Origin of the sequence: Paraburkholderia sediminicola (genome assembly GCF_046026855.1) — a bacterium.
In the GTDB taxonomy this organism is placed as follows: Bacteria; Pseudomonadota; Gammaproteobacteria; order Burkholderiales; family Burkholderiaceae; genus Paraburkholderia; species Paraburkholderia sediminicola_A.
Genome location: NZ_JAQQET010000003.1, coordinates 1 through 57,499, shown reverse-complemented (window position 1 = coordinate 57,499; position 57,499 = coordinate 1). Strand labels below are relative to the sequence as shown.

Sequence of the window (57,499 nt, the reverse complement as noted above, 5' to 3'; positions counted from 1 at the left end):
GTCGCCGATGCACCGGAAATGCTCGGCCAGGCGCCGGCGATGCAGGACATGTTTCGCGCGATCGGCCGGCTGTCTCATTCGGCGGCCACCGTGCTCATTACCGGCGAATCAGGCACCGGTAAGGAACTCGTCGCGCGTGCATTGCACCGACATAGCCCACGCGCGAACGGTCCCTTCATCGCGCTGAACACGGCGGCGATTCCGAAGGATCTGTTGGAATCCGAACTGTTCGGCCACGAGCGCGGTGCGTTCACCGGTGCGCAGGCCATGCGTCAGGGGCGCTTCGAGCAAGCGGAAAACGGCACGCTGTTTCTCGATGAAATCGGCGATATGCCGTTCGATTTGCAGACACGCCTGTTGCGTGTGCTGTCAGACGGGCAGTTCTATCGCGTCGGTGGGCACAATCCGTTGCGCGCCAATGTGCGCGTGATCGCGGCGACGCACCAGAACCTCGAATCGCGCGTGCGTCAGGGCCTGTTCCGCGAGGACTTGTATCACCGGCTCAATGTGATCCGTTTGCGCTTGCCGGCGTTGCGCGAGCGCAGTGAAGACATTCCGTTGCTCACCCGCCATTTCCTGCAAAAAAGTGCGCGCGATCTGGGCGTGGAGCCGAAGCGCGTGTCCGAAGAGGCGCTCGCTTATCTGGCATCGCTGCCGTTTCCCGGCAATGTGCGTCAACTGGAAAATCTCGCCAACTGGCTGACGGTGATGGCGCCGGCGCAGACCATCGAGATCAAGGATTTGCCGCCTGACCTCGGTCCCACGCAAGCGGGCCTGACTGATCTCTCCGGTGGTGTTGGCGGGATGATCGGCACGGGTGAGGCAGCCCTCGCGGGTGGCGCGCCGATCAACGGTATTGGCGCGGCTACGCATCCGGCTACCGCCGCCGGTATGCCGGCCGCGACTACCGTAAACGCCTGGGAAGGCGGCTTGCGCACCGAAGTCGCGCGGATGTTGCGTGAGAATGCGGCCGACGTCATGGACGAACTCGCACGCCGTTTCGAAGCGGCGGTGATTCGCGAGGCGCTGGATTTCACGCGTGGGCGTAAGGTGGAAGCAGCGGAGCGGCTCGGCATCGGTCGTAATACGATTACGCGCAAGATTCAGGAGCTCAATCTCGAGCCCTGAAGTGTGTTGTCAGCCGGGGTAGCTTGCCAGCCGCCCCGGCAGTTGTCGCTTAGGCCGCTCGTTCGGCCATCTCATGGATAAGTTCCTAAGCCGCCTCTCCAGCGATCTCTTCAGCTGTTCCGGCGCGTGGCATCAAAGGCCTTCGGGCTCACGCAAGGCATAATCAACGCTGTTTTCATTCGACAGCTGACGATGCCCGCTTCTCCCGCTACTTTCTCCTGGCCGCTTTCCCCCGATACCTTTCTGTCGCTCGAGGCACTCGACGACCCTGACGCGCTCGCGTGGGTCGAAGCGCAGAACGACCGCACGCGCGCGGCTTGGTGCCGCAGCGCGGAATTTGAGTCGCTCAAACAGCGGCTTACCGACGCTTATCTGCCGCGTGAGCGTCCGGTTATTCCCGATCGCTGGAAGGACTGGGCCTACGATTTGTGGCAGGACGAACGCAATCCCAAAGGCATCTGGCGGCGTACGACGTGGGCAGCCTGGCGCAGTGGCGCGCCGGTCTGGCAGAACCTGCTCGATTTCGACGCGCTCGGTGCAGCCGAAGGCACGCCATGGGTCTGCGCCGAACTCGACATTCTTTATCCGGACGGCGATCGCGCATTGATCACGCTGTCGCCGGGTGGCTCGGATGCGCTCGTGGTGCGCGAGTTCGACATCGACGCGCAATGTTTTGTCGACGACGGTTTCGTGATCGCGAAGGCCGGCAAGCACACGGCTTCGTGGATCGATCGGGATACGCTCTATGTCGGCTGGGACAACGGGCGCAAGACGTTGACGCGCTCCGGCTATCCGCGCGAAGTGCGGCGCTGGACGCGGGGCAGTGCGCTGGCCGACGCGCCGGTGGTCTTCAAGGGGGCATTCGGCGACATCGGCGTGGAGGCACACTACGATCCGATCGAGCAGCGGCATGCCGTGGTGAGCAGTGTCGATTTCTTCGATTCGCAGACGTACTACCTCGATAGCGCCGATGGCACTGCAGATGGTGCTGGTGCGGCCAATCGTGCTGATATTGTCAATGCCTGGAAGCAATACGACGTGCCTTCGCACGTCGCGGTCGGCGGCTGGCAGGGTTGGCTGCTGCTCGAGCCGCGCCTCGATTGGGACTGCAATGGTGTGCGCTATCCGGGCGGTTCGTTGCTGGCGATCCGCGAAGCGGCATTCTTGCACGGCGAGCGTGACGTGGTGCCGCTTTTCACGCCGACATCGCAAACCTCCGTCTGCGAGTGGGCGCACACGCGCAATTACCTGATCGTGTCGTACCTGGAAGATGTGCAGAGCAGGACCGCGCTGTGGATCCCGTCGCAAGCGGCCGATCAAACCTGGCACTGGCATCGACGCCTCTTTCCATCGCATGACGACGTGCAGGCTGACGTCTCACCGGTCGAGCCGACGCTGAACGACGAAGTATTCGTCGATACCGACGATTATCTGCAGCCGCCTGCGTACTGGCTCACCGATCTTGCCCGGGACGACCTGACCGACTGGGAGTTGCTGGACCGCTGGCCGACTCAGTTCGATGCGACGCCGTTCGCCGTGACGCGTGGGCACGCGGTGTCCGCGGACGGCACGCGAGTGCCGTATACCGTGATCGGACCGCGAGTTGCACAGCACACCGGGCAAGGGCAGACGGCGCAGCCTGTGCAGCAGACGCGCGAGCAAACGCATGGACAAACACACGAGCAGACACACGAGCAAGCACGCCCATGCCTGCTCAACGGTTACGGTGGCTTCGCGATTCCGTTGCTGCCGGGTTATCTGACCGGGCAGGGCATCGGCTGGCTGGAGCGGGGCGGCGTGTATGCGGTGGCGCATATTCGCGGTGGCGGCGAGTTCGGCACAGCGTGGCATACGGCGGCGCAGGGCGAGCATCGACAGCGCTCGTTCGACGATTTCATCGCGGTGGCCGAGGCGCTCATCAGCACGGGCGTGACCAGCGCGGCGCAACTCGGCATTCAGGGCGGCAGCAATGGCGGCCTGCTGGTCGCGGCGTGCATGGTGCAGCGGCCCGAGTTGTTCGGCGCTGTGGTGTGCGAGGTGCCGTTGCTCGACATGAGCCGCTATCACCTGCTGCACGCGGGCGCGTCATGGATCGATGAATACGGCGATCCGGACGAACCCGACGAAGCGCGCGTGCTGGCCGCTTACTCGCCTTATCACCGCGTGAGCGCGGACGTGGCGTATCCGCCCGTACTGTTCACCACGTCGACGGCCGACGACCGCGTGCATCCCGGACACGCGCGCAAGATGGCGGCGCGCATGCAGGCGCTGGGCGCGGAAAGGGTCTGGTATCGCGAGAACACGGAAGGGGGTCACGGCGGCTCCGATGAACTGGAGCAGGCCGAGCATGACGCGATGGTGTTCGAATTTCTGTGGCGCTGTTTGAACGGGGCGGCGTAGGCCTTTTGAAACAGGCGGACTGTCGTCCAGCGTGAGGCCTCGCTTGCGGCGCGTTCAGTCGATCTGTGCGACGACCGGTGCATGGTCAGACGGCTGCTCCAACTTGCGCGGCACTTTGTCCACATCGCAGGACGAGCACGCTTCAGCAAGCTCTTTCGACAGCAGAATATGGTCGATGCGCAGCCCCGCATTGCGGCGGAACGCCATCATCCGGTAGTCCCACCACGAGTAGATCTTCTCCGGTTGCTCAAACTTGCGAAACGCATCGACAAGACCGAGTTCAATCAGTCGCACGAATTCGGTACGCTCTTCGGGCGACACAAGATTCTGGCCTTCCCATGCTTTCGGATCGTGTACGTCGCGATCTTCCGGCGCGATGTTGTAGTCGCCGAGCAGCGCGAGTTTCGGATACAGCACCATTTCGCTCGCGATCCAGTCGTGCAGTGCGGCGAGCCAGCGCAGCTTGTAGGCGAATTTGTCGGTGCCCGGCGCCTGGCCGTTCGGGAAGTACGCGGAGATGATGCGCACGCCTTCGACGGTCGCGGCGATCACCCGTTGCTGCGGGTCTTCGAAGCCGGGGATATTGCGCACGATAGTGCTTTCGTCGACGTTCAGGCCTTCGCGCACCAGGATGCCGACGCCGTTATAGGTCTTCTGGCCCGCGAACCAGCTCCTGTAGCCTTTTTCTTCGAGTTCGGCGCGGGGGAACTTGTCGTCGGTCAGCTTCAGTTCCTGCAGGCACAGCACATCCGTATGGCTCGTTTCGAGCCAATCGATGACATGCTGCAAGCGAACTTTGAGGGAGTTAACGTTCCAGGTGGCGATTTTCATGAAGTTCTCACATTCTTGCTGAGCAAGGCTTGGTGGGGCGCTGACCCCGCGTCTTTGCTTTATCTACCCGTCTGGCGACCCAAAATCGGATTGTCAGGATCGGGTTAATTCCGATAGTCCCGCATCTTATCGCGCGAGACGGGCGACGGTGAAAATTGCCTCGGCGGCCGTGAAAAATAAAAGCCCGATCCCTTCATGCCGCAGCGTATAGTGGGATCACATTTACACGCATCAAGGATGCACCATGGCCCAACTTTATCCAGCCCTTTATAAGGACTTCGAAGTGCATCCGCTGGTGTTTTCGCGGGAGTTCGACAAGTTCGACGGTCACAAGCGTCATGCCGAAGGGTACGACGTTGCGGTACGCGTCTGCCGGCCGGGTGCGATCGGCGGCTCGAAGGCAAGCCGCGTATTTCGTCTCGTGCTGCCGGCCACGTTCTCCGATTTCGGCGTCGCGAAACGAAGCGCGAGCCAGTACGGCGCGGACATCATCGACGGCAAAGTAGAAGGCGCTACGGTCGAAGATCTTTGAGTTGCACGCTCACATGCTGCATGAGCGTGGACACGCGCGGCGCGCCTCGTTTGAAACTATTTCATCCGATTGTTTGACGTCTTGCTGACAGCCCGCTATAATCTTTTTCTCTGACGCGGGGTGGAGCAGTCTGGCAGCTCGTCGGGCTCATAACCCGAAGGTCGTAGGTTCAAATCCTACCCCCGCAACCAAGTATTGTTGAAAGCCCGCTAGCGCAAGCTACGCGGGCTTTTTAACTTTCCGCGTCTCCTCAAGCGCGCCTCATACATGCATGACGCGCTTGCATTCAGTCCGACTCGATCGCCCATTCCACTGCCGCTTGCGCATGCAATGCAGTCGTGTCGAACACGGGTAACGCCGAATCCTCCGGCTTGATCAGCAAGGTGATTTCCGTGCAGCCGAGAATCACTGCCTGCGCACCACGGGCAGCGAGCCCTTCGATCACACGTTGATACACCGCACGCGAGGCGTCATTCACTTTGCCGTGGCACAGCTCGTCGTAGATGATGCGGTGCACATCCGCGCGTTCGGCTTCGTCGGGAATCAGTGTCTCGAGGGCGTAGCGCTCGCGTAAGCGTCCCGTGTAGAACGTCTGCTCCATCGTATAGCGTGTACCCAGCAAGCCCACCCGTTCGATTCCCGCGGCGTGCAGCGCGTTGCCGGTCGGATCGGCGATGTGCAGGAAGGGCACGTCGATCGCCTGTTCAATCGATTCATAGACGCGGTGCATCGTGTTGGTCGCCAGTATCACCAGGTCGGCGCCGCCGCGTTCGAGTTGGCGTGCGGCATCGGCCAGCTGTTTGCCGAGCGCGGTCCAGTCGCCGGCGCGCTGGTTGGCCTCGATCGGCGCGAAGTCGACCGTCAGCATCAGGCTGCGCGCATTGTGATGGCCGCCCAGACGCGCCTTGGCGTGCCGGTTCAGGAGCTTGTAGTACTCCGTGGACGACTCCCAGCTCATCCCGCCGATCACGCCGATGGTTTTCATGGTCTTGCTCCGTTGGTGGATGAGGCAGGCACCCGTTGTGCGCCGAAGGAGGATGCCAACGTCAGTGCGGAACGCCCAGGCGTCGAACATGTGGAAGGTCGAGTATAGGCGCGCGCCGTTGCCCGCAGCCGGTACGGATTCCCCTCTGCCCACCGGTACGGCATCCTGTTAAAACGCGGCACGCACTTTCTGACGCCGATAGAATCATCATCATTCAAAGAGCGGTCAACAGGAGCGAACCATGGATCTGATCATCCGCCACGCGATGCTGCCGCCGAGCGCCGCGCCGCAGCAAAAGCAGCCGGTCGACATCGGCATCGAAGCGGGGCGCATCGTCGCCGTCGAACCGAATCTGGCCGCGAGCGCGCGCGAAGAAATCGACGCCGCCGGTTCGCTCGTCACGCCGCCATTCGTCGATCCGCATTTCCACATGGACGCGACGCTATCGTATGGTCTGCCGCGCGTGAACGCGTCGGGCACCTTGCTGGAAGGCATCGCGCTGTGGGGCGAACTGAAGCCGGACCTCACGCAGGAAGCCCTGGTCGAGCGTGCGTTGCATTACTGCGACTGGGCTGTCGCGCGCGGACTGCTGGCGATTCGCAGCCACGTGGATGTGTGCGATCCGCGCTTGCTCGCGGTCGAGGCGCTGGTCGAAGTGAAGCGCCGCGTCGCACCGTATCTCGACCTGCAACTGGTTGCGTTTCCGCAGGACGGCGTTTTGCGCAGCGCAGGCGCATTCGAGAATCTCAAGCGTGCGATTGCGATGGGCGTCGACGTGGTCGGCGGGATTCCGCATTTCGAGCGCACGATGGCCGATGGCGCGCTGTCCGTGCGCATGTTGTGCGAGTTCGCGGCGGAGCAGGGCTTGCGCGTCGATATGCATTGCGACGAATCGGACGATCCGATGTCGCGCCATATCGAAACGCTCGCTGCCGAAACGCACCGGCTGGGCTTGCATGGGCGCGTCACCGGTTCGCATCTCACCTCGATGCATTCGATGGACAACTACTACGTCAGCAAGCTCTTGCCGCTGATGCGCGAGTCGGGTGTCGCCGCGATCGCCAATCCGCTGATCAACATCACGCTGCAAGGCCGCAGCGACACGTATCCGAAACGGCGTGGCATGACGCGCGTGCCGGAGATGATGGCCGCGGGCATCAATGTCGCGTTCGGCCACGACTGTGTGATGGACCCGTGGTACAGCCTTGGCTCGGGCGACATGCTCGAAGTCGCGCACATGGGTTTGCATGTTGCGCAGATGACGGGCGTCGACGGTATGCATGCCTGTTTCGACGCGGTCACGGTGAACGCCGCGCGTATTCTCGGTCTGGAGGGCTATGGCATCGCGCCGGGAAGCGCCGCCAACCTCGTGCTGCTCGACGCGCGCGATCCGGTCGAGGCAATTCGCTTGCGCGCCGCACGGCTCGCGGTGGTCAGTCGCGGCAAGGTGGTGAGCCGCGCGCCTGCTGCGCGTGCGGCGTTGTCGCTGGAGGGGCGTCCTGCGCAGGTGGATTTCAAACTGCATCGCGGTTAGCCGGCGCGCGCAGCGTACTGACGCGTAAATGGAAAAAACCGGTGCTTGCTCACGCAAGTCACCGGTTTTTTATCGACGCTGGCGTGACCTGCAACGCCAACTGATGCTTCAACGCAAGATCAATGCGCGGCGGCAGGCGTCATGCCATTGTGGCGCAGCAGCGCATCGATATTCGGCTCGCGGCCGCGGAATGCCTTGAACGATTCCATCGCGGGACGGCTGCCGCCCACTTCCAGAATCTCCTTGCGATAACGCATGCCGGTCGCCTGATCGAGCACGCTGCCGCTCGCGGCTTGTGCAGCTTCTTCGAACGCGGCATACGCATCGGCGGACAGCACTTCAGCCCACTTGTAGCTGTAGTAACCTGCCGCATAACCGCCCGCGAAAATATGGCTGAACGTATTCGGCCAACGCGAGAACGAAGCTTGCGGAATCACATGGAAGCGCTCGTTGATCTCGCTCGCGAGTTCGGTCGCGTTCTTTGTGCCGGACGCATCGAAATCGGTGTGCAGTTGCATGTCGAACATCGAGAAGACGATCTGGCGCAACGTGCCGAGACCGCTCTGGAAATTCTTCGCGGCGAGCATCTTGTCGAACAGATCACGCGGCAATGGCCTGGCGGTGTCGACGTGCGAGGTCATGTCGCTCAACACGTCCCACTCCCAGCAGAAGTTCTCCATGAATTGCGACGGCAATTCAACCGCGTCCCACTCGACACCGTTGATGCCCGACACGCCCAGTTCGTCGACACGCGTCAGCATGTGATGCAGCCCGTGACCGAACTCGTGGAATAGCGTGATCACTTCATCATGCGTGAAGCAGGCGGGTTTGCCACCCACCGGCGCCGAGAAGTTGCAGGTCAGATACGCGACCGGCGTTTGCACACTGCCGTGCGTATGTTTGTGACGGCCGCGCGCATCGTCCATCCAGGCGCCGCCGCGTTTGCCTTCGCGTGCATACAGGTCGAGATAGAACTGGGCGACGAGGCCGCCGTCCTGATTCTCGACGCGGAAAAAGCGCACGTCCGGATGCCACACGGCCGCTTCATCGCGACGGATGCGCACGCCGAACAGCGTTTCGGTGACCTTGAAGAGCCCCTTGAACACGACGTCTTCCGGGAAGTACTGTTTGACTTCGTTCTCGGAGAACGAATAGCGGTTCTGGCGCAAACGTTCAGCGGCAAACGTCATGTCCCATGGCTGCAGGTCGGTCATGCCGAGTTCGTTCGCGGCAAATTCGCGCAGCTCCTTCCAGTCCTGTTCGGCGTGCGGACGCGCGCGCGTGGCGAGGTCTTCGAGGAAGCTCATCACTTGTGCCGGCGACTCGGCCATCTTCGGTGCGAGCGAGACTTCGGCGAAGTTGTTGTAGCCGAGCATGTGCGCTTCTTCCGCGCGCAGCTTCAACTGATCGGCGAGCACCTGAGTGTTGTCCCACTCGGGCTTGCCGCCGCCGTATTGCGGCCCGAGTTCGGAGGCGCGCGTTACATACGCGCGGTACATCGTTTCGCGCATCGCGCGATTTTCCGAGTACTGCATCACCGGGAAATACGAGGGAAAGTGCAGCGTGAACTTGTAGCCGGTCTTGCCTTCGCGTTCGGCCGCTTCCTTCGCGGCTTCGATCACGTCCTCAGGCAGGCCGGCCAGTTGTGCTTCATCGCCGGCCTCGACAACATACGCATACGCGTTCGTCGCATCGAGCACGTGATCCGAAAACGCTTTGGACAATCCCGCCTGGCGTTCCTGCAATTCGGCGAAATGGGGTTTCTGGTCTTCCGGCAATTCCGCGCCTGACAGTCGGAAATCGCGCAGCGCATTGCCGAGAATCTTCTTGCGCTCGCCGGTCAGCGACGAAAAATCGCTGCTGGCGTGAAGCGTCTTGTACTTCTCATAGAGCGCGAGATTCTGGCCGACGCTCGACCAGAATTCGGTGACGCGCGGTAGATTCTCGCCATACACGGCGCGCAGTTCCGGCGTATCCGCCACGGCGTTCAGATGGCCCACCACGCTCCAGGCGCGCGACAGCGGTTCGGTGGCGCGCTCGACCGGCTCGACCACGTCGGACCACGAAGCGGGCGTAATGGGTTGGGCGGCGCGCTTGGCGGCGGCGGCGGCATCGGCGAGCAGGACATCGAGGGCGGGGGTGACGTGTTCGGGGCGGATCTCGCCAAAGCGCGGCAGGTCGGAGAAATCGAGGAGCGGATTGTCTTGATTCGAGGGGGTAGTGGACATAAGGCTTCCTGTCTGACGCGGGTGAACGGGTAATCGGTGCATCGACGGGCGCGCGCGATGGCGCCCCGATAACACTCCATATGGACATTATTGGGGCAGGGCGCGCCGATTCCAATCCGTCGGCAGACAAATTATCAGATGTCGCGCGCCTGTGCGCGCAGAGCGCATGGCGTACGCGGTTCGGGCGGCGGGAATGCGCCACCATGCCGCGCCCGCCATGCCGCTGCGCTCTGTGCGAAAGCGAACGGTTCGAATTGTTGCCATGCCGCATTCTGACGTGTCGCTACCGGTCAGCGACGCTTTCTGTAAGAGGTATCGATGAACCCGCTTTCGCACGCTTTATCGCGCAAGGGCAACAATTTCGACCTCGTGCGGCTCTTGGCCGCCGTTGCCGTGGTGTATGGCCATTCGTATCTGCTGCAAGCACCCGACGGCGCGACGGATTGGGTCCAGAACGCGCTTGGCTTCGACGGTTTCGGCGCGCTTGGCGTCTACGCGTTTTTTTTGCTGAGCGGCATGCTGGTGACCGCCAGTTTCGACCGGCAACGTTCGGTGCCGCGTTTTGCCGCGTTGCGCATCGCGCGCCTGTGGCCGGCGGTGGCTGGGGGCTCGCTGGTGACCGTGTTCATCCTCGGGCCGCTGTTCACGACACTGCCGCTGCGCGACTATTTCGCCTCTGGCATGACGTGGGGCAACCTCGACAACTTCTCCACCATCGTACTGAAAATCGGCTGGGCGCTGCCTGGCGTATTCGAGCACAACCGCTTTCCGGTCGACGTCTGCGCGCCGCTGTGGACGCTGCCGCTCGAAGTGCGCTGCTATCTGATCGTGATGGTGACCGGCATGCTGGGGCTGTTGTCCAGCGCGCGCGGCATCGTGCTGGCGGTGGCGCTCGGATGCGCCGCGTTCGTTCTGCGCGTGCATCTGCCGCATCTGCAAATCGGGCTGCGCGACTTCAGCGAAACGCCTGGCGGCTATTCGTTCTGGCCGGAGCCGTTTTTCATGCTAGGGATGCTGCTGTACGGCTGGCGCGAACGGATCGACATCAACGGTCTGACGGCTCTCGCGCTGGCGATGGTGTTTCTGGTGTTCCGCGACACGGCCGGTGCTCAACCGCTGTTCTATCTGGCTTTTGCATACGGCGTGCTGTGGATGGGTTCAACGCCGCTTTTGCGGCGCTTCGTGCCGCGCCACGATTACTCGTATGGGATTTATCTGTACGGTTTCATGGTGCAGCAATGCGTCGCGAATATCGCGCCGCAGTTGAGCCATGTGACGGCGGTGCTGATCGCCGCGCCGTTCATCCTGCTATGCGCGGCGCTGTCGTGGCACTTCGTGGAGCGACCGGTGCTGAAATGGTGCCGCGGGCGCCTTGCGCGTCGACAGACGCCGCATGGCGCGGGCATCGCGGCAGGGGATCAGGCCGCACGTTGAGGGCGGGATTCGCCGTCAACGTGGAGCGACCGGAGTCGGCTCTTTACGCGAGCCGCCGTTGCGGATTTATGCCTGTGCCGCCGCTTCGCGCTCGGCTGCTTCGATCGTGTTGACGAGCAGCATCGTGATGGTCATGGGGCCGACGCCGCCCGGCACCGGCGTGATATAGCCCGCCACTTCCTTGACGCCCGCGAAATCGACATCGCCGCACAGTTTGCCGGCTTCGTCGCGATTCATGCCGACGTCGATCACGGCAGCGCCCGGCTTCACCATGTCCACCGTGAGAATGTTGCGCAGGCCGGTGGCGGCGACCACCACGTCGGCGTTACGCGTATGAGCGGCCAGATCGCGCGTCTTGCTATGGCAGATCGTGACGGTTGCGCCGGCTTCGAGCAGCAGCAGCGCCATCGGCTTGCCCACGATGTTCGAGCGGCCGATCACCACGGCATTCGCGCCTTGCAGCGGAATCTCGTAGGCCGCCAGCATCTTCATCACGCCGTATGGCGTGCACGGACGGAACAGCGGCCGGCCGGTCATCAGCGCACCGGCATTGGCAACGTGAAAGCCGTCGACGTCCTTTTCCGGCGCGATGGCCTCGATCACCTTGTGGCTGTCGATATGCGGCGGCAGCGGCAGTTGCACCAGAATGCCGTGGATGCGCGGATCGCGGTTCAGTTCGTCGATGCGAGCCAGCAGTTCGGCTTCCGGCAGATCGGCCGGATAGCGATCGAACGACGAACCGAGGCCGTTGTCATTGCACGCTTTGACCTTATTGCGCACATAGACTTCGCTGGCCGGATTGTCGCCGACCAGCACCACGGCGAGGCCCGGCTGATGTCCACGGGCGGTGAGGGCGGCGGCGCGCGTGGCGACGTCGGCGCGCAGGGTCTTGGAAAGGGCTAGGCCGTCGATCAGTTTGGCAGTCATGGTCGGTCGAGATGGGCAGTTTGGAAAGCGGAGCAGGGCGCAGGCGCGCATATATGGCATGTGCGGCACGTGCGATGGCGCTTTTCACCGAAAACGGGTCGGCACATGAAAAGCGCGCGGAGCGAATCAGGGATAAGCGGCGCTGCAAAGTCCGACATTATACCGGCCCGGCATGACGCACCACGTACGGATTCCAGGCGCGTGGGAGCGTTGCGGATTCGCGATGCCTTCGGGGGCGGATCCGCGCTCGCGGCGGCTGCCTGGTGTGGTCGGCAGGCGTGCGTGTCGCGCGGACGTCGCCATGAATACCGGTGTTGGACACCGGCACAGATCTAAAAACAGATCGGCCGCGGGCGGCTTGTGCGCCGCCGCGGCCGTCGAGCGACTCCCGCCGCTTTACTGTTGCACCGGCTGCCAGCTATCGTCCGGGTCGAACGACTTAATGGCCGCCGCGGCGCGCGCGCTCTGCGGCCCGAGGTTCTTCTGATAGACCTGACCATCCTGATTGACGATAAAGCTCATCACGCCGGTCTTGCCGTATTCGGCCGGCGAGGCGATCAGACCGAACCCTTTGGTCATCTCGCCGTTCTCCACGTAGTTCTGTGCGCCACCCTTTGCGTGCGAACCCTGCGCCGTCAGGATCCGGTAGTGATAGCCGTGGTAAGCCTCTTTCGGCAGCGTGCCGTTGGGCATGGTGGCGGCGAGCGGTCCGAGCGGGCTTTCCGTTTCGCCGGGCGCCGTTGTCCAATACAGCCCGTCATGCTGGCCCTGCGTACTGACGAAGCGCTGTGCGTAGTGCTGGGTCAGGTTGTGATAGTCGTTTTGCGCGTCGAGATAGGCGAGCGAGGTCAGGATCGCTGCGTGTTCGTTGCGGCCGATGCGACGTGTCAGCATCTCGTCCTGCGCGGCGGGTGGATCGAAGCGCCAGCCATGCGCGGCCTGCGCGAGCGGGATCGGCAAGGTCCAGCCACTGTCGCCGACCGCCAGATGCGCGGTTGCGCGGCCCTTGCTCTTCACAGGGTCTTCGACGATCTGATGTCCTTTCGACCATGCGCCGAGGAACTGGTAGATGTCGTCTTCGCCGATTCCTTCGGAAGGAATGAAGCGATGAAAATCGTTGCCGAGCACGTGCTTGAGCGCATTTTCGTCGTTGCGGGCCAACGCGTCGACGAACGCACTGGCGGCGTCGTCGGCACTCGGATAGACCGCCTGCGCGTGTGCGGCGGTCGTGCCGAGCAGCAGTACCGGCGCCACCAGCAGGGTACCCGTCGTGCCAAGGGCGAGGGCGAATGTCAGTGCGCGGACGCGTAAGGCGCCCCGTGGAAATAAGCGAATCATCAGAGACTCCTCTTGATCGTTCAACGGTTGCGGCCGAGGTGGCGCTCACCACCGCCGCCACCGCCCAGTCGGCCGCCACCACCGCCGCGCTGGATGCCGCCGCCGTTTGCACCGAGACCGCCGCCCGTGCGTTGCTGGCCGCCACCGTTGGCGCCGAAGCCACCGCTGCCGGAACGGTTCGCGGCTGCGTTGCGGCTCGCCTCGCCACGCTGCGTGTCCTGCCGCGCGCTGTTGCCGTCGCCGGCGCCGCGCAACGCGTTATCGCGATTGGCGTTCTGCGCGCGGTTTTGCAGATCGGTGTTCGCGGTGCCGCCCTGGTGAATCCCCTGCACGCGCTGGCTCGCGTTGCCACTCAGATTCTGGCCGGTACGATTCTGCAAGGTCTGCTGCGCCTGGGCGCGGGCGGCGTCGTCACGGCCGCGGTAGGCATCGCGTTGCGCACCGCCGAGGTTGTTGTTGACGTTGCGGTTGAGATTCGCATTGTTGACGTTGCGATTAACGTTGGTGTTGCGGTTCCAGTTCGTCGTGCTGCTGTTCACGTTGAGCCGGTTGTTCACATTGATGTTGTTGTACCGGTTCACGTTGATGTTGACGTCGTGCGTGTTCCAGTTGAAGCCGCCCCACAGCGAATTGGCAACGGCGACGCCGGCGCCGAACGCAAGGCCTGCAGCCAAACCGGACGCGATTGCATAACCGGGCGGCGGCGGGACATACACGGGCGGGTAGGCGGGATAGGGCCATGTGCCGTAGACGACAGTCGGGTTGTACGTCGGCACGTACACCACTTGCGGATTGGCCGGCACGATCTGAATCGTGCTTTGCTCGACCACGACTTTCTGTTGTGAGCTCGTCTTCAGATTGCCTGCCGCTTGCGCCTGTTTGCGCAAGCGCTGCACGGAGTCCATCACGTCGTTCGACTGACCGAGAAAGGCGGTGCCGAGTTGCGAGACCCAGTCGGGTTTCGACGCCATCGTCGCGAGGACCTGCGGGAAGGCAACCAGCGATTGCACGCTGGGATCCCACGGTTCGGATGCGACTGCCTTCACGGCGTCGTCGCCTTGCAGCTTCGAGTTCGCTTTCGACCATGCGGCTGCAGCCTGCACGTCTTGAGGGAAAGTGGCGGCCATCAGCACCTGCGCGAGCAGGGCATCGGGATAGAGCGCGATGGGTGCAGTCAGCGAATCGAGTTGCTGGGTCGACATCTTCGCGGCACTTTGCGCATAGACCGCGCCTGGCATGGTCAGACCGGCGAAGAGTGGCGCGCCCGCAAGTGCGGCGCAAACAAGCAACACACGCGAACGGTGTGTTCCGGATCGTTTCACGATGAAATCCTCCCGGTTGCGTTAGACGCGCGAAGTCAATGCGCAGCGCATGCTGCGTTGCTTCGGCGCAAAGGAATGGAGAAGGAAGCGAGTAAAGGCCGGCTCAGTTTTGCTTGAGCCGTTCGATAGAACAGATCCCTCAGCAATGCGGTTGAACCACGGTAACTGCTTTGCATCGCCTTGCGACGCACACACGACAACGGCAGCACACCTGTCATGCGTTTCATCGGGCATCAACGGTTCCTGTTGAGGAGTTCTGTGTAAATTAAGGGGCGCAGCGAAGCTTGTCAATCTTGCCGGAGGAAAGAAATTATTGCCGCGCGACGTAAGCGCATGCTGAGTAATGCGTAATGATTAACGGATGCGAACGTGGATGCGGATGCGGGCGTGTTGAGCCATGCCGCCCGTCGTTGTTGCGAAGCGGGGGAAAAGAGGAGAAGTAGATGAGGCAGGCCGGACTGTTCGACAGCCCGGCCGTTGACACCGCACACAGTCACGACCCCGGCCTGTGCCGCGGTCGCTATGTTTATCGGTTTATTGCGCCGGTTGCGGCTTGTTCGACAACGCGAGGCGCAGCAGATCGGCGACCGTGTTGACGTTGAGCTTTTCCATGATGTTCGCGCGGTGCGCTTCAACCGTCTTGATGCTGATGCCGAGGTCGTCGGCGATCTGCTTGTTCAGGCGGCCGGCAATAATGCGCTCAAGCACCTGATGCTCACGCGCGGTCAGCTTGCCCAGGCGCTCCGCAGCGGCGCGCTGTTGCTGCACGCTGGTGCTTTCGCTGCGCGCCTTGTCGAGCATGCGCTCGACAAGCTTGCGCAGTTCGGCTTCGTCGAATGGTTTTTCGATGAAGTCCATGGCGCCTTTTTTCATCGTCGACACGGCCATCGGCACATCGCCGTGACCCGTCACGAAGATGATCGGCAGCGAGGCGTTGTCGGCGATCAGGCGTTCCTGCAACTCGAGCCCGCTCATTCCGGACATCCGCACATCGAGAATCAGACAAGCAATCTGGCCCGGATGCGTATGCGGCTGCCATGCGTCGATGAACTGCTCGGCGCTGGAGAAGCATTGCACGCGGTAGCCGTTCGCCTCCAGCAGCCAGCGCAGCGAATCTCGTACGGCCTCATCGTCGTCGACGACAAAGACAGTTTCCTGTGTGGTGACTGGGCTGTTCATAGCTCTCCCGTAACGGTTTGTGGTGTCGGCGCCTCTGACCCGCCGTTGCTCGGGCCGTCGGGCTCTCCAATAGGCAGACTGCAATGGAACGTGGCGCCTGTGATGTGGCCGTCAGATTCGACGTTGTTGACCACCCACAGACGGCCGCGGTGCGATTCGATAATCGAACGGCAAATGTTCAGCCCCATGCCCATACCATCGGACTTGGTGCTGTAAAACGGTTCGAACAGCCGCTCGGCTGTCGCTTCGTCGACGCCCGGTCCCTGGTCGACAACACTGATGCAGACAAACCCGCCTTCCAGCCGGACGACCACGCGAATCACGGGGTCGACGGCATTCGGGCGCGCATCGTGCATCGCTTCGGCACCGTTCTTCAGCAGGTTCACCAGCACCTGCTCGATCAGCACCGGGTCGACATAGATCACCGGCAGGCGCGAGCGCAGATCGGTCACGATGCGAATCTTGCGCTTGCGCGCTTCGAGTTCGGCGAGACCCACGGCGTCGGCCACGATATCGGCCACGCGCGTGGCCTGGCGTTTCGGCTCGCTGCGTTTCACGAATTCGCGAATGCGCTTGATGATCATGCCGGCTCGTACCGCCTGTTGGGCGGTTTTCTCGAGCACGGGCAGAAGATTGTCAGGCGTCGTCCGACCGGATTTAACCAGTGCTACGGTTCCTGAGCAATAGTTATTGATCGCGGCGAGCGGCTGGTTCAGTTCGTGCGCGAGGGATGAGGCCATTTCGCCCATCGTCATCAGGCGGCTGGTGAACTGCAGTTTCTCGTCCTGTTGGCGCGAAAGTTCCTGAGCCTGCTTGCGGGTGGTGATGTCGGTCGCGATCTGCATCTGCGCGAGATGGCCGTCCACCCACTGAATGTACTGGCGGCGCACTTCGAACCATTTCTGGATGCTCTGGACGTAGATTTCCTGCGCATCGGCTGTGCTTTCGGTCAAGGCGGCGGCGGGCAGGCCCGCGTAGGTATCCACCATATCGATCGAATCGGACGACGCCTGTGCGCTATCGAACCCGCCGCCTGCCAATTCCAGATGACCGTCCGGGCGAATGCCGAAGAGGTGACGGTAGTAGCGGTTGGCGAACAGCAGTTCGGCTTCGTCGGCGGCCAGCACGGAGACAGCGGCGTCCAGACTTTCGAGCACAGTCGTGAAGCGCTCGTGTGCAGCGGCGAGTTCTTCGCGCGCGCGTTTCGGTTCGGTGATGTCGGTCATCGACGACATCCAGCCGGTCTGGCGCCCCGAGCTGTCGATCAGCGGCGACACATAGAGACGCGCGTGGAACAGCGAACCGTCCTTGCGGCGCACCCGCAATTCGAAGCCGGAAGAGGGCGCCTTGCCGCGCAGCGTCATATCGAGCTGGCGTTGCATCTCTGGGTAAGCGTCGCGTGGCCAGTAGGCGAACGGCGCGTTCTTGCCGACCAGATCGCTTTCGTCCCAGCCGGTCATGCGGCAAAACGCCGGATTGACGTGAGTGATGCGGCCGTGCATGTCAAGCACGCGCATGCCGATCAGCACCGAGTTTTCCATTGCGCGCCGGAAGAACGCTTCGGCGTAAAGCGCCTGTTGCGCTTCGAAGCGTTGCCGCGTGTGTTTCCACAAGCTCCACAGACTCCACAACACGAAGCACGACAGGCCGGCCACCAGCCAGACCAGTGTGTTGTTGGTGAAGTTGGTCATCTGCGGGAACGCGTAGACGCGTACCGAGACGCCCTGGCCTGGCGGGTCGAGCGGCAGATCGTAGAACATGTCGCGCGGCAGGCGCGGGCGGGTCGACGTGGTGGTCAACTCGCGATTGTTCACGTCGATGATCGAGATTTTGTATTTGGCCGACAATTCGGGCGGAATGTCGTGCTTCAGTATCCCTTCTACCGAGAACACGGCGGCAATCGTGCCGAGGAAGTCGCGGTCGCGATAGACCGGCGTTTGCAACGTAATGTAGCCGTTGCCGACGTCGTCGTAGATCAGTGGCGAGTACACCTGGCGGCGCGTATTGCGCGCCTCGTTGAACGCGGCTTTGACGGCATCGTCCATCTGGGCGTCGTTTGGCTTGGCAAGGCGCTGGCCGAACACGGGCAAGGCGGTATTGGGCCAGCGCGGCTGCTGCTGGCTCGTGTACCAGTTCATATAGAGGATCTCGGGATGCCCCTGCATGATGTCCGTGGTGGACACCTGGAATGAATGCGGATCGGCGTGGCCGGCGACGAGATCGCGGGCGAGGGCCTGAATCTGTTCCTGCGCGCCGGTCATGGACAGGCGGATCTGCTGCTGCGCCCACGCGACATTACGGTAGAGCGTGTCTTCCTGCTGCTGCTGTTCGCGCCGGTTCAGACTCCACAAAATCAGGCTCATGACGACCAGGAAAACCAGGATCGACAACAGCGGCGTAAGCAAATAGGAGTTCGACCACCACGGTCCGTGGTGCCAGCGGGAGGACGGCGTCGAATCCGCCGGCGAACCGGCGGTGCGCGCCGAGCGAGCGAAAAGCCGTTCGGTCAACATGCGTGGCATTGTAGCGCAGCGAGTCACTAGCAAATGGCGCAAAAAAGCACTGAAAGTGCCGTTAATCGGCGCAAACTAGCCGACGTATCCGTCGATCGACAGTCAAATCAGGTTGCGCCGCAGCAATTTTCCGCATTATGGGAATCAATCTCGTAATTCGAAAATTTTGTTGCGCGGACGTCGGGACCCCTTTTACAATCGGCCGAAGCTGCCGCGGCCGTGCTTCGTCCGCGTCGTCTGTTCAAAAGAGCGTTCCTCTATATCCAGGAGACGAGCATGTCCGCTGTACCCGACGAAGTCATGAAATATGTCGCCGCCGAGAAAGACGACGATCCCCAGGAAACCGGCGAATGGCTGGAAGCGCTGGATGGCGTGATTTCTGCTGTGGGCCCCGATCGCGCCCACTATCTGATCGAGAAACAGATCGAATTCGCCCGTGTACACGGCGAACATCTGCCGTTCTCCGCTAACACCCCGTACATCAACACGATTCCCGTGTCGCGTCAGGCGCCGATTCCCGGCGACCAGGATCTCGAACACCGCATCCGTTCGTACACGCGCTGGAACGCCATTGCCATGGTGCTGCGCGCGGGCAAGGACACGAACGTTGGCGGTCACATCGCTTCGTTCGCGTCGGCTGCCACGCTGTACGACGTCGGCTATAACCATTTCTGGCACGCACCGTCGGCTGAACATGGCGGCGATCTCGTGTTCGTGCAGGGCCATTCGTCGCCGGGTGTGTACTCGCGCGCGTTCCTGCTCGGCCGTCTGACCGAAAACCAGCTCGACAATTTCCGTCAGGAAGTGGGCGGCGAGGGCATCTCGTCGTATCCGCATCCGTGGCTGATGCCGGATTTCTGGCAATTCCCGACCGTCTCGATGGGCCTCGGCCCGATCATGGCGATCTATCAGGCGCGCTTCATGAAGTACATGCAGGCGCGCGGCATCGCGAAGACGACCGGTCGCAAGGTCTGGGCCTTCCTCGGCGACGGCGAAACCGATGAACCGGAATCGCTCGGCGCGATTGGCATGGCCGGCCGCGAACGCCTCGACAACCTGGTGTTCGTGATTAACTGCAACCTGCAGCGTCTCGACGGCCCGGTACGCGGCAACGGCAAGATCATCCAGGAACTCGAAAGCGAATTCCGCGGCGCCGGCTGGAACGTCATCAAGGTTATCTGGGGCAGCCGCTGGGATGCGCTGTTCCAACGCGACAAATCGGGCGCGCTGATGCGCCGGATGATGGAAGTCGTCGACGGCGAATACCAGACGTACAAGTCGGAGTCGGGCGCGTTTGTTCGCGAACACTTCTTCAACACGCCGGAACTGAAGGCGCTGGTCGCCGAATGGTCCGACGAGGACATCTGGAATCTGAACCGCGGCGGTCACGATCCGCACAAGATCTACGCAGCATTCCAGGAAGCGTCGAATTCGCAAGGCCAGCCCACCGTCATTCTCGCGAAGACGATCAAGGGCTACGGCATGGGCGAAGCCGGCCAGGCGATGAACATCACCCACCAGCAGAAGAAACTGCACGTGGATCAGCTGAAGAAATTCCGCGACCAGTTCCGTCTGCCGATCTCCGACGAAGACCTCGTCAACGTGCCGTATCTCAAGTTCGAAGAAGGTTCGAAAGAACTCGAGTACATGCGCGCTCGCCGTCAGGACCTCGGCGGCTATCTGCCGGCGCGCCGTCAGAAGGCCGAGCCGCTGCCGGTCCCGGAACTTTCGGCATTCGAGCCGCTATTGAAGGGTACGGGCGAAGGCCGCGAGATCTCCACGACGATGGCGTTCGTGCGGATCCTGAACATCCTGCTGAAGGACAAGGCGCTCGGCAAACGCATCGTGCCGATCGTGCCGGACGAATCGCGTACCTTCGGTATGGAAGGCCTGTTCCGCCAGATCGGTATCTGGAATCAGGAAGGCCAGAAGTATGTGCCGGAAGATTCCGACCAGCTGATGTTCTACCGCGAATCGGAAACCGGCCAGATCCTGCAGGAAGGGATTAACGAAGCCGGTGGTATGTGTGACTGGATCGCAGCCGCGACGTCGTACTCGACGCACGGCGAGATCATGATCCCGTTCTACATCTTCTACTCGATGTTTGGCTTCCAGCGTATCGGCGACCTGGCATGGGCTGCGGGCGACATGCGTTCGCGCGGCTTCCTGCTGGGCGGCACGGCTGGCCGCACGACGCTGAACGGCGAAGGTCTGCAACACGAAGACGGCCATTCGCTGCTGTGGGCGGCATCGGTGCCGAACTGCATCAGCTATGACCCGACCTTCGGTTACGAACTTGCCGTCATCATGCAAGACGGTCTGCGCCGCATGGTGGCCGACCAGGAAGACGTGTACTACTACGTCACGGTGATGAACGAGAACTACGAGCACCCGGCAATTCCGCAGGGCGAGTCCGTAGCGGCCGACATCATCAAGGGTATGTACTCGTTCAGGAAGGCCGATGCTGATAAGAAGGCGCCGCGCGTTCAGCTGATGGGTGCCGGCACGATCTTCAACGAAGTGATCGCCGCTGCCGACCTGCTGAAGAACGACTGGGGCGTCGCTGCCGACCTGTGGAGCGTACCGAGCTTCACCGAACTGGCTCGCGAAGGTCACGAAGTTCAGCGCTGGAACCTGCTGCACCCGAGCGATGAGAAGAAGGTCTCGCACGTCGAGAAGCTGCTGAAGGATGCACAAGGTCCGGTCATCGCATCCACCGACTACGTGCGCGCGCTGACCGAACAGATCCGCGCGTTCGTGCCGCAGAAGTTCGTCGTGCTGGGTACGGATGGCTACGGCCGTTCGGACACACGTGAAAAGCTGCGTCACTTCTTTGAAGTCGACCGCTACTGGGTCACGGTTGCCGCGTTGAATGCACTGGCAGATGAAGGCACGATCGAACGCAAGGTCGTCGCCGAGGCGCTCAAGAAGTACAACCTTGATCCCGCCAAACCCAACCCGATGACCGTCTAAGGCATCATTCCCCGTGTGCCACGGCGTGCGCGCCTGTCCCTGACGACCAGGGGCGGGTGGCGTGCGCGGCCCAGGAGACACTAACAATGAGTCAAGCGATCGAAGTCAAGGTGCCGGACATCGGCGATTACAAGGACATTCCTGTGATCGAGGTGCTGGTGAAGGCGGGTGATACCGTCGAGAAAGAGCAATCGCTCGTTACGCTGGAATCCGACAAGGCGACCATGGACGTGCCGAGCTCGGCCGCCGGTGTCGTCAAGGAAGTGAAGGTCAAGGTTGGCGACAACGTGTCGGAAGGCTCGCTGATCGTCGTGCTGGAAGGCGAGGGTGCGGCTGCTGCCGCGCCGGCGCCCGCTGCGGCACCTGCACCTGCGCCCGCGGCGTCACCTGCTGCTGCTCCGGCAGCGTCGCCTGCCGCCGCTGGCGGCGGTGGTCTGCAAGAAGTCAAAGTGCCGGATATCGGCGACTACAAAGACATTCCCGTGATCGAAGTCTCGGTGAAGGTCGGTGATCGCGTCGAGAAAGAGCAGTCGCTGGTGACGCTCGAATCCGATAAGGCGACCATGGACGTGCCGAGCTCGGCCGCCGGCGTCGTCAAGGAAGTGAAGGTCAAGGTCGGCGATAACGTGTCGGAAGGCTCGGTCATCGTCGTGCTGGAAGCGGATGGTGCTGCTGCGCCGGCTGCGGCTCCCGCACCCGCGCCTAAGCAGGGCGCGGTCGAGAAGCCCTCGGACGCGCCGGCTGCTCCGTCGCCCGCTCCGGCTTCGCCGTCTGCGCTTGCACAAGCGCCGCTGATTCAGGCTGGCGAGGGCGGCGCTCGCCGTGCGAGCCACGCTTCGCCGTCCGTGCGCAAGTTCTCGCGCGAACTCGGTGTCGACGTGACGCAGGTGCAGGGCACGGGTCCGAAGGGTCGTATTACGCAAGCGGACGTGACCGGCTTCATCAAGGGTGTGATGACGGGGCAGCGTGCTGCACCGGCAGGTGCTGCTGCGCCGGCCGCTGGCGGTGGTGGCGAGCTGAACCTGCTGCCGTGGCCTAAGGTGGACTTCACGAAGTTCGGTCCGGTCGATCCGAAGCCGCTGTCGCGCATCAAGAAGATCTCGGGCGCGAATCTGCATCGCAACTGGGTCATGATTCCGCACGTCACGAACAACGACGAAGCGGACATCACCGATCTCGAAGCGCTGCGCGTGCAGTTGAACAAGGAAAACGAAAAGGCCGGCGTGAAGATCACGATGCTGGCGTTCGTGATCAAGGCGGTGGTTTCCGCGTTGAAGCAATTCCCGACGTTCAACGCCAGCCTCGACGGCGACAACCTGGTGTTCAAGCAGTACTTCCATATCGGGTTCGCTGCCGATACGCCGAATGGTCTGGTCGTTCCGGTGATTCGCGATGCGGACAAGAAGGGTTTGATCGACATCGCCAAGGAAATGACCGAGCTGTCGAAGGCTGCGCGCGACGGCAAGCTGAAGCCGGATCAGATGCAGGGTGGTTGCTTCTCGATTTCATCCCTGGGTGGCATTGGCGGGACTAACTTCACGCCGATTATCAATGCGCCGGAAGTTGCCATTCTTGGGTTGTCGCGTGGCGCGATGAAGCCGGTTTGGGATGGCAAGCAGTTTGTGCCGCGTCTGATTCTGCCGCTGTCGTTGTCGTATGACCATCGGGTGATTGATGGTGCTGCGGCGGCGCGGTTCAATGCGTATCTGGGTGCGATTCTTGCCGATTTTCGGCGTGTGATTCTTTGATCTGCTGATGATTGCCGGCGGCGCGGATTGTTTGTTGTTCTGTTATCCGCGTCCCTTCGTTGAACCTGCTTACTTATCGGTTTATTAGCGTCGCCCCTGTGCGGGGCGGCACCTACTTTTCTTTGTCTTCCAAAGAAAAGTAGGCAAAAGAAAGGCGCGTCCTTGGGCGGACAGCAAAGGATGATTCTGTCCGCGCCTTGGGTGACTGTCTGGCCGAAAGTTTTTGGTTCTTCGCATCATCACGATCAATAAGAGAAGGGGACACTATGAGTCTCGTCGAAGTAAAAGTGCCGGATATCGGTGACTTCAAGGACGTCGATGTCATCGAAGTCAATATCAAACCGGGCGATGTCATCGAGAACGAACAGGCGTTGATGACGCTCGAGTCCGATAAGGCCTCCATCGAAGTGCCAAGCGATACCGCCGGCACAGTCAAGGAAGTGCGCGTCAAAGCCGGCGACAAAGTTTCGCAAGGCACGATCATCGCGCTGGTCGAAACGTCGGCAGACGCGGGAGCGGCTAAAGAGGCACCGAAGGCTGCGGCCAAAGAACCCGAGAAAGCGCCCGCGCCTGCAGCGCAAGCTGCGGCTGCTGCGCCGAAGGCTGCCGCACCCGCACCGCAAGCCGGTAGCTTCTCCGGCAACGCGGATATCGAGTGCGACATGCTCGTGCTCGGTTCGGGCCCCGGTGGATACTCGGCTGCGTTCCGCTCGGCCGACCTCGGTATGAAAACGGTGCTGGTCGAACGTTATGCAACGCTCGGCGGTGTCTGTCTGAACGTCGGTTGTATTCCGTCGAAGGCGTTGTTGCACACCGCCCTCGTCATCGACGAGGCGGAAGCGCTCGGCGCGCATGGCATCACGTTCGCCAAGCCGCAAATCGATCTCGACAAGCTGCGCGACTTCAAGTCGGGCGTCGTCAAGAAGCTCACCGGCGGTCTCGCCGGTATGGCGAAAGCGCGCAAGGTCGAAGTCGTGACGGGTAACGGCTCGTTCGTCGATCCGCATCACATGGAAGTGCAGACCGAAGGCGGCAAAAAAGTCGTCAAGTTCAAGCAGGCAATCATCGCCGCGGGCTCGGAAGCGGTGAAATTGCCGTTCATTCCGGAAGATCCGCGTGTGGTCGATTCGACCGGTGCGCTCGAACTGCGTCAGATTCCGCAACGCATGCTGGTGATCGGGGGCGGCATCATCGGGCTGGAAATGGCGACGGTCTACGCCACGCTCGGCGCCAAGATCGATGTGGTCGAAATGCTCGACGGCCTGATGGCCGGCGCGGATCGCGATCTGGTCAAGGTCTGGGAGAAGTACAACAGCAAGCGTTTTGCCAACGTCATGCTGAAGACCAAAACCACCGCAGCGGAAGCGAAAGACGACGGCATCTACGTGTCGTTCGAAGGCGAAAAAGCCCCGGCCGAAGCGCAACGCTATGACCTCGTGCTGGTCGCCGTCGGCCGTACGCCGAATGGCAAGAAGATCGGTGCGGATAAGGCAGGCGTGGCCGTAACGGATCGCGGCTTCATCGACGTCGACAAGCAGATGCGCACGAACGTGCCGCATATCTTCGCGATCGGCGATATCGTCGGTCAGCCGATGCTCGCGCACAAAGCCGTGCACGAAGGTCACGTCGCCGCTGAAGTGGCGCACGGTGAGAAGGCTTACTTCGACGCGCTGCAGATTCCGTCAGTGGCCTACACCGATCCGGAAGTGGCATGGGCCGGCAAGACGGAAGACCAATTGAAGGCTGCGGGCATCAAGTACGGCAAAGCAGTGTTCCCGTGGGCAGCCTCGGGCCGCGCAATCGCCAACGGCCGTGACGAAGGCTTCACCAAGCTGCTGTTCGACGAAGAAACGCATCGTGTGATCGGCGGTGGGATCGTTGGTCTGAACGCGGGCGACCTGATCAGCGAAGTCTGTCTCGCAATCGAAATGGGTGCGGACGCAACGGATATCGGTAAGACGATTCATCCGCACCCGACGCTCGGCGAATCGATCGGTATGGCCGCCGAGTTGTACGAAGGCGTCTGCACCGACTTGCCGCCGCAGAAAAAGAAGTAACGCGGTTGGTGGGCCCACCTGCATGCAGATGGGCTCGAAGCAACAGAGGCAAAAAAAACGGCGCGCCCTTTACAGGGCGCGCCGTTTTCTATTTGCAGCAGACATCGTAGAGCGTTTGTCGTGGCGCACCGCATGAAACATGCGCTGCGCACTCTGACCGAGGGGAAAAAAATCCCGGCCTTTCGCCGGGCAAACGATACGTCATTCAACGTATCGGAGCGTTCGGCCAGATAAAACCGTGTGAGCGGCACGGCACGACGCTGTTGCTTGCGATAACGCCGGCCCAGCCTGTGAGGCGGGCCGGCGTGATGTGATGCCTGAAACTTAGACGGCCTTCTTTGCCGAGCGCGATGCTTGTGCCGCGGCTTGCGACGCTGCCTTCGATGCGGCCGTTGCGGCTGCATTGAAGTTGCTTTCGGCGATTTCGACAGCTTGCTTGGTTGCCTTGTGGACCGTTTCGTACGTGGTGTTGGCGGCGGTGATAGCCGACTTCATCACGGCGACAGCGGTTTCCGAACCGGCCGGAGCATTCTTTGCAACGTTCTCGACGAGCGCCTGAACCTTGCGGTTCTGCTCTTCGAATTGGGCTTCCGCGACGCGGGTGAATTCACCCTGCGTTGCCGAAACGATTTCATACACGTGACGGCCGTACGACAGCGCCTTTTCAGCCACCGGCTGTGCAAGGCTTGCTTGCAGCGCCAGCAATTCCTGCGCGTCCTTCACCGACAGTGCGCGCTGGGCATTTTCCTGGCTTTCCGCGAGCGTCGACTTCACGACTTGCAGGTTCAGCTCAACCAGCTTTTCGACGCCTTCAAATGCTTTGGTCGTCAGGCCGAACAACGTTTCAAAGTTGGCTTTCTGGGCTGCGGCGAATTGCTCAGGGGTCAGCAGAGTCATGGTTTACGCTCCTGGATTGCGGCCTGTCTGTGCGGACCGCATTGGGTTGGTGGCGAGACGCTTTAAAGATCGTCTCTCCGGACCGCGATGTATTGTGCATCGCAGCAATGGTTCCCATTTTAGGATGGCCACAACGAATGTCAAGCGTTTTTTGTGCGTCGCACAATATTAAGAAATTGCTGATAAAACAATGCCTTATGCAGTAGGCATGACATTCATATGATGCAAGTTAATTTGCCCGTTGCACTGTGCTGGTGCGGGAGGAAACTGCATTTGTTACCGATTTCAGGAGGGGTTTTGACCGCTTGACGAGGAGTGGCGCCGGCGCAAACGTGGTGTCGGCATTTGACAAAAAATCCATCAATTGGCCATTCCGATGTAAACCGGAAAGTGTCACGGAACGTTAATGTTCTATGCCGGTCCAATGCGCGTTGGCGGTCTCCAGCAGATGTTTAACAGACTGCAGCGAGACCCCGGCGACGTTCTGATGCTCCGGCACGTTGCGCCGGCAAGGCTTTAGACGCTTGCGCTCAGACCGTATTTCCCCTGATCAAGGTTGTCTCGAAATTGCCGTTATTCTGAAAGAATCGTCTTGATTCCAGCATCTGGCGGCAAAGGCGAGGCAAAGCGCGTTGGCGATCGTTTTTTTCGATCGGCGCGTGGCACTTATTTGTGTTTTTGCGATCGGAGCTTACAAGCCGGTTTAAGGAGCGCGTATAAGTGCTTCAAATTGCTAATTTTTCATTGTTTTACTACACTTGCGGAAACCTCTCGCCGCTCCCTACCGAACACCCATGAAAACCGACATGTTTTCGTCGCTAAAAGTGATCCACGGCGCGGCCCGCAGCACCGCTCTGTCGGTGGCCGCCTCCATGGTCATCGCAGCGGCGTTCGCCGCGCCTGTCAGCACTTTTGCCGCCACGCCCGCTACAACCGCAAAAACCTCCAAACACGCGAAAGCAGCCAAAAAGCCTGCCGCAGCCGCTGCCGACAAAGTGTCGAGCAAGAAGGCCGCCAAAGGCGCCGCTGCGAAGACCGTCGCCGCTGCGGATGACAACGCGCCGCGCGCGAGTGTCAAGCGCAAGCGCGTAACGTATACGTCGAACGGCCGCCACCGTTCCGTGGTGCGCCGCGTCGCATATGAACCGCGTCCGCCTACTGTCGGCCAGGCTTTTGGTTTGCACGAAACGCCAGACGCGCTGATGCTGCGTTCAAGCGTTGCCTACGTGATCGATCAGAACTCCGGCGAATCGCTGTTCGACAAGAATTCGCGCGCCGTGGTGCCGATCGCGTCGATCACCAAGCTGATGACCTCGATGGTCGTGCTTGATTCGAAAGAGTCGATGACCGACCAGATCGAAGTCACCGACGAAGACCGCGACTACGAGAAGAACACGGGCTCGCGTCTGTCGGTGGGCTCGGTGCTCTCGCGTGAAGACATGCTGCACATCGCGCTGATGGCCTCGGAAAACCGCGCGGCCGCAGCGCTGTCGCGTTACTTCCCGGGCGGCCGTCCGGCGTTCCTCGCGGCCATGAACGCGAAGGCCAGGCAACTCGGCATGACCGACACACACTTCGAAAACCCTACGGGTTTGACGAGCCAGAACGTGTCGAGCGCGCGTGACCTCGTGAAGATGGTCAACGCGGCGTATCAATATCCGCTGATCCGCAAGTTCTCGACCGATCACAGCTACGAGGTGTACACCGGCAAGCGTTCGCTGGCGTACAACAGCACGAATGCACTGGTGCGTAACCCAACGTGGGACATCGGTCTGCAGAAGACCGGCTTCATCAACGAAGCGGGCGAGTGCCTTGTGATGCAGGCGACCATTCATGGTCGTCCGATGATCATGGTGCTGCTCGACTCGTCGGGTAAGTACTCGCGCTTTGCAGACGCGACGCGTCTGCGCACGTGGCTCGACAACGGCGGCGATCAGCCGCGCATTACCAGTGCGGATGCCGGCGGCGCCGGTACCTGAAGTGGGCTAGCATGTTTTAGTGGTCGGTTTTCGGCCCGGCCAGAAAAAAGCCTCGCAGATGCGAGGCTTTTTTATTGAGCCGAAGAGGAGGGCCCCGCCAGCCTATGCGTGCTGGTGGTGCGTATGCTCCTGTGGTTTCTGCGGGCGATAACCGAGCGACTCGGAAATCAGCAACGCCGTTTGGCTGAGCTGCCCCAGCCACGAGTCCTGCAAGCGATCCGCCGGGGCGGACAGCGACAGGCCCGCAACCAGCTTGCCGGTGTCGTCGTAAATCCCGGCTGCAATGCAGCGCACGCCGAGTTCCAGTTCTTCGTTATCGCGTGCGCACGCCTGCTGGCGCACGTGCGACAACTCACGTTCGAGCTTGGTCAGATCGGTGATGCTGTTCTGCGTGTGACCGGACAGCCCGGTGCGCGTGGCATAGGCTCGCACGCGGGTCGATTCGTCCGCGGCGAGGAAAAGCTTGCCCACTGAGGTCAGATGCAGTGGCGCGCGCCCACCAATCGCTCGCACCACCTGCATGCCGGAACGTTCGGAATAGGCGCGTTCTATATAGACGATCTCGTCGCCCTGACGCACCGACAGGTTCACTGTCTGTCCGGTTTGACGGTGCAGCTCGCGCATCGGCGTGAGCGCCGCGTCGCGTACCGACAGCCGGGCCTTCACCAGATTGCCTAGCTCGAGCAGGCGCATACCGAGACGGTAAGTGCCGGGGTCCGACCGGTCGACCAGCCGGCACATCACCATGTCGTTCAGGATGCGGTGCGCGGTGGACGGGTGTAGCTCCGTGCGGATGGCAAGTTCTTTCAGGCTGACCGGGTCGCTATGCGCAGCGAGTGCATCGAGCAGGCGCATCATGCGTTCGATCACCTGGATCGACGTTTTGGGATCCGGGTTCGTATCGCTCATGGGAGGAATCGGTTGACGCGTCAAACAGCGGAAATTGATTGTATCCCGTATTGTGAAAAGAAGGAAAGCAGTTGGAACGCCTATTCCAATTTAACGTGGCATTCGTCCTATGCCTTCCGGTCGTTGGTATTGTGCGGCAAACAGCGGATAATCAGGGACGTTTTCCCGAAGGAGGGCTCATGCGAGTCGGATTGTTCGTCACCTGCCTGATCGACCTGATGCGTCCTGAGATCGGTTTTTCGGTCATCAAGCTGATCGAAGGCGCCGGTTTCGAGGTGATGGTGCCGCCCGCGCAAACCTGTTGCGGGCAGCCCGCATACAACTCGGGCGAGCGGCGCATCGCGCGCGACCTTGCCGAGAAAACCTTGCGCGAGTTCGAGCAGTTCGATTACATCGTAGTGCCGTCCGGTTCGTGTGGTGGCATGATCCGCGCGCATTACGGCGACCTGTTTGCGGACGATCCGGAAATGATGAGCCGCTTCGGCCGGTTGCGAGCCAAAGTGTTCGAGTTGACCGACTTCCTCGTTAATGTGGCCAAGGTGCAATTGCAGCCGGGTGAGTTCGCGGGCCAGGTGACGTACCACGATTCCTGTTCGGGATTGCGCGAACTCGGTATCAAGGCACAGCCGCGAGCGTTGCTGACGCAGGTGGGCGTGGCCGTGACCGAAATGAAGGATTGCGAGCACTGCTGCGGTTTTGGGGGCACCTTCGCGCTCAAGTACGGTGACATCTCGACGGCGATCGTCGACGAGAAATGCGCGAATATCGGCGCGAGCGGCGCCGGCGCGGTGGTACTCGGCGACCTCGGCTGCATGCTCAATATCGAAGGCCGCTTGCGGCGCACCGGTGACACCACCACGCGCGTGCTGCACATCGCCCAGGTGCTGGCCGGCGACGCCTGAAAATCAGTGCGGCGCTCAAACCCGTGAACTTGATTCGGCGCACGCCATTCCGCGCGCTTCGCTCGCGCATCTCACACGCGCATCTCACACGAATACGCTCAAGGCCGCCATGCAAGTCCAATCGATGCATTTCAAGGCCCGCGCGGGCCAGAAGCTCGCCGACCAGCGTCTGCAGCAGAACCTCACCAAGCTGTCGACCAAGTTCGTGTCGGCCCGCGCCGCGGCCATTACCGCGATCGATTTCCCCGCCACCCGCGCCGCGCTGAAGGAGCGCCGCGATCGCGCGCTGGAAAATCTCGATGTCTGGCTCGAGACCTTCGAACGTGAAGCGACCCGGCGCGGCGTCACGGTCCTGTTCGCCGAGACGACGCAGGAGGCCGCGCGCCTCGTCGGCGATATTGCGCGTCGGTACGAGGTGAAGAAGGTGATCAAGACCAAGTCGATGGTCACTGAGGAAATGCGCCTGAACGAAGTGCTCGGGCAGATGGGCGTGCAATCGATCGAAACCGATCTGGGCGAATACATTCTCCAGCTTAATGACAACGAGCCGCCCAGTCACATCATCGCGCCGGTGGTCCATAAAGATAAGGACGAGATCGCCGACATCTTCGCGAAAACGCACGACCGGCCGCGTCTGACCGAGATCGCGGACATGACCCGAGAAGCGCGCGAGATGCTGCGGCCGCACTTCATGACCGCCGACATGGGCGTGACCGGCGGCAACTTTGTAGTAGCGGAGACGGGTTCGGTCGCGTTGGTCACGAACGAGGGCAACGAGGGCATGTGCACCGTGATGCCACGCGTGCACGTGGCCGTGACCGGCATTGAGAAAGTGTTGCCCACGCTGGAAGATCTCGCTACGGCTATGCGTCTTTTACCGCGCTCGGCAACGGGGCAGGCGACGTCGAACTATTTTTCCGTGTTAACCGGGCCGCGCGGGGCGCGCGATCAGGACGGTCCTGAGCATATGTACGTGGTACTGGTCGACGGGGGGCGCACGGGGCTGATCGGCGGCGACTTCCAGGAGATGCTGCGCTGCATCCGTTGCGGTGCCTGTATGAACCACTGCCCGGTGTATCAGAAGGTGGGCGGCCACGCCTACGGCTGGGTTTATCCGGGGCCGATGGGGGCGGTGCTGACGCCGAGCTATGTCGGAATCGACAAAGCGCTGGATTTGCCTCAGGCGGCGACTTTGTGCGGCGAGTGCGACAGCGTGTGTCCGGTGGGGATTCCGTTGTCCAATCTGCTGCGCAAGCTGCGCGAGAAGCAGGTCGAGCGGCGCCTGCGGCCGTGGCGCGAGCGGGCAGGGCTTGCGGTATGGGGGTTTCTCGCGCTGCACCCGGATGCTTATGCGCTCTTCACCAAGCTCGCGGTTCGCGTGCTGGAAAGAATGGGTGGGAGAAATCGTTCGATTACCAGGCTGCCGCTGGGTGGCGCGGGCTGGACCAATACACGCGATATACGGGCTCCGGTCGGCCGCACGTTCAGAGAACTGTACGCCGCGCAACGCAGCCATCTTGGCTGAGCGGGCGGCACAGCAGTTGTAGCTTGCACCGCCGGTGCATTGAAGCTTGCGCACATAGGCCCATAGGCGGAGCGTGGCCCGAGCCGCGCTGCCAGCGCTACCTGGCTTGGTACTTTATAGCCGGTGCGTCTGAAGCCGTTCGCCTCGAGCCACCCGGTTCATGCAATTCGCTCGCGGTACCCAATGAGTCAGGTGCGGGAAGCGTGACCTAAGACTGCGCTTCCGTTCTCCACCAGCTCAATGGTCCGTCATTCCCCCTGACGGGCGGTTGGGATTGCCTCTGGCCGGCGTATTCCCCCCATTACCGCGCCCGCCGCTGTTGCCTGCTTGCTGTGGCGGAGGCGGGCTGCCTGCCCCCGGCCGTGGCGCGTTAGATCCGCTCGGTCCCCTCGGCCCGCCGACCGCGCCCTGAGGCGGCGGTCCTCCACGTGAGCCGTCGGCGTTTGGCTGACCATGCCCGCCCCCGTTGTCCCCGCGGTTACCGTTGTTTCCATAGTTGCCGTTATTCGGCCGTCCCCGATCCGGATAACCTGGGTAGCCGCGATAACCCGGCCCCGGCCCGTAATAGCGGCCCGGTCCGTCGTAGTAGCCCGGGCCCGAATAATTGCCATAGCCCATATAGACGTTGGTTTGTGGCACAACCGGCGCGCCGGTCGCATAGCCATCGTAACCGTCGTAGCCGCTGTAACCGCCGTCATAGCCGTTGCCGACCATCGGCGTGCCGTCCGGATAGACTGCGCAGCCGCCTAGCAATGCAGCGGCGATAGTGAGGCCGGCAAGTGGAGCAATACGTTTCATTTGGAGGACCAGTGCGAAGATTTCATGTCTGTAAGACATCTATTATCGCTAACCGTCGCGCCAGCTTTGTATGCGTTTGTAAGGATTTCTCTTTTGCGCCACGACGCATGTCAACGGTGCGTGCGGCAAAGCAGTCAATGGACTGTTCCATTCAGCGCAACGCTGTATCTCGTGCCAGTGGGTTTTTCCCGATTGTGAATTCCTATAGCATTTGGACTGGGCATAGTGGGTCACAAGCTCATGAGCCCTTAATCGGAAGAAACGACATCATGAAAAAGATAATATCGGTGTACTGGCCCCTTGCCATCGTTGTGCCACTTGCTGTGGCAGGTTATCTGCACATTTGCGGCGGCGCCGCTTCGCGTTCCTCGCAAGCCCCGCTCGCTGCTGATCAACTGACCGCGGAACTGGCGCGCGCCGTCTCGTACGGCATGGTCGACAGCGTGACGACGTTGCCGGCCAAGCCCATGCGCGCTGTGACGGCGATGCCGCTGGCCGAAGCGTCCTGAACACGGCGGATCGGATCGTGCGCCGTGACTCCAGCGATTCCGTCATTCCGGCGCGGCTTGGCGTTGTGGCTGTGTCCGTACGACCCGCCGCTTGCTGGAGTTGCTAGCGCAGTTTCCGTAGCTGAATCCGGTCGCCGGCTGAGGCGCTCAGCCCCGGGCGAGATTTTGTTCAGCTTTGTATAATCGCGGCACCTTTTCCTAACTGCCGATCCGCGCGCGCTTGACGCCCGAAAGCCTCTGATGAAAACCGTGTCCATCTGCTTTGTCTGCCTGGGGAACATCTGCCGTTCACCGACCGCGGAAGGCGTGATGCGTCATCTGGTTGGGGAAGCAAAGCTGGCGGAGCGCATTCTGATCGATTCCGCCGGCACGGGCGACTGGCACATTGGCCAGCCACCTGACGATCGCGCGCAACATGCGGCCGGCCAGCGAGGTTACGAGCTTGCCGCCTTGCGTGGCCGCCAGATCGCCTCGGCGGACTTCGAGCGCTTCGATCTGCTGATCGCAATGGACGACAAAAACGTCGCCGCGCTGCGTCAGGTGTGTCCGGCGGAGCAGCGTGACAAAATCCGCCTGCTGATGGAGTTTGTGCTTGAAGCGGATGGTCGCTGGGGTGGCGCCCGCGAAGTTGTCGATCCCTATTTCGGGGGTGCCGAAGGTTTCGAGCAGGTGCTGGATCAATGCGAAGCAGCCTGCCGCGGGCTGATCGCGGCGTTGCGTCCCCAATTGATTGCATAAGCCTGGCGGGTCATTGGTGAACTTCGACCGCCTTATCCAGCAATTAAGCGAATGACCCAAATTGCGGTAGGGATACTTGACTAATTCACTCATGTATTTATACTTGACCAAACTTGTCGAGAATTACGGTTCCCACACCATATGAGACTCACCACGAAAGGCCGTTTCGCCGTCACGGCGATGATTGACCTGGCACTGCGCCAGGAGCAGGGCCCGGTGACGCTTGCGGGTATCAGCCAGCGCCAGCATATCTCCCTGTCTTATCTCGAGCAGCTGTTTGGCAAGCTGCGTCGTCACGAAATCGTCGAGTCCGTGCGCGGACCGGGCGGCGGCTACAATCTGGCCCGCCGCGCTGAAGACGTGACCGTCGCCGACATCATCATCGCGGTCGACGAGCCGCTCGACGCCACCCAATGCGGCGGCAAGGGCTCGTGCGAAGGCACCAAACAGCACGACGGCCACTGCATGACACACGAATTGTGGTCGACGCTGAACCAGAAAATGGTCGAGTACCTAGATTCGGTCTCCCTGAAAGACCTGGTCGATCAGCAGCGTTCGCGTGAAGGTGCGCCGGCGGTGTTGCGCGACCGGCGCAATGAGGCGCCGGCGGTCGAACCCGCCCGCGTCGTGCCGAAAGGGCCTAATTCTGTTTTCAACATGGCCGGTTCCTAGGCGCGGCAATCTGAACACCCCGCAGCCAGATAAAGAACCCAGAAGCCAGAGCAATGACGTCCCCGGAGCAATTGATGAACAACGACACTCTCCACCTGCCCATTTACATGGACTACAGCGCGACGACGCCGATCGATCCGCGCGTGGTGGACAAGATGATTCCGTACCTGCGTGAGCAGTTCGGTAACCCCGCATCGCGCAGCCACTCGTATGGCTGGGACGCGGAACGTGCGGTCGAAGAAGCGCGCGAGAATGTCGCTGCGCTGGTGAATGCCGATCCGCGCGAAATCATCTGGACCTCGGGCGCAACGGAGTCGGACAACCTCGCGATCAAGGGTGCCGCGCACTTCTACAAGAGTAAGGGCAAGCACATCATCACGGTGAAGACCGAGCACAAGGCTGTGCTCGACACCTGCCGCGAGCTCGAGCGCGAAGGCTTCGAAGTCACGTATCTGGATGTGAAGGACGACGGTCTGATCGACCTCGAGAAGTTCAAGGCCGCGCTGCGCCCTGATACGATTCTGGTCTCGGTGATGTCGGTGAACAACGAAATCGGCGTGATCCAGGACATCGAGGCGATCGGCGAGATCACCCGTGAAAAGGGCATCATTTTCCACGTCGACGCGGCGCAAGCCACCGGCAAGATCGCGATCGATCTGCAAAAGCTGAAGGTCGACCTGATGTCGTTCTCGGCCCACAAGACATATGGACCGAAGGGCATCGGCGCGTTGTATGTGCGTCGCAAGCCGCGTATCCGTATCGAAGCGCAGATGCACGGCGGCGGTCACGAGCGCGGCATGCGTTCGGGCACGCTGGCGACTCACCAGATCGTCGGCATGGGCGAAGCGTTCCGTATCGCGCGCGAAGAAATGGCTACGGAAAACGAACGCATCCGCATGCTGCGCGACCGTCTGTTGCGCGGCCTGCAGGACATGGAAGAAACGTATGTGAACGGCGACATGCAAAAGCGTGTGCCGCACAACCTGAACATCAGCTTCAATTTCGTCGAAGGCGAGTCGCTGATCATGGCGGTGAAGGACGTCGCGGTGTCGTCGGGCTCGGCGTGCACGTCGGCCTCGCTGGAACCGTCGTACGTGCTGCGTGCACTGGGTCGTAACGACGAACTGGCGCACAGCTCGATCCGCTTCACGGTGGGCCGCTTCACGACCGAGCAGGATGTCGACTACGTGATCAACCTGCTGAAGACCAAGATTTCGAAGCTGCGCGACTTGTCGCCGCTGTGGGAAATGCACAAGGACGGGATCGATATTTCGACCATCCAGTGGGCAGCGCACTGACGCGCCAGTTTGGACGGCGTCGAATTTATCGAATTGCAATTTGCAGGTTGAAACGGATCAAGGAGTGTAATCATGGCTTATAGCGACAAGGTTCTGGACCACTACGAAAACCCGCGCAACGTCGGTTCCTTCGCGAAGGACGACGATGCAGTCGGCACGGGCATGGTCGGCGCGCCGGCTTGCGGCGACGTGATGAAGCTGCAGATCCGCGTGGGTGCGGACGGCATCATCGAAGACGCGAAGTTCAAGACGTATGGTTGCGGTTCGGCGATCGCGTCGAGCTCGCTCGTCACCGAATGGGTGAAGGGCAAGACACTCGATCAGGCAATGTCGATCAAGAACACGCAGATCGCCGAAGAACTGGCGCTGCCGCCGGTGAAGATCCACTGCTCGATCCTCGCGGAAGACGCGATCAAGGCAGCGGTCGCCGACTACAAGCAGCGTCATGGTGAAGCGGTCGTCGAAAGCGACAAGCAACACGCATAAGTGCGTGTTTGAGTGAGTCGAAGCGGGCCGTGCCAGTAGAAAGGCGCGGTCCGGCATGAGCGATATTTGAGGCAGGCAGGGTAGCAGTGCGTCAGTAGGCATACGAATGCCGAACGCGCGCGGCGCAATGAGAAACGCTATGGCAATTACGTTGACCGAAAAGGCAGCACAGCACGTCCAGAAGTATCTGATTCGTCGCGGCAAGGGTGTCGGGCTGCGCGTGGGCGTACGCACGACTGGTTGCTCGGGTTTGGCCTACAAGCTCGAGTACGTGGATGAACTCGCGCCTGAAGACGAAGTGTTCGACTGCAACGGCGTGAAGATCATTGTCGACCCGAAGAGCCTCGCCTATATCGACGGCACCGAACTCGACTTCGCACGCGAAGGGTTGAACGAAGGCTTCAAGTTCAACAACCCGAACGTGAAGGACGAGTGCGGTTGCGGCGAATCGTTCCGCGTGTAAATCGGCTCATTCCGCGTGCAGCGGATCAAAGGCGGCGCGGGCCGCCTTTTTAGTTTCATCCGCGTATTTGGCCTGGTGTCTTGCGGCTGAGCTTTGCCGTTGAACTTTGGCGGCGCTTTCGATCCGCGTTTTTAGCCTGCACTCCGGTGCGCTTTCCTGAACGGACTCTTTCTATCCGATGGCCTCGCTGAACGACAGCCACTTCGACCTGTTCGATCTACCGGCGCAATTCGCGCTCGACGCAACGACGCTCGATCACGCCTACCGCACGGTGCAGGCGCAAGTGCATCCGGACCGCTTCGCGGCGGCCGGCGACGCGCAAAAGCGTATCGCGATGCAATGGGCGACGCGCACCAACGAGGCGTATCAGACGCTGCGCGATCCGTTGAAGCGCGCGACCTACCTGCTGCACCTGCGCGACATCGACGTCGGCTCGGAGAACAACACGGCGATGGAACCGGCGTTCCTGATGCAGCAGATGGAATGGCGGGAAAACATCGAAGATGCAGCCGCGGCGAAGAACGTCGACGCGCTCGACGCCTTGCTGACCGAACTGCGCGACGAAGAGCGCATGCGTTTCGACAAGCTCGGCGCGCTGCTCGACAGCGGCGCGAACCAGGCGGCGGGCGAAGCGGTGCGGCAGTTGATGTTCATCGAACGGGTGGCGTCGGAAATCGGCACGCAGATCGAGCGGCTTGAAAACTAGCGGTCCGGCGCACGCCGACGCCGCGCATGAATATGCAGCGATAGTAGCCGTAGCAATACATCCAGCAACGCGAAAATTCAGGACGGGGTCAAGCGGCCCCGAGAAGATCCAGATGGCCTTACTGCAAATCTCCGAACCCGGCATGGCGCCGGCGCCCCATCAGCGGCGTCTGGCGGTCGGTATCGATCTCGGCACCACCAACTCCCTCGTCGCCGCCGTGCGCAGCGGCGTGCCCGATGTGCTGCCCGACGAAGATGGCTATGCGTTGCTGCCGTCGGTCGTGCGTTACCTGGAAAAGGGCGGCCGCCGTATCGGCCGCACGGCCAAGGCTGAAGCCGCGACCGATCCGCGCAACACGATCGTGTCGGTCAAGCGTTTCATGGGCCGCGGCAAGGCGGAAGTGGAAGGCGCTGAAAATGCGCCCTACGATTTCGTCGACGCGCCGGGCATGGTGCAGATCCGTACTGTCGACGGGGTGAAGAGCCCGGTCGAAGTCTCGGCGGAAATCCTCGCAACGCTGCGCCAGCGCGCCGAAGACACGCTTGGCGACGAACTGGTCGGCGCAGTCATTACTGTGCCCGCCTATTTCGACGAAGCGCAGCGCCAGGCGACCAAAGACGCCGCGCGTCTGGCCGGCCTGAACGTGCTACGTCTGCTGAACGAGCCGACCGCGGCTGCGATCGCCTACGGTCTCGACAATGGCTCCGAAGGCCTCTACGCGGTCTACGACCTTGGCGGCGGCACGTTCGATCTGTCGATTCTGAAGCTCACCAAGGGTGTGTTCGAAGTGCTCGCGGCCGGCGGCGATTCCGCGCTCGGCGGCGACGATTTCGACCATGCCCTGTACCGCCACGTGCTGGAGCAGGCGGGCATCGCGCCGCGAACGCTCGCACCGGAAGACGTCCGCCTGTTGCTCGATAGCGTACGCGCGACCAAGGAGGCTTTGTCGGATGCGCCGGGTGCGAAGGTGCAGGCAAAGCTCTCGAACGGCACACAGATCGATCTGACGGTCGACGAGGCCACTTTCGAGGCCGTCACTCAGGCGCTGGTTCAACGCACGCTTGGGCCCACGAAGAAGGCGCTGCGCGACGCCAAGGTTGCCACCAAGGATATCAAGGGCGTGGTGCTGGTCGGCGGCGCGACGCGCATGCCGGTGATTCGCCGCGCGGTCGAGTCGTTCTTTGGTCAGCCGCCTTTGATCAACCTTGACCCGGATCAGGTCGTCGCGCTCGGCGCGGCGATCCAGGCCGATCTGCTCGCGGGCAACCGCGGCGCCGACGGCGACGACTGGCTGCTGCTCGACGTGATTCCGCTGTCGCTGGGCGTCGAAACGATGGGCGGTTTGACCGAGAAGATCATTCCGCGCAATTCGACGATTCCGGTCGCGCGCGCGCAGGATTTCACAACGTTCAAGGACGGCCAGACGGCGATGGCGATCCACGTCGTGCAAGGCGAGCGCGAACTCGTCAGCGATTGCCGTTCGCTCGCGCGTTTCGAATTGCGCGGCATTCCGCCGATGGCCGCCGGCGCGGCGCGGATTCGCGTCACGTATCAGGTCGACGCCGACGGCTTGCTGTCGGTGTTCGCGCGTGAACAGGGCTCGGGCGTGGAAGCGTCGGTGGTGGTGAAGCCGTCCTACGGTCTGGCCGACGACGACATCGCCAGGATGCTCGAAGACAGCTTCTCGACCGCCGAGGTCGACATGCGCGCGCGTGCGCTGCGTGAAGCGCAAGTCGAAGCGCGCCGCCTCGTCGAAGCGACCGACGCGGCGCTTGCCGCCGACGCCGAATTGCTCGACGACAACGAGCGTGCCGAACTCGACACGCAGCTCGCCGCGTTGCGCAATATCGCTGCAAGCGACGACGTCGACGCGATTGAAGCCGCGACCAGAACGCTCGCCGATGGTACCGACGAATTCGCCGCCCGTCGTATGAACAAGGGCATTCGCCGGGCGCTGGCCGGCCGCAAGCTCGACGAGATCTGAGCCTTGCGGTGCGGCCGCGCCATGTGCGCGTGCCGGCAATGAACCGCGCCGCGCGGACTTAAAAAGTCCGTGCGGCGCCAGTAAAATGGTACGGAGCCGGTTTGCGGCCGCCGTGCCGCAGACCCAAACGGAAAATGTATGCCTCAAATCGTTGTGCTGCCTCACGTCGAACTGTGCCCGGAAGGCGCGGTGATCGATGCCGTGCCCGGTAAGAGCATCTGCGACAATCTGCTCGAACACGGCATCGAAATCGAGCACGCGTGCGAGAAGTCCTGCGCGTGCACAACCTGTCACGTGATCGTGCGTGAGGGTTTCGCCGCCTTGACGCCATCAGAGGAAGACGAGGACGATCTGCTGGACAAGGCGTGGGGGCTCGAACCGGCCTCACGTCTGTCGTGCCAGGCGATGGTGCCGGCCGAGCAGGATCTGGTCGTCGAGATCCCGCGCTACTCGATCAATCACGCGAAGGAAAATCACTAACTGGAGGATGCAGCCATGAAGTGGACCGATACGCAAGACATCGCGATGGCCCTGACTGACAAGCACCAGGACATCGATCCGCAACAGGTGCGCTTCACTGATTTGCACCGCTGGGTCACCGAGCTGGAAGGTTTCGACGACGACCCTAACCGGTCGAATGAAAAGATCCTCGAAGCGATTCAGACTGCATGGATCGAAGACGCGGATTACTGAGCACGCGGCAGGGTTTTCCACCGGCGGCGGGGCGCGATTGATTCCGCTCCGGCTACAGCAAAGAAAAAGGCGATTCCATTGGAATCGCCTTTTTTAACGCCAGGAGAATCTTCAGGCTGCCAGTGGTCAGCTTGCTACGAGCGTGCCGTTTTCGACCCGCACGCGCTGGCCTTGCTGGAACGGCGGCGCTTCGTGATAGGTGAAATAGCGCGTCTTGCCGTTTTCCATCTGCACCCGGACCGAATAGGACGTCGTGCTGCGGATGTGCTTTTCAACCGAGTTACCGGCCAGGCCACCGCCGAGCACGCCGAGCACCGTCATCGCCGTGCGCCCGCCGCCGCTGCCGAACTGGTTACCTACGACACCGCCGGCCACTGCACCGCCGACCGCACCGATACCGGTGCCATGGCCTTCCTGCCGTACCGCCGAGATGCCGGCCACCGTGCCGCAGCTCGAGCAGTAGGCCGGTTGCGATGGCTGTTGCTGAGCGTACTGCGGCGCCGGCTGGGCCTGTTGCTGCTGGGCGTACTGTTGCTGCTGCGCCGGCGTCGGGGCGCGCTGAGGCGGCTGCTGCTGCGCTGCCTGTTGTGCCGCGGCCTGCTCGGCCGCCTGCTGAGCGCCCGGATTTGCGGGTGCCGCCGAATCGACCACGCCCGGTTGGGTGGCCACTTGCGCAGCCTGGGTCTGATCGGTTTGCGCGCCGCTGCTCGAGGCCTTGGGGAACAGGCCCGTGACGGCCGCCGTTGCGGCGAGGCTGGCGATGATCACTGCACCCGCCGCGGTAGCGACGAGCGGATGAATACGACGTTGTTGCGTGGGTTTGGTATCTGGATTGTCCATATTGGCCTCCGTCTGGAGCAGAGTCGACTGTTATTGAGACTGAGTGTCGGGCAAATCGATCCCGGGAGGGTTTCAATTTGTAACCATTCCTGGGCAATTATCGCGGCTCTTTCGCGTCAAAGCGCGCGAAGGGCGGCGGGGCGCCTGATTCCTTGCGGTTCCGCAGCGGGTTAAGAAAACAGCGGTCTGGCGGGCAATGCGCGCCTTTTACCGATGGTTACAAACCGTCAGGTTTCGGCCGGCAGTGCTTTTCATACGCCGCATAAAAAACGCCCGGCATCGAACCGGGCATTTTTCTTTTACGGGCCGTTGACGCGAGCAACGCGGCGATCAGTCTTCGCGGCGCAGATGCGGGAACAGAATCACGTCGCGGATGCTCGGGCTGTCGGTCAGCATCATGACCAGACGGTCGATGCCGATGCCGCAACCACCGGCCGGCGGCATACCGTATTCCAGCGCGCGGATGTAGTCGGCGTCGTAGAACATGGCTTCTTCGTCGCCGGCGTCTTTCTGGTCGACCTGCTTCTTGAAGCGGGCGGCCTGGTCTTCCGGATCGTTCAGCTCCGAGAAACCGTTGGCGATTTCACGGCCCGTGATGAACAGCTCGAAACGCTCGGTGATGCCGGGGACCTTGTCCGACGCGCGCGCCAAAGGCGACACTTCGACCGGGTAGTCGATGATGTAGGTCGGCTCCCACAGTTGTGACTCGGCGGTTTCCTCGAACAGCGCCAGTTGCAATGCGCCGACGCCCGCGTTCAGGAACTGCGGCTTCGACGCGTCCACGCCGAACTTCTTCAGTTCGGTGCGCAGGAATGCGTCGTCGCCGAGTTGTGCGTCCGTGTACTGCGGCGCGTACTTCTGGATAGCCTGGCTGATCGTCAGGCGGTGGAATGGCTTGGCCAGATCGAGTTCGCGGCCCTGATAGCTGATCGTGGCGGTACCGAGCGAGTCGATCGCCGCCTGGCGGATCAACTGCTCGGTGAAATCCATCAACCATTTGTAATCGGTGTACGCCGCGTAGAACTCGATCATCGTGAATTCCGGATTGTGGCGTACCGACACGCCCTCATTGCGGAAGTTACGGTTGATCTCGAACACGCGCTCGAAGCCGCCGACCACGAGGCGCTTCAGATACAGCTCCGGCGCGATCCGCAGGAACATTTGCATATCGAGCGCGTTGTGGTGCGTGGTGAACGGCTTGGCCGCCGCGCCGCCCGGAATCGGGTGCAGCATCGGCGTTTCGACTTCCATGAAGTCGGCATCCGACATGAACTTGCGGATCGACGAAATCGCCTTGGTGCGCGCGACGAACGTCTTGCGCGTTTCCGGCGTGACGATCAGGTCGACATAGCGCTGGCGGTACTTCATTTCCTGGTCGGCAAGACCATGGAACTTGTCCGGCAGCGGACGCAGCGACTTCGACAGCAAACGCAGTTCGGTACAACGCACCGACAGTTCGCCCTTGTTGGTGCGGAACAGCACGCCGCGCGTCGCGACGATGTCACCCATGTCCCACTTCTTGAAGGCGTCGTACGTTTCCTGACCGATGTCGGCGGGCGTGATGAAGAACTGGATCTGACCCGAACCGTCGCGCACGGTCGCAAAGCTCGCCTTGCCCATCACGCGCTTGAGCATCATGCGGCCGGCGATCGCGACTTCGAGCGGATTGGCTTCGAGCGCTTCCTTGTCGGTCTCGGCGTACTGCGTTTGCAGATCCGCGGCATGGTGCGTGGGACGGAAATCGTTCGGGTAGGCGACGCCGTGCTCACGCAGTTCGCGCAGCTTTTCACGGCGCTCGGCCATGATCTTGTTGTCGTCTACCTCGGGCGCGACATTGGGCTGGGCCGCATTAGGCTGGGTCGGTTCGGTCATGATGATTTGGTATTCGGTGGCCCGCATCGGGGAGCCCCACATGCGGGTGGCCAGTCAGTGAAAAAACCTCAGGCGCTATGACAAAGTTGCAAAGAGACGGCGCAGCAATGCGATGCATGCCGCGCCGGTTGCGCCTAGACGCCCTGTTTCAGGCTGGCGCTGATGAAGGGATCAAGGTCGCCGTCGAGCACGCTCTTGGTATTGCTGATTTCGACGTTGGTGCGCAGATCCTTGATACGGCTGTTGTCCAGCACGTACGAGCGGATCTGATGACCCCAGCCCACATCGGTCTTGCCGGCTTCGAGCTTGTCCTGCTCGGCCTGACGCTTGCGGATTTCCGCTTCGTACAGGCGCGATTTCAGCATGGCCATGGCTTCGGCACGGTTGCGGTGCTGCGAGCGGTCGTTCTGACACTGCACGACGATGCCCGAGGGCATGTGCGTAATCCGCACGGCCGAATCGGTCTTGTTGATGTGCTGGCCGCCCGCGCCGGACGCGCGGTACGTGTCGATGCGCAGATCGGCCGGATTGATGTCGACCTCGATCGAATCGTCGACTTCCGGGTACACGAACACTGACGAGAACGACGTATGGCGGCCACCCGACGAATCGAACGGCGACTTGCGCACGAGGCGGTGCACGCCGGTTTCGGTGCGTAAAAAGCCGTATGCGTATTCGCCTTCGATCTTGATCGTGGCGTTTTTGATGCCGGCGACGTCGCCGTCGGTCTGTTCCAGCACTTCAGTCTTGAAGCCCTTGCGCTCGCAGTAGCGCAGGTATTGGCGCAGCAGCATCGACGCCCAGTCGCACGCTTCGGTGCCGCCGGCGCCGGCCTGAATGTCCAGGAAGGCATTGTTCGGATCGGCCGGGTTCGCGAACATCCGGCGAAATTCCATGTCGGCGACGCGCTGTTCGAGCCCTTGTGCATCCAATTCGCAGGAGACGAGGGTTTCCTCGTCGTTTTCTTCGCGGGCCATTTCGAACAGGTCGTGCGCGTCGCGCAGGTCGTTGTCGAGCGAGGTGAGCTTGCCGACGACGTCGTCGAGCAGTTTCTTTTCCCGGCCGAGGGCCTGGGCGTGTTTCGAGTCGTTCCAGACGTCCGGGTCTTCGAGTTCCCGGTTGACTTCAATTAGACGCAGTGCTTTGTCGTCGTAGTCAAAGATACCCCCGTAGGTCGTCCGCGCGTGTGCGCAGGTCCGCCAGAGAGGCTTCGATCGCGTTGAGACGTTCCGCTTCCATGTCGATCTTTTATAGCTTCGTAAAAAGGGGAAATTATAGCCGATCGGCGCGCCGCGCCGGAGGCTAGTGTGCGATCCGGCGCGGGTTTGGGGTTGATTTTGCGGTGTTTTGCGCGCGCTGGGCAGAAGGTTGGCCGCACTCAGGCAGCGCACGCGCAGCACGCGGGAGCCGCTCGCGCGGCAACCCGGCGGCCGCTTCAGCTCGCCGCGTGTTCGACGATCAATTGCACGCGTGACACGCCGTTCCAGGTGTCGCTGGCGAGCCGGTATGCAACCGTGGTGCGCGCCGGCAGCGTGTCGGTATGGTTGAACCAGATTGCGTTGAAACGCTGGCGGCCGCGCACCAGTTGCAGTTTCAGATGCTTGTCTTTCACCAGCGCCTGCGAGGCGATGTCGAATTCGCCGGAAAACACCGGCGCCGGAAAGCCCTGGCCCCATACGGCGGCGTCGAGCATTTCGACGAATTGCGGCGTGAAGTAGGCGTCTTCGAGTTCGCCGTCGGTTTCGACCGTGCGCGATAGCGCTTCTTCGGAGAGCCATTCGCGGCCGATCGCTTCGAATGCGGCGGTGAAGCGCGGCACGTCGGCGGTGGCCATCGTCAGGCCCGCGGCCATCGCGTGGCCGCCAAATTTGACGATCAGACCCGGCTCGCGCTTCGAGATCAGATCGAGCGCGTCACGCAGATGGAAGCCCGAGATCGAACGGCCCGAGCCTTTGACAAGCTGGCCGCTGTCGTCGGCGAGCGCGAACGTGAACGACGGCCGGTGGAACTTCTCCTTCAACCGTCCGGCGACGATGCCGATCACGCCCTGGTGCCAGCCCGGATTGAACAGCGTGATGGTGGTCGCGCCGTCGGGATTGATCGCCGAGAGGTCTTCGAGCGCCTGCTGCTGCATGCCGGCTTCGATCTCGCGGCGTTCGCGGTTCATGGTGTCGAGCTGCTGGGCGAGATCCCATGCGCGGCCGATATCGTCGGTGGTCAGGCATTCGATGCCGAGCGACATGTCCGACAGGCGGCCGGCTGCGTTCAGGCGCGGCCCGAGTGCAAAACCGAGGTCGAAACCCGACGCGCTGCGCGCGTCGCGCGCGGCGGCGCGAAAGAGGGCGGCGATGCCCGGCTGCATCTTGCCTTTGCGGATCCGCTGCAGACCTTGCGCGACCAGCACGCGGTTGTTGCCGTCGAGCTTGACCACGTCGGCGACCGTGCCGAGCGCGACCAGATCCAGCAGGCCATCCAGACGCGGCTCGGGGAATGCATCGTTGAAGGCGCCGCGGCGGCGCAATTCCGCGCGTAATGCCAGTAGCACATAAAACATCACGCCGACGCCCGCGATGCACTTGCTTGGGAACGTGCAGCCCGGCTGGTTCGGATTGACGATTGCGCGGGCTGCCGGTAGTTCGTCGCCGGGCAGGTGGTGATCGGTGACCAGCACGTCGATGCCCAGCGCATTGGCTGCTTCCACGCCGTCGACGCTGGCGATGCCGTTGTCGACGGTAATCAGCAGTTCCGGTTTGCCCGACGCACTGCGGGCGGCCAGTGCGACGATCTCCGGCGTCAGGCCATAACCGTACTCGAAACGGTTCGGCACCAGATACTCGATCTGGCCGCCGAACATGCGCAGGCCGCGCACCGCGACCGCGCAGGCAGTGGCGCCGTCACAGTCGTAGTCGGCGACTACCAGCATGCGGCGTTTGCCCTGAATCGCATCGGCGAGCAGCACGGCGGCGTCTTCGCAACCTTTGAGCCCGGCGGGCGGCACGAGCCGCGCGAGGCCGGTTTCGATTTCATCGGGCATGCACACGCCGCGTGCGGCGTACAGGCGCGCGAGCACCGGATGCAGGCCGTGGCGGGTGAGGATTTCGGCGTCGACGGGTGAAGCGGCGCGCGTAACGATTCGAGTCATTCTGAAAGGCCGTGGATCATTCGATAAGTCATTCGATGAACAGCGAGGCGAGCATGCGCCGCCGCCAGAATTTGCGCAGGTCGCCGCGCGTGATCGTGAGCGTCACCGAGCCGGTGTCGCCGCACAGCGTCAGGCCAAGTTCGCCGAGCTGGCCCGACTGCAGCGCTTGTAGTGCCGGTTCGAACCAGTCGGTTTGCAACGCGGCGAAAGCGTCGTTCCAGCGCGCCCAGTCCTGTTCGATGTAGGGCGCGGAAAAGGGATCCAGTTCGACCAGCGTGGCGCCGTTGGCGTTGACATTTGTATTTGCGCTGGCGGCCGCGCCGCCCGATGTGCCGCCCGCCTCGGTAGCGGCCCGGAGTGCCGCAAACGACGCCGGCGGCGCAGCGGCCGCGACGCCCGCAGTCATGGCGAGGCCGCGCGTAGCCGCAGCGTCGGAGAAGACCCGCGCGAACGGGCTCGTCACCGGTTGCACTGCGCCCTGTGCGTGAAACCAGATCGAGTTGACAGCCGGCAAGCCACGCGCCTCGCGCGCTTCATTGACCGGATGTTCGAACCACGCCATCTGCACTTCGTTCTGCAGCTTCATCCAGGCGCGCGAACGGTCGCCGGAATGCGCCTCGTGCGGCAGCCAGATTTCGATGTTGCGGCCGCTCGCGCGCAACGGCGACGCTCCTGCCAGCGTGCCGAAGCCATCGCCCGACAAATACCACCGTGTGGGCTTCGGCGCTTCGATACGCACGCCAAGTTCCTCGATCAATGGCCGGGCGACTGCCAGCAGCACGCTGGCTTCGTCGTCGGAAAGATCGAGCGAGGCCGGATCGATCAGCACCAGATGGTCGTGCGCGATGCGCACATGCACCGGTTGCACGCAGGCCCACGTGGCGTTGCCGGGGTTGCCGCCGTCGGCGCGCAGCATATACGGGGCGAGCGGCGCTTCGTCGGCTGCCGCCGTGCCGCTGGGAAGCGCGCCGAACTGGCGCGCCACCCAGCGCTCGTGCGGCAGCGTGCGCTGAAAATCTTCGCCGACCACCCGTTCGACCAGCGTCGCGCGGGCGATCAGCCGGTCGAGGGCCGGACTCTGGATATCGTGCAGGGCGGTAGAGGCGTCCGCTGCGGCGGGCAGCGCGAAGGGCAGGAGCAGATGAAGACGGTTGGCGTGCATGATGCTGCGCATTGTAGGGCAAAGAGTGCGAGTATTCAGACCATATCGGCGGATTCGGGCGCCTTGCCCGAGCCCTGCGAGTGGCAGCAGCCGGGCGCGGCGGCACCGCGCGCATGACGAGGGAGACCGACATGTCGCGTGAACTGAAAACCGAGCAGGAACTGCTTGGATTGGTCGTACAGGCGCTCGAAGCCAATCCGGCCACGGCCGGCTGGATTCCGACCGGATTCCACGAGACCGTCGAGGACGAGGAAGGCTGTAACTGGGATATCACCCATCTGCACCGCGACCGTAAAGATGCGGAGGTGCGCGAAGCCGCGACCAGCCAGGCGGCCGGGATCATCAACGATCTGCGCCGCCATTACAACCTGCGTTAGTGCGGAACGGGCGTGTCGGCTCAAGGCGGCAGGTGAGCCGGTTTTCGCCGCGAGTCCGGCGTTCATGACCGGCAGCAGGCGCTTGAGCCCGCCGCGAGCCCGTGTGCAAGGCCTTTGCGCGAGGGCGCGGCATTGTATGGCAAACTTCGCGCTTGATTGACGGTGGCAGCAGCAGTGGCGGCGGGGTAGCTCCAGTAGCGCCGGGTTTGCTAACGACGCTGTAAGGCGCCCGAAGGCGCCAGAACGTCGTACCGGAACCATCCGGGTTGCCGCGACACCAATGATCACGACGCTCAGGCCACATAACAGGCGCGACAGGTTCAGGTTGCCGCCGTCATGCGCAGCAAAAGGGCCATGAGCAGACGGGCCATGAGCAGACGAAGAACGCAGAAAAGGATTCGCTTGAAATTTCCCTACGAATGGCAGATTGGCTGGCGCTACACCCGCGCCGGCAAACGCACGACCGGTAACGGCTTCATTTCCTTCATCGCGCTCGTGTCGATGTCGGGCATCGCGCTTGGCGTTGCGGCGTTGATCGTCGTGTTGTCCGTGATGAACGGTTTCCAGAAAGAGGTGCGCGACCGGATGCTGTCGGTGCTGGCGCACGTCGAAATTTTTTCGCCGACCGGTTCGATGCCCGACTGGCAATTGACTGCGAAGGAAGCCCGCCAGAACAAGGAAGTGATCGGCGCTGCGCCGTATGTTGAAGCGCAGGCGCTGCTCACGCGTCAGGACGCGGTGAGCGGCGTGGCGCTGCGCGGCGTCGAACCGACGCTTGAGCCCGAGGTGTCCGATATCGGTAAGGAGATGAAGGGCGGCAAGCTAACCGACCTCGTTTCGGGCGACTTCGGCATCGTGCTGGGCGCGGATCTCGCCACCAATCTCGGCGTGACGGTCAACGACAAGATCACGCTGGTCGCGCCTGAAGGCACGATCACGCCCGCCGGCATGCTGCCACGGCTGAAACAGTTCACGGTGGTGGGCATCTTCGAGTCGGGGCACTACGAATACGACAGCACGCTCGCGCTGATCAACATCAAGGACGCACAGGCGCTGTTCCGGCTACCCGCGCCAACCGGCGTGCGGCTGCGCCTGACCGACATGCAGCGTGCGCCGGAGGTCGCGCATCAACTGGCACGCAGCCTGTCCGGCGATTTATATATTCGCGACTGGACTCAGCAGAACAAGACCTGGTTTTCGGCGGTGCAGATCGAAAAACGCATGATGTTCATCATCCTCACGCTGATCATCGCGGTGGCGGCGTTCAATCTGGTGTCGTCGCTGGTGATGACGGTGACCAACAAGCAGGCTGACATCGCGATTTTGCGCACGCTCGGCGCGCAACCTGGCTCGATCATGAAGATTTTCGTGGTGCAAGGCGTGACGATCGGTTTTATCGGCACGGCGACCGGCGTCGCGCTCGGCTGCCTGATCGCGTGGAGCATTCCGTGGCTCGTGCCGATGATCGAGCATCTGCTCGGCGTGCAGTTCCTGCCGCCGTCCGTGTATTTCATCAGCGAACTGCCGTCCGAACTGATTCCCGCCGACGTGGCGCGGATCGGCCTCATCGCGTTCCTGATGTCGGCGCTGGCGACCCTTTATCCGAGCTGGCGTGGTGCGAAGGTCCGTCCTGCGGAGGCACTGCGCTATGAATGACCGTTCCGCTAGCGTTTCCATGAACTCTGAAGACACCGCGCTGTATCCCTATGTGCTGGAAGCAACCGGCGTTTCGAAGTCGTTCGTGCAGGGTGGCCTCAATGTGCAGGTGCTGAACAACGCGCAACTGAGCGTACGGCGCGGCGAAAAGCTGGCGATCGTCGGCGCATCGGGGTCAGGCAAGAGCACGCTGCTGCATGTGCTCGGCGGCCTCGACGATCCGAGCGCAGGCCATGTCTCAGTGATGGGCAAGCCGTTCACGAAGCTCTCCGAGCGCGAACGTAACGACCTGCGCAATCGCGCGCTCGGTTTCGTGTATCAGTTCCACCATCTGCTGCCGGAATTCACCGCGCTCGACAATGTCGCCATGCCGTTGCGGATTCGCCGCATGACGACCGAAGCCGCGCGGCGCGAAGCGCTCGCGGTGCTGGAGCGCGTCGGCATGGGGCACCGCGCGAAGCATCGTCCGGGCGAATTGTCCGGCGGCGAGCGTCAACGGGTCGCGATCGCGCGGGCGCTGGTAACGAAGCCCGCGTGCGTGCTCGCCGACGAACCCACCGGCAATCTGGACGGCGGCACTGCGGACACCGTGTTCAATCTGATGCTCGAACTGTCGCAAACGCTCGACACCAGCTTTGTGATCGTGACGCACGATCTGGAATTGGCCGGGCGTTGCGACCGGATCATGCGCTTGCGTGACGGCGTGTTGCACGAAGATCCGCCTGTGCCGGTTTAATTGCCGCGCGGAATGTGAGCGATGCTTTGCCGCTAACGAGGCGCGCCATGTGGATCGATACGCACTGCCATCTCGACGCTTCCGAATTCAACGCCGACCGCGATGAAGTCGCCAATGCGGCACGTCAGGCAGGTGTCGGGCGTATCGTGATTCCCGCGATCGGTCGCGAGAACTTCACGACGGTGCGCGATCTCGCGCACCGCATCGACGGCGGCGCGTATGCACTCGGCATCCATCCGCTCTTCACGCCGGGCGCGCAGGACGGCGATCTCGAACTGCTGCGCATGGAAATCGAGGCGAGCCTCGACGATCCGTTGTTCGTCGGCATCGGCGAGATCGGCCTCGATTATTTCGTCGAAGGTCTCGACGATGCGCGCCAGCAGTTTTTCTACAACGGTCAACTTCAACTGGCGCGCGAATTCGATTTGCCTGTGATTTGTCACGTGCGAAAATCACAGGACCAGGTCATCAAAGGGCTGCGGCGACATCAGATCCATCGTGGTATCGCCCATGCATTCAACGGCAGTTTCCAGCAGGCTCAGGCGTATATCGACCAGGGCATGCATCTCGGTTTCGGCGGCAATCTGACTTTCGAGCGGGCGCGGCAAATCCGGCGGCTGGCGGAGCAATTGCCGTTCGACGCGCTAGTCGTCGAGACCGACGCGCCGGACATCGCTCCTTCCTGGATGTACAAGCAGCGCAACTCGCCGGAGCAGATTCCGGGCATCGGCGCGGGCCTCGCGCAACTGCGCGGCATGACTGCCGACGAAGCCGCCCTAGGCACAACGGCTAACGCGCTCGCCGCGTTGCCGCGGCTCGCACTTTCCTCTGCATAATTGAACGCGATGGTTTGAGTGGTTCGCGCCGGGCGGAACACACGCCCGGCGGGCCTGCTGACGCCTGCTCGCTGTGCGTCGCGTCCTCCGGCGTCGCTGGGCGGAGGGTGGATGCGGGCATGGTGGTGCGGGTTTGCGTTGGGTGTGATCTGGCTGCAGCGGCAGGCGGCGTTGCCGGATTGGGGTGGGTGGTGTGCTCTGGTGATGTCTGGGTGCGTTGCGATTCCTTTGGCGGCGTGGGGATTGCGCTGCGGTGCGCGAGATGAAGTGCGCGGCGGTACTTCGGATGAATTGTGCGGTGATTCGATAATCGCGCGCGCGCATGCGGCAGTTGCAATTTCGCGATTGTGGTACGTCTTGCCCAGCGCTCGCGTGCGCTCATGCGTTGGCTGGGGGGCGGTGTGGATTGCCGCCATGTGCATGGGTTTCGGCTATGCCGCCTGGCGCGCTGAAACACGGCTCGCGGTGAGCTTGCCGAGCGCATGGGAAGGGCGCGATATCGACGTCGTCGGCAGCATCAAGGGTCTGCCTTCACGCGACGACAAGGGTGCGCGGTTTCTCTTCGAAGTCGCTTCGGTCGACGCGCCGATCGACGCTTTTCCGCGCGTGATTCAACTCTCGTGGATTGCCGCGGATACGCCTGCGCCATTGCTCGAACCCGGCGCGCGCTGGCGTCTGAGCGTGCGGCTCAAACGTCCGCATGGCAACGCAAACTTCGGCGTGCGCGACGCTGAGGCGAGTTTGCTGGCGCGTAATGTACGCGCTACCGGCTATGTGAGCGCGCCGGCTCACGCTGTGCGTTTGCCGGGTTACGCGCGTGGCGCCAGCGTCACGGTCGATCGCTGGCGCGCCGCGCTACGTGCGCGCATCGACAAGGTGCTCGCCGATGCACCGCACCGTGGGATCGTGGTGGCGCTCGCCATCGGCGCGCAGGACCAGGTCAGCGCGGCCGACTGGCTGCTGATGCGCGGCACGGGCACCAGTCATCTGGTGGCGATTTCGGGCCTGCATATTGGCTTTGTCGCGGGCCTTGCGGCCTGGCTCGCTGGTGCGGTGTGGCGGCGCTCGGGGTTCATCGGTCGCAACTGGCCGTTGCTGCTGCCCGCGCAGGTCGTTGCAGTGACGGGCGGCGCGGTGTTCGCGGGGCTGCATGCGGCATTGGCCGGTTTCAACGTGCCGGCGCAGCGCGCGCTGTGGATGGCGGGCGTGGTGGCGCTCGCGTTTATCAGCGGCCGTAATGTCGCGCGATCAGTGGTGCTGGCTTGGGCACTGGGCCTGGTGCTGCTGATCGATCCGTGGGCGGTCGTGTCGGCGGGATTCTGGCTGTCGTTCTGCGCGGTGGCGGCGATTCTGTTCGCGATGTCGGGACGGCCCCGTGTGCAGGATCATCAGCAGCGTCGAGACGAAGACGGTGAGGGCGGCGTAGCGCCGACAAGGCTCTCGCGGCTGTGGTCAGGCCTGGGCCGCCGCGTGCGCGCTTTCGGTGAACGCCTGCGTAGCGCCGCGCATGTGCAGTTCGCGGTGACCGTCGCGCTTGCACCGCTCACCGTCTACTGGTTTGCGCAGATTCCCTTGATCGGTCCGCTCGCGAATGCGTTCGCGATTCCGTGGGTGAGCCTGCTGGTAACGCCGGCGGTATTGGCGGGCGTCGCGTTGCCTGCGCCATTCGATGCCTATGCCTTTCGCGCCGCGCACACCTTGCTCGACCTGCTGAGCGCGGGCTTGCAGATGCTGTCCGGTCCGGCATGGACGCTCTGGCGGCTGCCGCAGCCGGACGCGTGGGCGCTCGCCGCGGCGGCGGCGGGTGTCCTCTGGTGTCTGGCGCCGCGTGGCTGGCCGCTGCGTTGGGCCGCACCGCTCACCTGGCTGCCACTGCTGATGCCGGCACCGCCTGGGCCGCCGCACGGCAGCTTCCGTCTGACGGCGTTGGATATCGGTCAAGGCACCTCGGTGCTGGTCGAAACCGCGCATCACGCGCTGCTGTTCGACACCGGACCGGGGCCGGAATCGACGCATGCTGGCGAGCGGGTTGTCGTGCCGTTTTTGCAGGCGCACGGCGTCACGGCGCTCGATACGCTGATCATCAGCCACGCCGATTCCGACCACTCGGGTGGCGCGCCGGCTGTACTGGACGCAATCGAGGTGCGCCAGATGGTGGCGGCATTGGCGCCGGCCAATCCGTTGTGGTCGAAAGCAAAGCAACGTGGCGCGGATACGCTGCCCTGTGCGGCGGGGCAGCGCTGGCAATGGGACGGCGTTGAGTTCGCGGTGCTCTGGCCGGATGCCGGACCGCTGCAAGTCAAGCCGAATGCGCATTGCTGTGTATTGCGAGTGAGTACGCTACCTGTTGCGATGAAGCCGTCTGTCATGGCGAGCCCGCCGGTCGCGGAGGGCATGTCGCTGGCGGCGGGCGGGGCGGCTGTAGAGAGCGTGCCGGCCGGAAGTGTTCAAACGGCGCCGGTACGCATGGCCGCCTTGCTGGCGGCTGACATCGAAGCGCCGGTCGAACGCATTCTGCTCGCGCGCGATCGTGACGCGTTGCGCGCTCAGGTGCTGGTCGTGCCGCATCATGGGAGCAAGACCTCGTCGACCGAGCCGTTCCTCGACTCTATCGACCCGCTCGTCGCGCTATTTCAGGTAGGCTACTTTAAATACCACCCCTGAGAGCCTTACGCCGCAAGGGTTTGCGGCGTTGTCACTTCCTGTTGTGACCAGATTGTGACCGCGTTTGCATGGTGTGCCAGATGGTCGGGCGCGAGGTGTGCATAACGTAGCACGTGTTCATACTTCGACCACCCGCCCATTTCCATCAAACGATTCAGCGGCGTTCCCGCCTGGACGTGCCAGCTTGCCCAGGTGTGCCGGATGTCGTGAAACCTGAAATTCTCGATACCGGCGCGCACGCATTGCCGTTTCCATTGCTCACTAGTCACGTTCGGAATGATCTTTCCACGCCGCGAGAATACGTGCGTAGGGTGCCGACCGATCCAGCGCCTGATGACGGCTACGGCTTCGTCATTCAGCGGCACGCCGATAGACTTGCGCGCCTTCGCTTGATCGGAGTGAATCCACGCACGCCGGTTCACCAAATCGACCTGTGTCCATTCCAGACCGAGCAGGTTTGCACGTCGCAGACCGGTTGCGAAACCGAGTGTTGCAACGTCGCGTAGCCATTCGGTACTGATTGCCGCAATCAGCCTTTGCGCCTCTTCACGCGTGAGGAAGCGAACGCGCTTGTTTGCTACCTTTGTGTCTTCCAGAAACGGCACACGGTCAAGCCATTCCCATTTGATCGCCAGATTGAATAAATGCCTCATAGTACCGAGATACATATTCTTCGTTTTGACGGACAGCGGTTTAGGCTGTTTCGTTCGTGCGCTCAGTTGGGGCAATGCTTCGTAGATCTCGTCACGCGTAATCGACTCCAGCAAGCGACCAGAAAAAAACTGCCGGAAGTGCCGAATATGAATTTCGAGATTCACGTAAGAACTAAGGTGCGTTGATTCCTTCAACATTCGCAGCGCGGCGGCGTCCCATGTATGCTTTTGTTTCTCGCCAAGCTTCGATATGCGCCACAATTCTGCCTTCAGCCTGTCGTGATACTCTTCAGCCTCCTTTTTGTTGGCCGTGCCAGTAGACTGTCTAATTCGCTCGCCACCTGGCGCGCGGAGGTCAATGTGCCAGGTGGTCGAGCCGTTGCGCTTACGGAGTGCCATTTCTTCTCCTTCGGTTCCGTCCGCGCCGGTCGGGACGAATTATACTCTGTTACGGTCTTCAGTTTTTCAGGCCAGATTCGCCATTGCTTGCCAATCTGGAAAAATCCCATGTCTACCTTGTGGGCGTAAATCGTCGCGTATGAGACGCCAAGCAGGGCGGCGGCTTCCTTTAAGGAAAGCGCTTTCGTGGTCGAGGCGTCGCTTTCGAAGTCTGTATTTTCGTTGTCTTTCGTCATTCGTGATAATTGTTGAATTGAATGAGGAAAGGTTATGGATAATCGAAAACACTTTCAAATCATTTTTTGGTCTAATTAAATGTACTTTCTTTAAAATCACGCATTTGACACTTTTCGCGTTATTTTGTTGTTTATAGAAATGTTGTATTTCGACAACAAGGCGAAAGAGCCCAGCTACTCTTTCGAATAGCGGGGCTTTTTTTGCGCGCGGTAGGATCGTGCGCTTCGCGCGTGTGAAGGACTGATTTCGGCGGCTTCTGGCGCGTCAGCGCTGCATCAGGTTTTATCTCTGGTAGTCTCTGTTAGTAGTCTCTGTTCTATATAGACGAAGATGCCAATTTGGTTTCTCCGATGATGCCAAATTGGCACCATCGATGATTCCATTTTGGGAGGTAACTCGGCGCAATGCTCATCACCTAATCAATCGCCCAGCGGCACCGCGTTGGTCACCGTGGGTACATACGGGTCATTCGGAGCATTGACAGGCCAGCAGGCGTACCCTTTGCCGCCACGAGCGGATTGTGTAGCGCCAACATCGCACCCAACATGGCGCGACCCGCCGTCCCGCTATCGGGAACTATATTGCCAAGTAACGGTGGCGAGCGTTTCGTGCGAATGGCTGATTTCGGCGGGTTCCCATACACGCGCCGCCAGCTAGGGGAGGTGCGAAAAACACCCTGGTCCGGGGTAGTGGTTGCCGAAAATTTTCCCGGCATCGTTTCGGATGCGGGTACGGGAGATCGAAGATGAAAGTCTTAGTGATTGTGGTGCTCACATTGGCTACGGTGATAACCGGCGTAGCTGCGGCTTTATTTTCGCTTCAGTCAACCCGTGTTCCGGTTGTTCCGGGTTGGGATGGCATCAGCACCATCGAACCAGTAGACCCGGCCCAGGCTAACGCCGGGTGGACGGTCGGGCTGCTAAACGCTAACAATAAGAGTTCCGACCTTAATAGAAAAGCGGCATGGTCCGCCCTTGCTGCGGCTGTGTTGGGCGCACTGACTGGATTTGCTGCACTGTGGTGGCCGTGAGATCGTGCAGTTGATTAACGGATAGCTCACGGGAGCTGTGATCCGGACTACAACCACAGCGGGATTGATGAAAAGATGGCAAAGTTCAAGCCGGGTGATGCGACGGACCTCGCGTTGTGCGCGGCGTTGAAGCACGAGTATCTTAGGTGCAGCGATGCGTTTGAAGAATTCAGGCACGTTGCCGAGAAGATGATCATGCAAGGTGAAGACCGCAGGATTGCGTTCAGAACTTACAACGCTTACGCGCGGTTCATTCATCACCTGTATGAGTTCCTGCTAGCAGCGACGCAGCGGGATCGCAACGACACTGCCCAACTTGACCACGAGTTAGCAGACAAATACATACACGGCATTGCACAGCGTGTACTGAACAAACGGCGCGAAGCAATCTTGAACGGCACCGCTCCGGCGTGGGAAAACCACATCAGCGCATTTCCGGAACACGTGCCGCAAGACTTTGCGAGCCGATTCCGCAGGGTTCGTAACACTGCCTTGGGTCATGCAAAGCCCGAGCGCCATCGCCTTAGTCTTACGACCTTTTATCACGAATTCCACAAGTTCCTTTACATGATCTACGTGGACTCAATGTGGATGTGGGGGCGTGTAGATGATGACTTCCCGGACCTTGGCGAAATCACAGCCTTCTCCGTTATGATCAAGGACGACCCGGCGCTGAGTACCTGAGTGGGCACCGTCCCGAGTGCCAATTCGGCGGATACTCGTTTTTACCCGGTTGTGAGCGATTCCGCAAGTTCGCTTAGTGTCACGAAGATAACGCCATATGTCTTTGATAGCCAAGCGCGATTTTCCAGGTTCATGACTGACGGGCCGCCAGCGGATTTTCCAAAGTCATGGGAGCAGAACAGATCGATTCGATAGCCGACGTGCGATGCGATGCCGTCGCCATCCGACCACTCCGCAATTGCTTTTTCAACGGCAGTGCGTTCTGCGGACGTTTGCGCATGGGCCAAACCCTGAAGCCAAAGTTTGGGTTTATCGGAAGTAACTCCAGCTAACTTGTTGTACTCGTTGCCGATCTTAAGACCAACAGCACGCCCAACACCCCGTTGTTCGATGGCGGCAGCAACTTCGTTCGCCTTTTCACGATGCGCCACGACTTGCTCGATAGGCTCAATCACATAAAAGGACTGATCCGGGTCCGGTCGAGTTAATCCATCCACCCACCGAGCAGGTCCCCTAAGTGCTCGCAGACCCAAGCCCAAAGCTGCCTGCACAGCCTTCTCGTACGCATCATTTAAGGGCGGGCGATGATGCCGAATCTCGATTGTGATATTCGCAGCCTGCTTGTTGGGCGACGTTGAGCGACTACCGACAGCCGTTTTTGCCAACACCTCGGGCCGCTCTTTGCGCTCGATCCCTTCCAAGCTGCAATACGTTTGTGAAAAATAGCCGTTGAGCCTCCCATCCTTCAGCGCTGCATGGACGACGAAATAATCAGCCTGACGCGGGTCGCCGACGCAACGCTCGGGGCGAGTGGCTTTTTCTAGGGTATTGGCGTCGAAGGTTACGGTTCGGATCATGTTTTGGCTCATCGAATGCTGGTCTATCGGACTATCTGCAAGTGGTGTGCAACGTCGCTGTCGGTCACGCATACGCCCGTACCCTGTTGGGTCCATCCACTTGATGTGAACACACATCGAACGTCGTGAGCTTCTACCGAGTGCGCTAGCACATCGCCCTTTTTCTTACATTTCGCCCTTTGACTCGATCTTGATTCGGCAAGCCGCAAACGCCGCTTCGAACGCTTCGAGGTCATCCGGGAAAATCGCATCGGGTTGATCGACCTTGACGATTTCCCACTCTCGAACGTGGCGATGACGGATCGTCTGATTTCTGATCCGATATCCGGTCGGATGAATGTCATCGATGGTGGCGTTCATTGTCCAGCCGCCGTGCTCGCGCGTTTGCTTGCTTTCCATTTGACACCTCCTGTTCTGGGACAACTGTGCCACGGTCTGCTGTTTCCGCAAAACTTCTTAGTTGCTTTCCTTCGTTCGCTGTTCGATGCGATCTCGATCACGGTGAAGTCCGGACAGCGCTTCCTTGATCTGTTTGCGTGCATCACGAACACTCTCGGCGAGTTCAGAAAACTTGGTTTCCGCAAAAAAACTGGATTGCAGGCCGTGGCGATGCAAGCTCTCGATGCGGGAAAGAAGTTCGCTTGCAACGCGTTCAAGATCGCAGAC

The 57,499-nt window shown here is 61.7% G+C and carries 48 protein-coding genes and 1 tRNA gene (1 of these 49 cut by a window edge); 29 read left to right on the top strand and 20 right to left on the bottom strand.

Annotation, left to right across the window (positions count from 1 at the left end; translation table 11 throughout):
- Positions 1-1,128, top strand: partial view of a nitrogen regulation protein NR(I) gene (ntrC, locus tag PQR40_RS04235; protein WP_408227325.1) — the 3' portion only. Its footprint begins 390 nt before the window's first position; 1,128 of the gene's 1,518 nt are visible here — the last part of the coding sequence; its start codon lies beyond the left edge, outside the window; it ends in the stop codon at positions 1,126-1,128.
- A gap of 192 nt (positions 1,129-1,320) precedes the next feature.
- Positions 1,321-3,528, top strand: a complete 2,208-nt coding sequence (locus tag PQR40_RS04230) for a prolyl oligopeptidase family serine peptidase (RefSeq protein WP_408508484.1) — start codon at positions 1,321-1,323, stop codon at positions 3,526-3,528.
- Positions 3,529-3,582: 54 nt separating this feature from the next.
- Here PQR40_RS04230 and xth read toward each other — a convergent pair whose 3' ends face one another.
- Positions 3,583-4,359 carry an exodeoxyribonuclease III gene (gene xth / locus PQR40_RS04225; protein WP_408227319.1) on the bottom strand — a complete coding sequence of 259 codons (777 nt, stop codon included), beginning with the start codon at positions 4,357-4,359 and terminating at the stop codon, positions 3,583-3,585.
- Positions 4,360-4,603: 244 nt separating this feature from the next.
- On the opposite strand from xth, the gene PQR40_RS04220 reads away from it, so the two are divergent.
- Together PQR40_RS04220 and PQR40_RS04215 are read left to right on the top strand one after the other, a co-directional pair.
- The gene (locus PQR40_RS04220) at positions 4,604-4,891 is read left to right on the top strand and encodes a hypothetical protein (RefSeq protein ID WP_325046479.1); all 288 of its coding nucleotides are present in this window, start codon (positions 4,604-4,606) and stop codon (positions 4,889-4,891) included.
- Between the two features lie 114 nt (positions 4,892-5,005).
- A tRNA-Met gene (locus PQR40_RS04215) sits at positions 5,006-5,082 on the top strand.
- Positions 5,083-5,177: 95 nt separating this feature from the next.
- On the opposite strand, the gene PQR40_RS04210 is transcribed toward PQR40_RS04215, so the two are convergent.
- The gene (locus tag PQR40_RS04210; RefSeq protein ID WP_408227316.1) at positions 5,178-5,876 is read right to left on the bottom strand and encodes an aspartate/glutamate racemase family protein; all 699 of its coding nucleotides are present in this window, start codon (positions 5,874-5,876) and stop codon (positions 5,178-5,180) included.
- 241 nt (positions 5,877-6,117) lie between these two features.
- Here PQR40_RS04210 and PQR40_RS04205 point away from each other — a divergent pair, with 241 nt between their 5' ends.
- Positions 6,118-7,410, top strand: coding sequence for an amidohydrolase family protein (locus PQR40_RS04205; RefSeq protein WP_408227313.1), 1,293 nt, complete (start codon positions 6,118-6,120; stop codon positions 7,408-7,410).
- Positions 7,411-7,529: 119 nt separating this feature from the next.
- On the opposite strand, the gene PQR40_RS04200 is transcribed toward PQR40_RS04205, so the two are convergent.
- A complete protein-coding gene (locus tag PQR40_RS04200) occupies positions 7,530-9,638 on the bottom strand; it encodes a M3 family metallopeptidase (RefSeq protein ID WP_408508483.1) in 2,109 nt (702 codons plus the stop codon).
- A 318-nt stretch (positions 9,639-9,956) separates the two neighbouring features.
- Here PQR40_RS04200 and PQR40_RS04195 point away from each other — a divergent pair, with 318 nt between their 5' ends.
- On the top strand, positions 9,957-11,072 hold the full coding sequence (locus PQR40_RS04195; RefSeq protein WP_408508482.1) for an acyltransferase family protein: 1,116 nt from the start codon (positions 9,957-9,959) through the stop codon (positions 11,070-11,072).
- A 66-nt stretch (positions 11,073-11,138) separates the two neighbouring features.
- Here the strand turns inward: PQR40_RS04195 and folD are convergent, their stop codons facing one another.
- The 5 genes from folD to fixL form a co-directional block, all read right to left on the bottom strand.
- Positions 11,139-11,999 carry a bifunctional methylenetetrahydrofolate dehydrogenase/methenyltetrahydrofolate cyclohydrolase FolD gene (gene folD, locus PQR40_RS04190; protein WP_408508481.1) on the bottom strand — a complete coding sequence of 287 codons (861 nt, stop codon included), beginning with the start codon at positions 11,997-11,999 and terminating at the stop codon, positions 11,139-11,141.
- A gap of 396 nt (positions 12,000-12,395) precedes the next feature.
- On the bottom strand, positions 12,396-13,337 hold the full coding sequence (locus PQR40_RS04185) for a DUF2950 domain-containing protein (protein WP_408508480.1): 942 nt from the start codon (positions 13,335-13,337) through the stop codon (positions 12,396-12,398).
- Positions 13,338-13,357: 20 nt separating this feature from the next.
- On the bottom strand, positions 13,358-14,659 hold the full coding sequence (locus PQR40_RS04180; RefSeq protein ID WP_408508479.1) for a DUF3300 domain-containing protein: 1,302 nt from the start codon (positions 14,657-14,659) through the stop codon (positions 13,358-13,360).
- Positions 14,660-15,193: 534 nt separating this feature from the next.
- Positions 15,194-15,838: an oxygen response regulator transcription factor FixJ gene (fixJ, locus tag PQR40_RS04175; protein ID WP_011488992.1), complete on the bottom strand. Its 645-nt coding sequence runs from the start codon at positions 15,836-15,838 to the stop codon at positions 15,194-15,196.
- Entirely contained in the window at positions 15,835-18,351 is a 2,517-nt protein-coding gene (fixL, locus tag PQR40_RS04170) for an oxygen sensor histidine kinase FixL (protein WP_408210335.1), read from the bottom strand. Before fixL ends, fixJ begins: the two co-directional genes overlap by 4 nt.
- Before the next feature lie 276 nt (positions 18,352-18,627).
- On the opposite strand from fixL, the gene aceE reads away from it, so the two are divergent.
- From aceE to lpdA, 3 genes are all read left to right on the top strand, one after another.
- Positions 18,628-21,324, top strand: coding sequence for a pyruvate dehydrogenase (acetyl-transferring), homodimeric type (gene aceE, locus PQR40_RS04165; RefSeq protein ID WP_408227294.1), 2,697 nt, complete (start codon positions 18,628-18,630; stop codon positions 21,322-21,324).
- An 86-nt stretch (positions 21,325-21,410) separates the two neighbouring features.
- On the top strand, positions 21,411-23,072 hold the full coding sequence (aceF, locus tag PQR40_RS04160) for a dihydrolipoyllysine-residue acetyltransferase (RefSeq protein WP_408227291.1): 1,662 nt from the start codon (positions 21,411-21,413) through the stop codon (positions 23,070-23,072).
- Positions 23,073-23,338: 266 nt separating this feature from the next.
- The gene (lpdA, locus tag PQR40_RS04155; RefSeq protein WP_408508478.1) at positions 23,339-25,129 is read left to right on the top strand and encodes a dihydrolipoyl dehydrogenase; all 1,791 of its coding nucleotides are present in this window, start codon (positions 23,339-23,341) and stop codon (positions 25,127-25,129) included.
- Positions 25,130-25,453: 324 nt separating this feature from the next.
- On the opposite strand, the gene PQR40_RS04150 is transcribed toward lpdA, so the two are convergent.
- On the bottom strand, positions 25,454-26,026 hold the full coding sequence (locus PQR40_RS04150; protein ID WP_120290936.1) for a phasin family protein: 573 nt from the start codon (positions 26,024-26,026) through the stop codon (positions 25,454-25,456).
- A gap of 794 nt (positions 26,027-26,820) precedes the next feature.
- Here PQR40_RS04150 and pbpG point away from each other — a divergent pair.
- Complete coding sequence (gene pbpG / locus PQR40_RS04145) at positions 26,821-28,005, top strand: D-alanyl-D-alanine endopeptidase (protein WP_408390147.1); 1,185 nt, start codon at positions 26,821-26,823, stop codon at positions 28,003-28,005.
- A 102-nt stretch (positions 28,006-28,107) separates the two neighbouring features.
- Here the strand turns inward: pbpG and PQR40_RS04140 are convergent, their stop codons facing one another.
- Positions 28,108-28,914, bottom strand: coding sequence for an IclR family transcriptional regulator (locus tag PQR40_RS04140; protein WP_408210106.1), 807 nt, complete (start codon positions 28,912-28,914; stop codon positions 28,108-28,110).
- A 179-nt stretch (positions 28,915-29,093) separates the two neighbouring features.
- Between PQR40_RS04140 and PQR40_RS04135 the strand changes: the two genes are divergently transcribed.
- Positions 29,094-29,816, top strand: a complete 723-nt coding sequence (locus tag PQR40_RS04135) for a (Fe-S)-binding protein (RefSeq protein WP_408508477.1) — start codon at positions 29,094-29,096, stop codon at positions 29,814-29,816.
- Positions 29,817-29,925: 109 nt separating this feature from the next.
- Positions 29,926-31,341 (top strand): lactate utilization protein B, encoded by a 1,416-nt coding sequence (locus PQR40_RS04130; protein WP_408508476.1) that lies wholly within the window; start codon positions 29,926-29,928, stop codon positions 31,339-31,341.
- A gap of 237 nt (positions 31,342-31,578) precedes the next feature.
- Here the strand turns inward: PQR40_RS04130 and PQR40_RS04125 are convergent, their stop codons facing one another.
- The gene (locus tag PQR40_RS04125; RefSeq protein ID WP_408227276.1) at positions 31,579-32,139 is read right to left on the bottom strand and encodes a hypothetical protein; all 561 of its coding nucleotides are present in this window, start codon (positions 32,137-32,139) and stop codon (positions 31,579-31,581) included.
- Between the two features lie 269 nt (positions 32,140-32,408).
- On the opposite strand from PQR40_RS04125, the gene PQR40_RS04120 reads away from it, so the two are divergent.
- The 10 genes from PQR40_RS04120 to iscX all read left to right on the top strand — a co-directional run bounded on the left by PQR40_RS04120 (position 32,409) and on the right by iscX (position 39,688).
- Positions 32,409-32,648: a hypothetical protein gene (locus tag PQR40_RS04120; protein WP_408227273.1), complete on the top strand. Its 240-nt coding sequence runs from the start codon at positions 32,409-32,411 to the stop codon at positions 32,646-32,648.
- A 240-nt stretch (positions 32,649-32,888) separates the two neighbouring features.
- The gene (locus tag PQR40_RS04115) at positions 32,889-33,386 is read left to right on the top strand and encodes a low molecular weight protein-tyrosine-phosphatase (protein ID WP_408508475.1); all 498 of its coding nucleotides are present in this window, start codon (positions 32,889-32,891) and stop codon (positions 33,384-33,386) included.
- A 141-nt stretch (positions 33,387-33,527) separates the two neighbouring features.
- The gene (iscR, locus tag PQR40_RS04110) at positions 33,528-34,058 is read left to right on the top strand and encodes a Fe-S cluster assembly transcriptional regulator IscR (RefSeq protein ID WP_028199491.1); all 531 of its coding nucleotides are present in this window, start codon (positions 33,528-33,530) and stop codon (positions 34,056-34,058) included.
- Between the two features lie 74 nt (positions 34,059-34,132).
- Positions 34,133-35,356 carry an IscS subfamily cysteine desulfurase gene (locus PQR40_RS04105; protein WP_408227267.1) on the top strand — a complete coding sequence of 408 codons (1,224 nt, stop codon included), beginning with the start codon at positions 34,133-34,135 and terminating at the stop codon, positions 35,354-35,356.
- 72 nt (positions 35,357-35,428) lie between these two features.
- On the top strand, positions 35,429-35,842 hold the full coding sequence (iscU, locus tag PQR40_RS04100; RefSeq protein WP_093633555.1) for a Fe-S cluster assembly scaffold IscU: 414 nt from the start codon (positions 35,429-35,431) through the stop codon (positions 35,840-35,842).
- 139 nt (positions 35,843-35,981) lie between these two features.
- Positions 35,982-36,305, top strand: a complete 324-nt coding sequence (gene iscA / locus PQR40_RS04095; protein WP_035546490.1) for an iron-sulfur cluster assembly protein IscA — start codon at positions 35,982-35,984, stop codon at positions 36,303-36,305.
- A 178-nt stretch (positions 36,306-36,483) separates the two neighbouring features.
- Positions 36,484-37,011 (top strand): Fe-S protein assembly co-chaperone HscB, encoded by a 528-nt coding sequence (gene hscB / locus PQR40_RS04090; protein WP_408227262.1) that lies wholly within the window; start codon positions 36,484-36,486, stop codon positions 37,009-37,011.
- 112 nt (positions 37,012-37,123) lie between these two features.
- Positions 37,124-38,995, top strand: coding sequence for a Fe-S protein assembly chaperone HscA (hscA, locus tag PQR40_RS04085; protein WP_408508474.1), 1,872 nt, complete (start codon positions 37,124-37,126; stop codon positions 38,993-38,995).
- Positions 38,996-39,133: 138 nt separating this feature from the next.
- Positions 39,134-39,475 carry an ISC system 2Fe-2S type ferredoxin gene (fdx, locus tag PQR40_RS04080; RefSeq protein ID WP_012433562.1) on the top strand — a complete coding sequence of 114 codons (342 nt, stop codon included), beginning with the start codon at positions 39,134-39,136 and terminating at the stop codon, positions 39,473-39,475.
- Positions 39,476-39,490: 15 nt separating this feature from the next.
- The gene (iscX, locus tag PQR40_RS04075; protein WP_325045431.1) at positions 39,491-39,688 is read left to right on the top strand and encodes a Fe-S cluster assembly protein IscX; all 198 of its coding nucleotides are present in this window, start codon (positions 39,491-39,493) and stop codon (positions 39,686-39,688) included.
- Between the two features lie 126 nt (positions 39,689-39,814).
- Here iscX and PQR40_RS04070 read toward each other — a convergent pair whose 3' ends face one another.
- The 5 genes from PQR40_RS04070 to PQR40_RS04050 all read right to left on the bottom strand — a co-directional run bounded on the left by PQR40_RS04070 (position 39,815) and on the right by PQR40_RS04050 (position 46,716).
- Positions 39,815-40,528, bottom strand: coding sequence for a glycine zipper 2TM domain-containing protein (locus PQR40_RS04070; protein WP_408508473.1), 714 nt, complete (start codon positions 40,526-40,528; stop codon positions 39,815-39,817).
- A 330-nt stretch (positions 40,529-40,858) separates the two neighbouring features.
- Entirely contained in the window at positions 40,859-42,400 is a 1,542-nt protein-coding gene (gene lysS / locus PQR40_RS04065) for a lysine--tRNA ligase (protein ID WP_408227253.1), read from the bottom strand.
- 134 nt (positions 42,401-42,534) lie between these two features.
- A protein-coding gene (gene prfB, locus PQR40_RS04060; RefSeq protein ID WP_408227250.1) for a peptide chain release factor 2 occupies positions 42,535-43,639 on the bottom strand; the annotation gives its coding sequence in 2 pieces (ribosomal slippage) (positions 42,535-43,557 and positions 43,559-43,639; 1,104 coding nt in all).
- 196 nt (positions 43,640-43,835) lie between these two features.
- Positions 43,836-45,542, bottom strand: a complete 1,707-nt coding sequence (recJ, locus tag PQR40_RS04055) for a single-stranded-DNA-specific exonuclease RecJ (RefSeq protein WP_408508472.1) — start codon at positions 45,540-45,542, stop codon at positions 43,836-43,838.
- Positions 45,543-45,570: 28 nt separating this feature from the next.
- On the bottom strand, positions 45,571-46,716 hold the full coding sequence (locus PQR40_RS04050; protein ID WP_408508471.1) for a regulator: 1,146 nt from the start codon (positions 46,714-46,716) through the stop codon (positions 45,571-45,573).
- A gap of 119 nt (positions 46,717-46,835) precedes the next feature.
- On the opposite strand from PQR40_RS04050, the gene PQR40_RS04045 reads away from it, so the two are divergent.
- The 5 genes from PQR40_RS04045 (at position 46,836) to PQR40_RS04025 (ending at position 52,973) form a co-directional block, all read left to right on the top strand.
- Positions 46,836-47,081 carry a hypothetical protein gene (locus PQR40_RS04045; RefSeq protein ID WP_408227241.1) on the top strand — a complete coding sequence of 82 codons (246 nt, stop codon included), beginning with the start codon at positions 46,836-46,838 and terminating at the stop codon, positions 47,079-47,081.
- 402 nt (positions 47,082-47,483) lie between these two features.
- The gene (locus tag PQR40_RS04040; protein ID WP_408508470.1) at positions 47,484-48,737 is read left to right on the top strand and encodes a lipoprotein-releasing ABC transporter permease subunit; all 1,254 of its coding nucleotides are present in this window, start codon (positions 47,484-47,486) and stop codon (positions 48,735-48,737) included.
- Positions 48,730-49,473, top strand: a complete 744-nt coding sequence (gene lolD, locus PQR40_RS04035; protein ID WP_408333364.1) for a lipoprotein-releasing ABC transporter ATP-binding protein LolD — start codon at positions 48,730-48,732, stop codon at positions 49,471-49,473. The genes PQR40_RS04040 and lolD overlap by 8 nt, the downstream gene beginning before the upstream one ends.
- A 47-nt stretch (positions 49,474-49,520) precedes the next feature.
- The gene (locus tag PQR40_RS04030) at positions 49,521-50,309 is read left to right on the top strand and encodes a TatD family hydrolase (RefSeq protein ID WP_408227232.1); all 789 of its coding nucleotides are present in this window, start codon (positions 49,521-49,523) and stop codon (positions 50,307-50,309) included.
- Between the two features lie 111 nt (positions 50,310-50,420).
- Complete coding sequence (locus PQR40_RS04025) at positions 50,421-52,973, top strand: DNA internalization-related competence protein ComEC/Rec2 (RefSeq protein WP_408508469.1); 2,553 nt, start codon at positions 50,421-50,423, stop codon at positions 52,971-52,973.
- A 5-nt stretch (positions 52,974-52,978) separates the two neighbouring features.
- On the opposite strand, the gene PQR40_RS04020 is transcribed toward PQR40_RS04025, so the two are convergent.
- A complete protein-coding gene (locus PQR40_RS04020) occupies positions 52,979-54,025 on the bottom strand; it encodes a tyrosine-type recombinase/integrase (protein ID WP_408508468.1) in 1,047 nt (348 codons plus the stop codon).
- A 982-nt stretch (positions 54,026-55,007) separates the two neighbouring features.
- Here PQR40_RS04020 and PQR40_RS04015 point away from each other — a divergent pair.
- On the top strand, positions 55,008-55,292 hold the full coding sequence (locus PQR40_RS04015) for a hypothetical protein (RefSeq protein WP_408508467.1): 285 nt from the start codon (positions 55,008-55,010) through the stop codon (positions 55,290-55,292).
- Positions 55,293-55,367: 75 nt separating this feature from the next.
- Positions 55,368-55,976 (top strand): hypothetical protein, encoded by a 609-nt coding sequence (locus tag PQR40_RS04010; protein WP_408508466.1) that lies wholly within the window; start codon positions 55,368-55,370, stop codon positions 55,974-55,976.
- A 41-nt stretch (positions 55,977-56,017) separates the two neighbouring features.
- Here PQR40_RS04010 and PQR40_RS04005 read toward each other — a convergent pair whose 3' ends face one another.
- The 3 genes from PQR40_RS04005 to PQR40_RS03995 all read right to left on the bottom strand — a co-directional run.
- On the bottom strand, positions 56,018-56,833 hold the full coding sequence (locus PQR40_RS04005; RefSeq protein WP_408508465.1) for a hypothetical protein: 816 nt from the start codon (positions 56,831-56,833) through the stop codon (positions 56,018-56,020).
- 165 nt (positions 56,834-56,998) lie between these two features.
- Positions 56,999-57,232: a hypothetical protein gene (locus PQR40_RS04000; protein WP_408508464.1), complete on the bottom strand. Its 234-nt coding sequence runs from the start codon at positions 57,230-57,232 to the stop codon at positions 56,999-57,001.
- A 57-nt stretch (positions 57,233-57,289) separates the two neighbouring features.
- The coding region (locus PQR40_RS03995) for a hypothetical protein (RefSeq protein ID WP_408508463.1) at positions 57,290-57,499 on the bottom strand (210 nt) is incomplete at its 5' end.

What these genes read in the sequence shown, in the direction of transcription:
- PQR40_RS04230 (WP_408508484.1), top strand. Translation starts at nt 1,321, where the DNA reads ATGCCCGCTTCTCCCGCTACTTTCTCCTGGCCGCTTTCCCCCGATACC.
- xth (WP_408227319.1), bottom strand. Translation starts at nt 4,359, where the DNA reads ATGAAAATCGCCACCTGGAACGTTAACTCCCTCAAAGTTCGCTTGCAG.
- PQR40_RS04220 (WP_325046479.1), top strand. Translation starts at nt 4,604, where the DNA reads ATGGCCCAACTTTATCCAGCCCTTTATAAGGACTTCGAAGTGCATCCG.
- PQR40_RS04210 (WP_408227316.1), bottom strand. Translation starts at nt 5,876, where the DNA reads ATGAAAACCATCGGCGTGATCGGCGGGATGAGCTGGGAGTCGTCCACG.
- PQR40_RS04205 (WP_408227313.1), top strand. Translation starts at nt 6,118, where the DNA reads ATGGATCTGATCATCCGCCACGCGATGCTGCCGCCGAGCGCCGCGCCG.
- PQR40_RS04200 (WP_408508483.1), bottom strand. Translation starts at nt 9,638, where the DNA reads ATGTCCACTACCCCCTCGAATCAAGACAATCCGCTCCTCGATTTCTCC.
- PQR40_RS04195 (WP_408508482.1), top strand. Translation starts at nt 9,957, where the DNA reads ATGAACCCGCTTTCGCACGCTTTATCGCGCAAGGGCAACAATTTCGAC.
- folD (WP_408508481.1), bottom strand. Translation starts at nt 11,999, where the DNA reads ATGACTGCCAAACTGATCGACGGCCTAGCCCTTTCCAAGACCCTGCGC.
- PQR40_RS04185 (WP_408508480.1), bottom strand. Translation starts at nt 13,337, where the DNA reads ATGATTCGCTTATTTCCACGGGGCGCCTTACGCGTCCGCGCACTGACA.
- fixJ (WP_011488992.1), bottom strand. Translation starts at nt 15,838, where the DNA reads ATGAACAGCCCAGTCACCACACAGGAAACTGTCTTTGTCGTCGACGAC.
- fixL (WP_408210335.1), bottom strand. Translation starts at nt 18,351, where the DNA reads ATGTTGACCGAACGGCTTTTCGCTCGCTCGGCGCGCACCGCCGGTTCG.
- aceE (WP_408227294.1), top strand. Translation starts at nt 18,628, where the DNA reads ATGTCCGCTGTACCCGACGAAGTCATGAAATATGTCGCCGCCGAGAAA.
- aceF (WP_408227291.1), top strand. Translation starts at nt 21,411, where the DNA reads ATGAGTCAAGCGATCGAAGTCAAGGTGCCGGACATCGGCGATTACAAG.
- lpdA (WP_408508478.1), top strand. Translation starts at nt 23,339, where the DNA reads ATGAGTCTCGTCGAAGTAAAAGTGCCGGATATCGGTGACTTCAAGGAC.
- PQR40_RS04150 (WP_120290936.1), bottom strand. Translation starts at nt 26,026, where the DNA reads ATGACTCTGCTGACCCCTGAGCAATTCGCCGCAGCCCAGAAAGCCAAC.
- pbpG (WP_408390147.1), top strand. Translation starts at nt 26,821, where the DNA reads ATGAAAACCGACATGTTTTCGTCGCTAAAAGTGATCCACGGCGCGGCC.
- PQR40_RS04140 (WP_408210106.1), bottom strand. Translation starts at nt 28,914, where the DNA reads ATGAGCGATACGAACCCGGATCCCAAAACGTCGATCCAGGTGATCGAA.
- PQR40_RS04135 (WP_408508477.1), top strand. Translation starts at nt 29,094, where the DNA reads ATGCGAGTCGGATTGTTCGTCACCTGCCTGATCGACCTGATGCGTCCT.
- PQR40_RS04130 (WP_408508476.1), top strand. Translation starts at nt 29,926, where the DNA reads ATGCAAGTCCAATCGATGCATTTCAAGGCCCGCGCGGGCCAGAAGCTC.
- PQR40_RS04125 (WP_408227276.1), bottom strand. Translation starts at nt 32,139, where the DNA reads ATGAAACGTATTGCTCCACTTGCCGGCCTCACTATCGCCGCTGCATTG.
- PQR40_RS04120 (WP_408227273.1), top strand. Translation starts at nt 32,409, where the DNA reads ATGAAAAAGATAATATCGGTGTACTGGCCCCTTGCCATCGTTGTGCCA.
- PQR40_RS04115 (WP_408508475.1), top strand. Translation starts at nt 32,889, where the DNA reads ATGAAAACCGTGTCCATCTGCTTTGTCTGCCTGGGGAACATCTGCCGT.
- iscR (WP_028199491.1), top strand. Translation starts at nt 33,528, where the DNA reads ATGAGACTCACCACGAAAGGCCGTTTCGCCGTCACGGCGATGATTGAC.
- PQR40_RS04105 (WP_408227267.1), top strand. Translation starts at nt 34,133, where the DNA reads ATGAACAACGACACTCTCCACCTGCCCATTTACATGGACTACAGCGCG.
- iscU (WP_093633555.1), top strand. Translation starts at nt 35,429, where the DNA reads ATGGCTTATAGCGACAAGGTTCTGGACCACTACGAAAACCCGCGCAAC.
- iscA (WP_035546490.1), top strand. Translation starts at nt 35,982, where the DNA reads ATGGCAATTACGTTGACCGAAAAGGCAGCACAGCACGTCCAGAAGTAT.
- hscB (WP_408227262.1), top strand. Translation starts at nt 36,484, where the DNA reads ATGGCCTCGCTGAACGACAGCCACTTCGACCTGTTCGATCTACCGGCG.
- hscA (WP_408508474.1), top strand. Translation starts at nt 37,124, where the DNA reads ATGGCCTTACTGCAAATCTCCGAACCCGGCATGGCGCCGGCGCCCCAT.
- fdx (WP_012433562.1), top strand. Translation starts at nt 39,134, where the DNA reads ATGCCTCAAATCGTTGTGCTGCCTCACGTCGAACTGTGCCCGGAAGGC.
- iscX (WP_325045431.1), top strand. Translation starts at nt 39,491, where the DNA reads ATGAAGTGGACCGATACGCAAGACATCGCGATGGCCCTGACTGACAAG.
- PQR40_RS04070 (WP_408508473.1), bottom strand. Translation starts at nt 40,528, where the DNA reads ATGGACAATCCAGATACCAAACCCACGCAACAACGTCGTATTCATCCG.
- lysS (WP_408227253.1), bottom strand. Translation starts at nt 42,400, where the DNA reads ATGACCGAACCGACCCAGCCTAATGCGGCCCAGCCCAATGTCGCGCCC.
- recJ (WP_408508472.1), bottom strand. Translation starts at nt 45,542, where the DNA reads ATGACTCGAATCGTTACGCGCGCCGCTTCACCCGTCGACGCCGAAATC.
- PQR40_RS04050 (WP_408508471.1), bottom strand. Translation starts at nt 46,716, where the DNA reads ATGCGCAGCATCATGCACGCCAACCGTCTTCATCTGCTCCTGCCCTTC.
- PQR40_RS04045 (WP_408227241.1), top strand. Translation starts at nt 46,836, where the DNA reads ATGTCGCGTGAACTGAAAACCGAGCAGGAACTGCTTGGATTGGTCGTA.
- lolD (WP_408333364.1), top strand. Translation starts at nt 48,730, where the DNA reads ATGAATGACCGTTCCGCTAGCGTTTCCATGAACTCTGAAGACACCGCG.
- PQR40_RS04030 (WP_408227232.1), top strand. Translation starts at nt 49,521, where the DNA reads ATGTGGATCGATACGCACTGCCATCTCGACGCTTCCGAATTCAACGCC.
- PQR40_RS04025 (WP_408508469.1), top strand. Translation starts at nt 50,421, where the DNA reads ATGCGGGCATGGTGGTGCGGGTTTGCGTTGGGTGTGATCTGGCTGCAG.
- PQR40_RS04020 (WP_408508468.1), bottom strand. Translation starts at nt 54,025, where the DNA reads ATGGCACTCCGTAAGCGCAACGGCTCGACCACCTGGCACATTGACCTC.
- PQR40_RS04015 (WP_408508467.1), top strand. Translation starts at nt 55,008, where the DNA reads ATGAAAGTCTTAGTGATTGTGGTGCTCACATTGGCTACGGTGATAACC.
- PQR40_RS04010 (WP_408508466.1), top strand. Translation starts at nt 55,368, where the DNA reads ATGGCAAAGTTCAAGCCGGGTGATGCGACGGACCTCGCGTTGTGCGCG.
- PQR40_RS04005 (WP_408508465.1), bottom strand. Translation starts at nt 56,833, where the DNA reads ATGATCCGAACCGTAACCTTCGACGCCAATACCCTAGAAAAAGCCACT.
- PQR40_RS04000 (WP_408508464.1), bottom strand. Translation starts at nt 57,232, where the DNA reads ATGGAAAGCAAGCAAACGCGCGAGCACGGCGGCTGGACAATGAACGCC.